General features: G+C 60.6%; 57 protein-coding genes, 2 tRNA genes and 1 pseudogene (2 of these 60 only partly in view). 18 read left to right on the forward strand and 42 right to left on the reverse strand.

Going from position 1 to position 55561, the window contains the following annotated elements; genetic code table 11:
- The 7 genes from C7I85_RS14530 to C7I85_RS14560 all read right to left on the reverse strand — a co-directional run.
- Window positions 1-1372: the 5' portion of an FGGY-family carbohydrate kinase gene (locus tag C7I85_RS14530; protein WP_106724697.1), read on the reverse strand. Its footprint begins 8 nt before the window's first position; only the first 1372 of its 1380 coding nucleotides appear in the window; its start codon is at window positions 1370-1372; the stop codon falls past the left edge of the window.
- Between the two features lie 3 nt (window positions 1373-1375).
- Window positions 1376-1693 (reverse strand): L-rhamnose mutarotase, encoded by a 318-nt coding sequence (rhaM, locus tag C7I85_RS14535; protein ID WP_106724698.1) that lies wholly within the window; start codon window positions 1691-1693, stop codon window positions 1376-1378.
- Window positions 1693-2697, reverse strand: a complete 1005-nt coding sequence (locus C7I85_RS14540) for an ABC transporter permease (RefSeq protein ID WP_106724699.1) — start codon at window positions 2695-2697, stop codon at window positions 1693-1695. Before C7I85_RS14540 ends, rhaM begins: the two co-directional genes overlap by 1 nt.
- The gene (locus C7I85_RS14545; protein ID WP_106724700.1) at window positions 2694-3671 is read right to left on the reverse strand and encodes an ABC transporter permease; all 978 of its coding nucleotides are present in this window, start codon (window positions 3669-3671) and stop codon (window positions 2694-2696) included. The genes C7I85_RS14540 and C7I85_RS14545 overlap by 4 nt, the downstream gene beginning before the upstream one ends.
- Window positions 3668-5209 carry a sugar ABC transporter ATP-binding protein gene (locus C7I85_RS14550; protein WP_106724701.1) on the reverse strand — a complete coding sequence of 514 codons (1542 nt, stop codon included), beginning with the start codon at window positions 5207-5209 and terminating at the stop codon, window positions 3668-3670. The genes C7I85_RS14545 and C7I85_RS14550 overlap by 4 nt, the downstream gene beginning before the upstream one ends.
- A 79-nt stretch (window positions 5210-5288) precedes the next feature.
- Window positions 5289-6293, reverse strand: coding sequence for a rhamnose ABC transporter substrate-binding protein (gene rhaS / locus C7I85_RS14555; protein ID WP_106724702.1), 1005 nt, complete (start codon window positions 6291-6293; stop codon window positions 5289-5291).
- A gap of 48 nt (window positions 6294-6341) precedes the next feature.
- Window positions 6342-7151, reverse strand: a complete 810-nt coding sequence (locus tag C7I85_RS14560; protein ID WP_106724784.1) for a DeoR/GlpR family DNA-binding transcription regulator — start codon at window positions 7149-7151, stop codon at window positions 6342-6344.
- Window positions 7152-7335: 184 nt separating this feature from the next.
- On the opposite strand from C7I85_RS14560, the gene C7I85_RS14565 reads away from it, so the two are divergent.
- Both C7I85_RS14565 and rhaI read left to right on the forward strand, forming a co-directional pair.
- On the forward strand, window positions 7336-9438 hold the full coding sequence (locus tag C7I85_RS14565; RefSeq protein ID WP_106724703.1) for a bifunctional rhamnulose-1-phosphate aldolase/short-chain dehydrogenase: 2103 nt from the start codon (window positions 7336-7338) through the stop codon (window positions 9436-9438).
- Between the two features lie 8 nt (window positions 9439-9446).
- Window positions 9447-10757 carry an L-rhamnose catabolism isomerase gene (rhaI, locus tag C7I85_RS14570; protein WP_106724704.1) on the forward strand — a complete coding sequence of 437 codons (1311 nt, stop codon included), beginning with the start codon at window positions 9447-9449 and terminating at the stop codon, window positions 10755-10757.
- Window positions 10758-10787: 30 nt separating this feature from the next.
- Here rhaI and C7I85_RS14575 read toward each other — a convergent pair whose 3' ends face one another.
- Entirely contained in the window at window positions 10788-12116 is a 1329-nt protein-coding gene (locus tag C7I85_RS14575; RefSeq protein ID WP_106724785.1) for a glucoamylase family protein, read from the reverse strand.
- 264 nt (window positions 12117-12380) lie between these two features.
- On the opposite strand from C7I85_RS14575, the gene tkt reads away from it, so the two are divergent.
- Both tkt and gnd read left to right on the forward strand, forming a co-directional pair.
- On the forward strand, window positions 12381-14561 hold the full coding sequence (gene tkt / locus C7I85_RS14580) for a transketolase (protein WP_106724705.1): 2181 nt from the start codon (window positions 12381-12383) through the stop codon (window positions 14559-14561).
- A gap of 42 nt (window positions 14562-14603) precedes the next feature.
- The gene (gene gnd / locus C7I85_RS14585; protein WP_106724706.1) at window positions 14604-15614 is read left to right on the forward strand and encodes a phosphogluconate dehydrogenase (NAD(+)-dependent, decarboxylating); all 1011 of its coding nucleotides are present in this window, start codon (window positions 14604-14606) and stop codon (window positions 15612-15614) included.
- Between the two features lie 37 nt (window positions 15615-15651).
- Here the strand turns inward: gnd and C7I85_RS14590 are convergent, their stop codons facing one another.
- From C7I85_RS14590 to C7I85_RS14615, 6 genes are all read right to left on the reverse strand, one after another.
- Complete coding sequence (locus C7I85_RS14590; protein WP_106724707.1) at window positions 15652-16341, reverse strand: HAD family hydrolase; 690 nt, start codon at window positions 16339-16341, stop codon at window positions 15652-15654.
- Window positions 16342-16430: 89 nt separating this feature from the next.
- On the reverse strand, window positions 16431-17348 hold the full coding sequence (locus tag C7I85_RS14595) for an energy transducer TonB family protein (protein WP_106724708.1): 918 nt from the start codon (window positions 17346-17348) through the stop codon (window positions 16431-16433).
- Entirely contained in the window at window positions 17345-17788 is a 444-nt protein-coding gene (locus tag C7I85_RS14600; RefSeq protein ID WP_342587306.1) for an ExbD/TolR family protein, read from the reverse strand. The genes C7I85_RS14595 and C7I85_RS14600 overlap by 4 nt, the downstream gene beginning before the upstream one ends.
- Window positions 17789-17793: 5 nt before the next feature.
- Window positions 17794-18456, reverse strand: a complete 663-nt coding sequence (locus tag C7I85_RS14605) for a MotA/TolQ/ExbB proton channel family protein (RefSeq protein WP_106724710.1) — start codon at window positions 18454-18456, stop codon at window positions 17794-17796.
- Window positions 18457-18515: 59 nt separating this feature from the next.
- Window positions 18516-18974 (reverse strand): hypothetical protein, encoded by a 459-nt coding sequence (locus tag C7I85_RS14610; RefSeq protein WP_106724711.1) that lies wholly within the window; start codon window positions 18972-18974, stop codon window positions 18516-18518.
- Window positions 18975-19071: 97 nt separating this feature from the next.
- Complete coding sequence (locus C7I85_RS14615; protein ID WP_106724712.1) at window positions 19072-21282, reverse strand: TonB-dependent receptor; 2211 nt, start codon at window positions 21280-21282, stop codon at window positions 19072-19074.
- 612 nt (window positions 21283-21894) lie between these two features.
- Here C7I85_RS14615 and C7I85_RS14620 point away from each other — a divergent pair.
- The 3 genes from C7I85_RS14620 (at window position 21895) to C7I85_RS14630 (ending at window position 24352) form a co-directional block, all read left to right on the forward strand.
- Window positions 21895-22140, forward strand: coding sequence for a hypothetical protein (locus tag C7I85_RS14620; RefSeq protein ID WP_106724713.1), 246 nt, complete (start codon window positions 21895-21897; stop codon window positions 22138-22140).
- A 254-nt stretch (window positions 22141-22394) separates the two neighbouring features.
- A complete protein-coding gene (locus tag C7I85_RS14625) occupies window positions 22395-23810 on the forward strand; it encodes a DUF1254 domain-containing protein (protein WP_245444948.1) in 1416 nt (471 codons plus the stop codon).
- 128 nt (window positions 23811-23938) lie between these two features.
- Entirely contained in the window at window positions 23939-24352 is a 414-nt protein-coding gene (locus C7I85_RS14630) for a hypothetical protein (RefSeq protein WP_106724714.1), read from the forward strand.
- A 22-nt stretch (window positions 24353-24374) separates the two neighbouring features.
- On the opposite strand, the gene C7I85_RS14635 is transcribed toward C7I85_RS14630, so the two are convergent.
- Both C7I85_RS14635 and C7I85_RS14640 read right to left on the reverse strand, forming a co-directional pair.
- Window positions 24375-26117 (reverse strand): metallophosphoesterase family protein, encoded by a 1743-nt coding sequence (locus C7I85_RS14635; RefSeq protein WP_106724715.1) that lies wholly within the window; start codon window positions 26115-26117, stop codon window positions 24375-24377.
- A gap of 54 nt (window positions 26118-26171) precedes the next feature.
- Window positions 26172-26723 carry an HdeD family acid-resistance protein gene (locus C7I85_RS14640; RefSeq protein ID WP_245444949.1) on the reverse strand — a complete coding sequence of 184 codons (552 nt, stop codon included), beginning with the start codon at window positions 26721-26723 and terminating at the stop codon, window positions 26172-26174.
- A gap of 117 nt (window positions 26724-26840) precedes the next feature.
- Between C7I85_RS14640 and C7I85_RS30575 the strand changes: the two genes are divergently transcribed.
- Window positions 26841-27044: a hypothetical protein gene (locus tag C7I85_RS30575; protein ID WP_146148881.1), complete on the forward strand. Its 204-nt coding sequence runs from the start codon at window positions 26841-26843 to the stop codon at window positions 27042-27044.
- Window positions 27045-27153: 109 nt separating this feature from the next.
- Here the strand turns inward: C7I85_RS30575 and C7I85_RS14645 are convergent, their stop codons facing one another.
- The 5 genes from C7I85_RS14645 to C7I85_RS14665 all read right to left on the reverse strand — a co-directional run bounded on the left by C7I85_RS14645 (window position 27154) and on the right by C7I85_RS14665 (window position 30488).
- Window positions 27154-27954 carry an anti-sigma factor family protein gene (locus C7I85_RS14645; RefSeq protein WP_106724716.1) on the reverse strand — a complete coding sequence of 267 codons (801 nt, stop codon included), beginning with the start codon at window positions 27952-27954 and terminating at the stop codon, window positions 27154-27156.
- The gene (locus C7I85_RS14650) at window positions 27951-28448 is read right to left on the reverse strand and encodes a sigma-70 family RNA polymerase sigma factor (RefSeq protein WP_106724788.1); all 498 of its coding nucleotides are present in this window, start codon (window positions 28446-28448) and stop codon (window positions 27951-27953) included. Before C7I85_RS14650 ends, C7I85_RS14645 begins: the two co-directional genes overlap by 4 nt.
- Before the next feature lie 85 nt (window positions 28449-28533).
- Window positions 28534-28878, reverse strand: coding sequence for a cupredoxin domain-containing protein (locus C7I85_RS14655; RefSeq protein ID WP_106724717.1), 345 nt, complete (start codon window positions 28876-28878; stop codon window positions 28534-28536).
- A 39-nt stretch (window positions 28879-28917) separates the two neighbouring features.
- Complete coding sequence (locus C7I85_RS14660) at window positions 28918-29871, reverse strand: metallophosphoesterase family protein (RefSeq protein WP_106724718.1); 954 nt, start codon at window positions 29869-29871, stop codon at window positions 28918-28920.
- 356 nt (window positions 29872-30227) lie between these two features.
- Window positions 30228-30488 carry a DUF982 domain-containing protein gene (locus tag C7I85_RS14665; RefSeq protein WP_106724719.1) on the reverse strand — a complete coding sequence of 87 codons (261 nt, stop codon included), beginning with the start codon at window positions 30486-30488 and terminating at the stop codon, window positions 30228-30230.
- On the opposite strand from C7I85_RS14665, the gene C7I85_RS30970 reads away from it, so the two are divergent.
- A complete protein-coding gene (locus C7I85_RS30970) occupies window positions 30384-30608 on the forward strand; it encodes a hypothetical protein (protein ID WP_181257188.1) in 225 nt (74 codons plus the stop codon). The two genes, C7I85_RS14665 and C7I85_RS30970, sit on opposite strands and share 105 nt — an antisense overlap.
- Window positions 30609-30981: 373 nt before the next feature.
- On the opposite strand, the gene C7I85_RS14675 is transcribed toward C7I85_RS30970, so the two are convergent.
- The 10 genes from C7I85_RS14675 to C7I85_RS31660 form a co-directional block, all read right to left on the reverse strand.
- Window positions 30982-31057, reverse strand: a tRNA-Phe gene (locus C7I85_RS14675).
- A gap of 447 nt (window positions 31058-31504) precedes the next feature.
- Window positions 31505-31711, reverse strand: coding sequence for a DNA gyrase inhibitor YacG (gene yacG, locus C7I85_RS14680; RefSeq protein ID WP_106724721.1), 207 nt, complete (start codon window positions 31709-31711; stop codon window positions 31505-31507).
- On the reverse strand, window positions 31708-32337 hold the full coding sequence (locus tag C7I85_RS14685) for a Maf-like protein (RefSeq protein ID WP_106724722.1): 630 nt from the start codon (window positions 32335-32337) through the stop codon (window positions 31708-31710). The genes yacG and C7I85_RS14685 overlap by 4 nt, the downstream gene beginning before the upstream one ends.
- Before the next feature lie 34 nt (window positions 32338-32371).
- Window positions 32372-32590: a translation initiation factor IF-1 gene (gene infA, locus C7I85_RS14690; RefSeq protein ID WP_019172992.1), complete on the reverse strand. Its 219-nt coding sequence runs from the start codon at window positions 32588-32590 to the stop codon at window positions 32372-32374.
- 111 nt (window positions 32591-32701) lie between these two features.
- Complete coding sequence (locus C7I85_RS14695; RefSeq protein ID WP_106724723.1) at window positions 32702-33145, reverse strand: low molecular weight phosphatase family protein; 444 nt, start codon at window positions 33143-33145, stop codon at window positions 32702-32704.
- A complete protein-coding gene (locus C7I85_RS14700; RefSeq protein WP_106724724.1) occupies window positions 33133-33618 on the reverse strand; it encodes a UPF0262 family protein in 486 nt (161 codons plus the stop codon). The genes C7I85_RS14695 and C7I85_RS14700 overlap by 13 nt, the downstream gene beginning before the upstream one ends.
- Before the next feature lie 8 nt (window positions 33619-33626).
- A complete protein-coding gene (gene hisD / locus C7I85_RS14705) occupies window positions 33627-34919 on the reverse strand; it encodes a histidinol dehydrogenase (protein ID WP_106724725.1) in 1293 nt (430 codons plus the stop codon).
- A gap of 17 nt (window positions 34920-34936) precedes the next feature.
- Complete coding sequence (locus tag C7I85_RS14710; RefSeq protein WP_106724726.1) at window positions 34937-35371, reverse strand: DUF2948 family protein; 435 nt, start codon at window positions 35369-35371, stop codon at window positions 34937-34939.
- A 98-nt stretch (window positions 35372-35469) separates the two neighbouring features.
- On the reverse strand, window positions 35470-36759 hold the full coding sequence (murA, locus tag C7I85_RS14715; protein ID WP_106724727.1) for a UDP-N-acetylglucosamine 1-carboxyvinyltransferase: 1290 nt from the start codon (window positions 36757-36759) through the stop codon (window positions 35470-35472).
- Window positions 36760-36891: 132 nt separating this feature from the next.
- Window positions 36892-37071 carry a hypothetical protein gene (locus C7I85_RS31660; protein ID WP_106724728.1) on the reverse strand — a complete coding sequence of 60 codons (180 nt, stop codon included), beginning with the start codon at window positions 37069-37071 and terminating at the stop codon, window positions 36892-36894.
- A 160-nt stretch (window positions 37072-37231) separates the two neighbouring features.
- On the opposite strand from C7I85_RS31660, the gene C7I85_RS14725 reads away from it, so the two are divergent.
- Window positions 37232-37306 (forward strand) — tRNA-Thr (locus C7I85_RS14725).
- Window positions 37307-38038: 732 nt separating this feature from the next.
- Window positions 38039-38653 carry a hypothetical protein gene (locus tag C7I85_RS14730; RefSeq protein WP_106724729.1) on the forward strand — a complete coding sequence of 205 codons (615 nt, stop codon included), beginning with the start codon at window positions 38039-38041 and terminating at the stop codon, window positions 38651-38653.
- A gap of 129 nt (window positions 38654-38782) precedes the next feature.
- Here the strand turns inward: C7I85_RS14730 and C7I85_RS14735 are convergent, their stop codons facing one another.
- The 4 genes from C7I85_RS14735 to C7I85_RS14750 form a co-directional block, all read right to left on the reverse strand.
- The gene (locus C7I85_RS14735; protein WP_106724730.1) at window positions 38783-40747 is read right to left on the reverse strand and encodes an AAA family ATPase; all 1965 of its coding nucleotides are present in this window, start codon (window positions 40745-40747) and stop codon (window positions 38783-38785) included.
- A 39-nt stretch (window positions 40748-40786) separates the two neighbouring features.
- Window positions 40787-41398, reverse strand: a complete 612-nt coding sequence (locus C7I85_RS14740) for a hypothetical protein (RefSeq protein WP_106724731.1) — start codon at window positions 41396-41398, stop codon at window positions 40787-40789.
- Between the two features lie 191 nt (window positions 41399-41589).
- Window positions 41590-42855, reverse strand: a complete 1266-nt coding sequence (locus tag C7I85_RS31665) for a hypothetical protein (protein ID WP_245444950.1) — start codon at window positions 42853-42855, stop codon at window positions 41590-41592.
- Window positions 42856-42984: 129 nt separating this feature from the next.
- On the reverse strand, window positions 42985-43803 hold the full coding sequence (locus C7I85_RS14750; RefSeq protein WP_106724732.1) for an alpha/beta fold hydrolase: 819 nt from the start codon (window positions 43801-43803) through the stop codon (window positions 42985-42987).
- Window positions 43804-43852: 49 nt separating this feature from the next.
- On the opposite strand from C7I85_RS14750, the gene C7I85_RS14755 reads away from it, so the two are divergent.
- The 3 genes from C7I85_RS14755 (at window position 43853) to C7I85_RS14765 (ending at window position 46347) form a co-directional block, all read left to right on the forward strand.
- On the forward strand, window positions 43853-44167 hold the full coding sequence (locus tag C7I85_RS14755; RefSeq protein WP_210203046.1) for an ArsR/SmtB family transcription factor: 315 nt from the start codon (window positions 43853-43855) through the stop codon (window positions 44165-44167).
- 153 nt (window positions 44168-44320) lie between these two features.
- The gene (locus tag C7I85_RS14760) at window positions 44321-44794 is read left to right on the forward strand and encodes an NUDIX domain-containing protein (RefSeq protein WP_106724734.1); all 474 of its coding nucleotides are present in this window, start codon (window positions 44321-44323) and stop codon (window positions 44792-44794) included.
- An 821-nt stretch (window positions 44795-45615) separates the two neighbouring features.
- Entirely contained in the window at window positions 45616-46347 is a 732-nt protein-coding gene (locus tag C7I85_RS14765) for a metallophosphoesterase (RefSeq protein ID WP_106724735.1), read from the forward strand.
- Between the two features lie 63 nt (window positions 46348-46410).
- Here C7I85_RS14765 and C7I85_RS14770 read toward each other — a convergent pair whose 3' ends face one another.
- From C7I85_RS14770 to C7I85_RS14780, 3 genes are all read right to left on the reverse strand, one after another.
- Window positions 46411-47133: a phosphotransferase gene (locus tag C7I85_RS14770; RefSeq protein WP_106724736.1), complete on the reverse strand. Its 723-nt coding sequence runs from the start codon at window positions 47131-47133 to the stop codon at window positions 46411-46413.
- A 254-nt stretch (window positions 47134-47387) separates the two neighbouring features.
- Window positions 47388-47804: a hypothetical protein gene (locus C7I85_RS14775; protein WP_106724737.1), complete on the reverse strand. Its 417-nt coding sequence runs from the start codon at window positions 47802-47804 to the stop codon at window positions 47388-47390.
- Window positions 47797-48459 carry a helix-turn-helix domain-containing protein gene (locus C7I85_RS14780; RefSeq protein ID WP_181257182.1) on the reverse strand — a complete coding sequence of 221 codons (663 nt, stop codon included), beginning with the start codon at window positions 48457-48459 and terminating at the stop codon, window positions 47797-47799. The genes C7I85_RS14775 and C7I85_RS14780 overlap by 8 nt, the downstream gene beginning before the upstream one ends.
- A gap of 360 nt (window positions 48460-48819) precedes the next feature.
- On the opposite strand from C7I85_RS14780, the gene C7I85_RS14785 reads away from it, so the two are divergent.
- A complete protein-coding gene (locus C7I85_RS14785; RefSeq protein ID WP_210203047.1) occupies window positions 48820-49272 on the forward strand; it encodes a MucR family transcriptional regulator in 453 nt (150 codons plus the stop codon).
- A gap of 568 nt (window positions 49273-49840) precedes the next feature.
- On the opposite strand, the gene C7I85_RS14790 is transcribed toward C7I85_RS14785, so the two are convergent.
- Complete coding sequence (locus C7I85_RS14790; protein ID WP_106724739.1) at window positions 49841-50914, reverse strand: alpha/beta hydrolase family protein; 1074 nt, start codon at window positions 50912-50914, stop codon at window positions 49841-49843.
- A 142-nt stretch (window positions 50915-51056) separates the two neighbouring features.
- Here C7I85_RS14790 and C7I85_RS14795 point away from each other — a divergent pair, with 142 nt between their 5' ends.
- A complete protein-coding gene (locus C7I85_RS14795; protein WP_106724740.1) occupies window positions 51057-52085 on the forward strand; it encodes a helix-turn-helix domain-containing protein in 1029 nt (342 codons plus the stop codon).
- 42 nt (window positions 52086-52127) lie between these two features.
- Here the strand turns inward: C7I85_RS14795 and C7I85_RS14800 are convergent, their stop codons facing one another.
- Together C7I85_RS14800 and C7I85_RS14805 are read right to left on the reverse strand one after the other, a co-directional pair.
- Entirely contained in the window at window positions 52128-52487 is a 360-nt protein-coding gene (locus C7I85_RS14800) for a hypothetical protein (RefSeq protein WP_146148882.1), read from the reverse strand.
- A gap of 195 nt (window positions 52488-52682) precedes the next feature.
- Window positions 52683-53057, reverse strand: a pseudogene (locus C7I85_RS14805) (IS110 family transposase); the annotation flags it as partial.
- Window positions 53058-53344: 287 nt separating this feature from the next.
- Between C7I85_RS14805 and C7I85_RS14810 the strand changes: the two are divergent.
- Entirely contained in the window at window positions 53345-54955 is a 1611-nt protein-coding gene (locus tag C7I85_RS14810; RefSeq protein ID WP_106724742.1) for a DUF1254 domain-containing protein, read from the forward strand.
- Between the two features lie 213 nt (window positions 54956-55168).
- On the opposite strand, the gene C7I85_RS30975 is transcribed toward C7I85_RS14810, so the two are convergent.
- Window positions 55169-55345 (reverse strand): hypothetical protein, encoded by a 177-nt coding sequence (locus tag C7I85_RS30975; protein ID WP_181257183.1) that lies wholly within the window; start codon window positions 55343-55345, stop codon window positions 55169-55171.
- Window positions 55346-55539: 194 nt separating this feature from the next.
- On the opposite strand from C7I85_RS30975, the gene C7I85_RS14815 reads away from it, so the two are divergent.
- Window positions 55540-55561, forward strand: the 5' portion of a protein-coding gene (locus C7I85_RS14815) for an AI-2E family transporter (RefSeq protein WP_106724743.1). The gene runs 1058 nt beyond the window's last position; only the first 22 of its 1080 coding nucleotides appear in the window; the start codon lies at window positions 55540-55542; its stop codon lies off the right edge, out of view.

The following is a 55561-nucleotide window of genomic DNA, read 5'->3' on the forward strand; positions in this document are numbered from 1 at the left end:
AAACTTCGGCCACGGCCTCGCGCCAGGCGTTCGCATACTCCGCGAAGGATTGATTGACGGGCCTGGCTTCAGCTGTCTCCAGCGGCATCTGGTTGCCTTGATGTGCCGCCGCCAGCAGCGCGGCTCCGGTCGTGGTGCCGGTTTCCCGACCGTCTTGCGGCAGCACAGGGCGCCCGGTCGCGGCGCCAAGCATTTCCGCAAAGAGCACATTCTTCCCAAAGGGACCTTCCACGATGATGTCGCCATCCGCGCCGATGAGGTCGAGACAGGTCGCCGTCATCAGCGCGAGATAGAAGGAGGCCGCGACAAGCCGCTCGCCCAGCGACGGTTGTCCCGTCCAGCGCGACTGAGCGCGGGGAAATGGCCCAGACCCCTGCTGCACCGATGGCAAAAGAAGGATCTGTTCGGTCAGCACGCGCTCGACGTCCCGCTGCGTCCAACCGGCATCGAGCTCGGCAGTGAGCATGTCATACTCCCGCCCGCCCATGAACCGGGCAGAGGGTACCGGCGTGCCGAGCGCGCTGACATTCACCAATGTGTCGCGCGCTTCGTGGAGCAGCTTTTGGCCTCCACCCACGGCCATGCTCACCACCCAGGTTCCGGTCGAGACGACCGAAAAGGGATGCTGGCGCGCGACGAGATGCGGCAAGAGCGAGGCGTTGGAGTCGTGCAGGCCGCACAGTACCGGCGTTTCCGGATCGAGCCCGGTGCGCCGCGCGATTTGGGACAGGATCGGCCCCAGCCGGTCGCCCGCCGCGCGCAGGGGAGGCATCAGGCCTCGCAAGCCCATGGCATCGACGAGCACGGAGAAGTCGCGGCGTGCGGGGCTCCACAGGTCGGTGTGGCAACCGAGCGACGTGACCTCCGTCGCCCGCACCCCGCTCAGGCGGTAGGCCCAGTATTGCGGGTAGGGAAGGATGGAGCGCACGGCCGCGAAGCGGTCGGGAAATGCCTTTGCCTGCCAGTGGATCTGCGCGCCGAGATTGAGGCCGAGCGGCAGGCGCGGCGTGCCCGTCTCCGAGAAAGGCGGGCGCAGAGCGTCATATTCACCGGCGAGGGTATTCGGGCCGTCGTGCTCATAGTCGAGGACGGGCAACGCAAGTTCGCCATCCGCTTCGAGCAGCGCGGCGGTAGCGCCGTGCGTGGTGATGGAGATGGCGTCAATCGCGTGCTTGCCCGCAAACTCGCCAAGCCCGTCGAGTATAAAAGCCCAAAGCCGCTCCACGTCATGGTGGGGGTAGGGTGCGCCGTTCACCACCCTGTTGGGCGTCTTCAGCACGGCGATTTCGCGCAAGGTTTCGGCATCTACCAGCGCTAGCTTGGCGTTGGTCTTGCCGATGTCGATGACGGCGACGTGGCGCGGCGCTGCCATCGCTCATTCCGTGTGGAAGACGGTTTCGAGCGGCACGGCGACAGGCTCGTTGTCGGGCTTGGTTTCCATGATATCGGCCATGTGGGCCCACCAGCGCTGCATCACCGGATGCGCGGGCAATTCGTCCATGCGGTGGTCGTCTCGGCGCCACAGAACGCCGAAAAGCGTGTTTGTCTCCTCATCGAGATGGATCGAATAGTCCGAAACGCCCGCCTCCTTCAGCAGCGCCCCCAGTTCCGGCCATATCTCGTCATGCCGCCGCTTGTACTCGGCCTTCATGCCGGGGTTGAGCTTCATGCGGAACGCATATTTCTCGGCCATCAGGCAGCCTTTCTCATGAAGCGGCGCCACACCAACGGCAGCGCGATGACGAGGATGAGGAGCAGGCCGACGAAGATCGACATGACGATGCCCGGCACGTTGAGCAGGCCGAGGCCGAAGGTGACCAGCCCCATGATGAGCGCTGCCAGCACCACACCCGCTATGCTGCCCGAGCCGCCAAGGATGGAAACCCCGCCTAGCACCACCATGGTGATGACTTCGAGCTCGTAGCCCTGCGCGATGGAGGGTCGTGTCGAACCAAGCCGCGAAGTGATGAGCACGGCGGCGATGCCGGACATCAGCCCGGTGAGGCAGAAAAGGACGAGCTTGATGCGATCTACCCGGACGCCTGAGAACTGGGCGGCTACGGGATTGTTGCCGATGGCAAAGACGTAGCGGCCGAAATTCGTCCGGTGGAGGAGGACATAGTAGACGACCGCCGCCGCCAGGAACAGCGCGAGTTCGAACGACACCACCCACCAGACATAGCCCTGGCCGAAGAAGGCGAAGCTGGCCGGATAGCCCTTGTAGGCCTGGTCGCCGAGGATGATGAAGGCGATGCCGCGAAACAGGCTCATCGTGCTGATGGTGACCACGATCGAGGGCAGGCCAAGGCGCGTCACCAACAATCCGTTGAAGACGCCGCAGGCCAGCCCCACGCAAATGCCGATGCCGACCAGCGCCGGCGTGCTGAAGCCGAATTGCACTGCCATGCCCATCAGCGTCGATGCCAAGGCGATGATCGCAGCCACCGACAGGTCGATCTCGCCGGCGATGATCAGCAGCGCCATGGCCAGCGCGATCAGCGCCTTTTCGGTGAAGTTGAACGTCAGATCGGAAAGCGACCAGACGTCGAGGAAATAGGGCGAAGCAAAGCTGTTGATGATAAAGATCGCGACCGCCACGGCGACCAGCAGCGCCTCCCAACCCAGCAAAGCGGAGCGCAGCGGTCGGTCGAGGCGGTCGGGTATATGGCGCGCTTGCGTGGGCTGGATGGTGCTCATGCCGCTTCCGCCTTCTTCAGGATGATGCGGCCCTGCCGGCGTTCGCCGCGCGCATTGAGCACGACCGCGAGGATGATTGCGCTGCCGGAGATCGCCATTTGCCAGAAGGGCGAGACGTTGATGACGGGCAGCGCCGTGCTGATGATGCCGAGGAACAGCGCGCCCAGCACTGTGCCCCCTACCGAGCCTATGCCGCCGGCAATCGAGATGCCGCCGATCACGCAGGCGGCGATGATGTTGAGCTCATAGCCGTTGGCGATCTCGACCGAGGCGATGACGTAGCGCGACACCCAAAGATAGCCGCAGATGCCGGCGACTAGCCCGGAGATGCAGAAGGCAAGAAACTTGGTGCGCCCGACATTTATGCCGGCATAGACGGCGGCCGTGGGGTTCACGCCAATGGCGTAGAAGGAGCGGCCGAGCGCGGTGCGCGTCAGCATCAGGAAGAACAGCGCGATACCCACGATGGCAAACCATGACAGCAGCGGAACGCCGATGAACTGCATGCGCTGCAGGCCTATGAAGGTCGGACTCATCCGGTCGGCGTTCACCCACGCGCCGCCGGAAATCACGAAAGTCGCGCCGCGATAGATGGTGAGCGTGCCGAGCGTGACGACGATGGACGGAATATCCAGCTTCCACACCAGCAGGCCGTTGACGGCACCGAGCAGCAGCCCCACGCCCGCCGCGACCAACATGAGGACGGGCACGGGAATAGCCGGAAACGCAGCGTTCAACATCGCTACAACCATGCCGGTGAAGGCGAGGTTGGAGGCCATGGACAGGTCGATGGAGCGGGTGAGGATGACCACCATCTGCCCGAGTGCCAGGATCATCAGGATCGAGGTGTCATTGAAGATGGTCGCGAGATTGCCTGGGCTTGCGAAGGCGCCGAAGCGGGTCGAGATCAGGCCGATCAACAGGGCGATCGCCCCCGCGAGCCAGATTTCGCGATTTCTGATCAGCCGGTTCATTCAGCGATCCCCGCCGCTGCGCGCACCAGCGTTTCGGCGTTCAGCCCGTTGTTGTCGTAGACGGCTGCGATCCTGCCCTCGCGCATGACCACCACCCGGTCCGACATGCCGAGGATTTCCGGCAGCTCGGACGATACCATGATGACCGACAGCCCCTCGGCCACCAGTTCGGCCATGAAGCCGTGGACTGCGGCCTTGGAGCCGATGTCGATGCCCTTGGTCGGCTCATCGAGAATGATCACGCGTGGCGCGGTCGCGAGCCATTTGGCGATCACCACCTTCTGCTGGTTACCGCCTGACAGCGTGCCGACGTCCTGGCTGAGCGAGGAGGCGCGCAGGTCGAGGCGCTCGGTGTATTCGCGCGCCAGCGCAAATTCGTTGGCCAGCCGCAGGAAGCCCGACCCGGAGGTGCGCTTCAGCGAAGGCAGCGACACGTTCTGGAAGATCGGCAGGCCGATCACCACGCCCTGCTTGCCGCGCTCCTCTGGCACATAGACGATGCCGCGTTCGACCGCGTCGGCCGTAGAGCGCACCGAGATAACATTGCCGTCGAGGGCGATGGTTCCGCGACTCGTGCGCGTGATGCCGGCAACCGCCTGCATGACCTCGCTGCGGCCTGCGCCGACCAGGCCGTAGAAACCCAAGATTTCGCCGCGGCGCAGCTCGAAGCCGATGCCGTCGAATTCTGTTGGATGCGAGAGGTCGGAGACCTCGAGCACCGTCGGCCCGATCTCGGCTTTGTGCTTGGGAAAAATCTGGTCGACCGAGCGGCCGACCATCAGTTTTACGAGATCGCCCTGGCTGGTTCCTGGGATCAGCCCTTCACCCACCATCTCGCCGTCGCGGAACACGGTGTAGCGGTCAGCGATGCGGTAGATCTCGTCGAACTTGTGGCTGATGAAGAGGACGGCCTTGCCCTCGTTCTTCAGGAATTCGATGAGCAGGAAAAGCTCCTCGATCTCCTTGGCCGACAGTGCCGCGGTCGGCTCGTCCATGATGACGATCTGCGCGTCGATCGACATCGCCCGCCCCACCGCCACCAGATGCTTGTTGGCGATGCCGAGATCCTTCAGCCGCGCGTCGGCGTCGATATGACCGGCGCCGAGCGTTTCGAGAACCTCGCGCGCCTGGGCGCGCATGGTCTTCCAGTCGATGGTGCCGAAGCGCGTTCGCGGCGCGTGCCCGAGGAAGATGTTCTCGGCCACCGAAAGCTCGTCGAACAGCACCGTCTCCTGATGGATCGCGGTGATGCCGTGCTCGAAAGCGGCGTGTGCCGAGGGCAGGCTGACCGAGGTGCCCGCGACGCTTATGTCGCCGGCGTCAGGCTGGTAGATGCCGGTCAGGATTTTGACCAGGGTGGACTTGCCCGCGCCGTTTTCGCCGATCAGCGCCGTCACCTGGCCCGGATAGAGCGACAGGCTTACATCGCGCAGCGCCCGCACGCCGGGGAAACTCTTGGCTATGCCCGAAAGCGTAAGCAGCGGCTGGGAAACAGCCGCGCCTTCATCTGTTCGGATCGATTTGGCCTTGGCATCCATGGCAGCAGCGTTTTCGTGCGGGAGAACAACCGCGCTCAGGGAATGAACGCAGTTGTTTCCTCGCGAGGGTTTCTCGTGATCAGTAGATCTTCGAGAATTCTTCGATGTTCGACTTGTCGAAGGTGAAGGGCGCAGCCATAGCGGCCGAGTTGTTGTCGTCGAGCGTGACTTCACCGACGCGGCCGATGGACAGCTTCGCGCCCGGCTTCACCTCGTCCTTCTTGGCCGCGATGTCGTGGACCAGATAGACCGCCGAATAGCCGAGATCGATCGGGTTCCACAGCGCAACGCTCTGCGAGGCGCCGTTGTCGATGAACTTCTTGAACTCGGACGGCAGCGCGAGGCCCGTGACATTGACCTTGCCGATCAGGTTCTCGTCGGTCACCACCTGCGCGGCAGCAACGACGCCGACGGTGGTCGGGGCAATGATTGCCTTGAGGTTCGGATTGGACTTCAGAAGGCCCTTGGCCTCGTCCGTGCTCTTGGCCGAGTCGTCATCGCCATAGACGACCGAGACGAGATTGATCTTGGGGAATTTCTCCGGCAGTGCCTTCTTGGCGGCGTCGATCCAGGCGTTCTGGTTGGTCGCGGTCGAGGCGGCGGACAGGATGGCGACATCGCCGCCCTCCGGCAGGTGATCGGCGGCCAGCTTGATGATGGTTTCGCCGATCAGGTTGGTGTCCGAGGGGTTGAGGTGCATCTGGCGGCCTTCCGGCGCCACGCCCGAATCCCACGAGATGACGGTGATGCCGCGATCCATTGCCTTCTTCAGAGCCGGAACGAGCGCGTCGGCGTCGTTGGCCGAAATGGCGATGGCGTCGACCTTCTGCGCGATCAGCGAATTGATGACCTCGATCTGGGCTTCAGCCGTGGCCTTGGTTGGGCCGGTATAGATGACCTCAATGCCGCCGATTTCCTTGGCAGCCTCCTCCGCGCCCTTGTGCGCGGCGTCGAAGAAGCCGTTGCCGAGCGATTTGACGACCAGCGCCACCTTCATGTCTGCCAGCGCCGAACCTGTGAAAGCAGTCGTGGCCATGGCAACCGATAGGGCTGCCGCGACCGTCAGTCTCTTCAGAATGCTCATCGTTTCCTCCCTAGAGCGTTTCATTCCATCAGCGCCGCGGCGAACCTCCTAGGCCGGCAGCGAAGATGCCCCCGTTGTCGCCGCCGTTCCCTTGGCGACGATCAGATTTACCCCCGCCTCTTCCAGCATCTTGGCCTCCCGGTCCTCGATGCCTTCGTCGGTGATGACAGTTGTGATGCGCGACAGCGGGCACAGGATCAGGCTCGAACGCTGCCGGAATTTCGACGAGTCGGCCAGAACCACCAGCTCGTCGGCCTGGTCGATAAGCTTCTGCTCTGCCTGGATGAGCAGCGGATCGCCCTCCATCAGGCCCAGCGGTCCCAGCCCCTGCGCGCCCATGAACATGCGCCGCGCATAGAAGTTGCGCGTCACGTCATTGTCGAATGGCGAGAGGATGATGTTCTGCTCGCGGTAGATCGTGCCGCCCGAAACCATCACCGTGTTCTTCGAATGCTTGAGCAGATGCTCGGCAATCGGGAACGAGTTGGTGAAGATGGGCATGCGCCGGTTGGTCAGGAAATGCACCATCTGGAAGGTGGTGGTGCCGCCATTGATGATGATCGGCTCGCCGTCCTGGCAGAGTTCAACCGCCTCACGGGCGATGGCGCGCTTCTGCGTCGCATTCAGTGTTTCGTTCACCGAGAAGGGCCGGCCGGCAAGGCCGATGAATTGCGGCGGGTTGATCGCCTCGGCGCCGCCGCGCACCCGGCGCAGCCTTTTCTGCACATGCAGCGCGGCGATGTCGCGCCGGATGGTCGCCTCGGAGGAGTCAGTCAGCTCCACCATTTCCTGCACCGTCACCACAGGCTTTTCCTGGATGGCCGACAGGATGATCCGATGGCGTTCCTTCTCGTGCATGATGCCCCCCGTTTCGATCATTAGTTCATTCATGCTTCTCACTGTCAATCAGCTTCGATCATATAATTTCATTGTGCGATGCAATATGAGCGAATTTGATCGTTTTTGATTGACAGCCTCAAGCCTGACGTGGGAGCTTTCGGGAAAATGCCGCATCCGGTCGCGGCTTATGGGAGGTTGCAGAATGCTTGAAACGCGCACGGCCGCGCGGCTCGCCAATCTTTGGGACGAGGCCAGGGCGGCGCCCATGTCAGAAGCGCAGCTGCTGCTTTATCGCTCGAACCTGCTCGGCTCCGACAAGCGCATCACCAATTACGGTGGCGGCAACACCTCGGCAAAGGTGACCGAAAAGGATCCGCTGACCGGCGCCGAGGTCGAGGTGCTGTGGGTCAAGGGATCGGGCGGCGACGTCGGCACCATCAAGCTCGACGGTTTCTCCACGCTCTACATGGACAAGCTCGAAGCGCTGAAGGGGCTCTATCGCGGCGTCGAATTCGAAGACGAGATGGTCGGCTACCTGCCGCACTGCACCTTCAACCTCAACCCGCGAGCGGCTTCCATCGACACGCCGTTGCATGCCTATGTGCCGAAAAAGCATGTCGACCACATGCACCCGGACGCGGTGATCGCGATTGCTGCTTCCAAGAACAGCAAGGAACTGACGCAGAAGATCTTTGGCGGTGAGATCGGCTGGCTGCCCTGGAAGCGGCCGGGCTTCGAGCTCGGCCTGTGGCTGGAAAAATTCTGTCATGAGAACCCGGATGCTTCCGGCGTGGTGCTCGAAAGCCATGGGCTCTTCACCTGGGGCGACACTGCGCGCGAGTGCTACGAGACGACCATCCGGATCATCAATCGCGCCATCGACTGGTTCGAGGAGGAGAGCAGGGGCAAGGCCGCCTTTGGCGGGGAGGTGCGCCCGACGCTGCCGACGGCGGAACGCCGGACCATCGCATCAAAGCTCATGCCGGCTATTCGCGGCATGATCTCTGCCGCCGAGCGCAAGGCCGGCCATTTCGACGATTCGGAGGCCGTACTGGGATTCGTCGCCTCGCGCGACCTGGCATCGCTTGCCGCACTCGGCACCAGCTGCCCGGACCATTTTCTGCGCACGAAAATCCGCCCGCTGGTGATCGATTTCGATCCGGCAAATCCGGAGATCGAAAAGACGCTGGCCGGGCTGCCGGCCGCCGTCGAGGAATATCGGCGGGACTACGCGGCCTATTACGAGCGCTGCAAACATCCGGATACGCCCGCCATGCGCGACCCCAACGCGGTCGTCTATTTGGTGCCCGGCGTAGGCATGATCACCTTCGCCAAGGACAAGGCTACGGCGCGCATCTCGGGCGAGTTCTATGTCAACGCCATCAATGTCATGCGCGGCGCGTCGAGCGTTTCGACCTATATGGGCCTGCCCGAGCAGGAAGCCTTCGACATCGAATACTGGGCGCTCGAAGAGGCCAAGCTCCAGCGTATGCCAAAGCCCCGGCCGCTTGCCGGGAAGGTGGCTCTGGTGACCGGCGGCGCCGGCGGCATCGGCAAGGCGACGGCCGAGCGGCTGCTGCGCGACGGCGCTTGCGTGGTGCTGGCCGACATTGACGACAGCGCGCTCGCTTCTGCACATAAGGACCTGGCCGGTCGTCACAGCGAGGACGTCGTACGCAGCCTGCGCCTCGATGTGACGCGTGAGCAGGACGTGATCGATGCCTTCGCGACCGCTGCGGTCGAATTCGGCGGCATCGACATCCTGGTTTCAAATGCGGGGATTTCCTCGTCCGCGCCCGTAGATGAGACGGACCTTGCCATGTGGAACCGCAACATGGACATCCTGTCGACCGGCTATTTCCTCGTCGCGCGCGAAGCCTTCCGTCTGATGAAGAAGCAGAAGACCGGCGGCTCGATCGTCTTCATCGCTTCCAAGAACGGGCTTGCAGCCTCGCCCAACGCCTCGGCCTATTGCACGGCCAAGGCAGCCGAGATCCATCTGGCGCGTTGCCTGGCGCTCGAAGGTGCGGAATTCGGCATCCGGGTCAACACGGTCAATCCCGACGCGGTGCTGCGCGGCTCCAAGATCTGGACCGGGGAGTGGCGCGAGCAGCGCGCCGCCGCCTATAACATGAAGCCGGAGGAACTGGAGGAGCACTACCGCAAGCGCTCGATGCTGAAGCTCAGCGTCTATCCCGAGGACATTGCCGAGGCCGTGTTCTTCTTCGTCTCCGACATGTCGGCGAAATCGACCGGCAACATCGTTAATGTCGACGCGGGCAACGCCCAGTCGTTCACGCGGTAGTTCGGCAGATGATCGGGGAGGGGGAGACGGTGGAACATCTGATCGATCTCGACATCGTCGAGCGTGAGAATGGAAAGCGCATCGGCGCACTGCCGCGCGATTATGAAGCGCTCGGTGAACAGCTCGACCGCCGCGGCATCGCCATCGATGCCATCCGCGACAAGGTGGCGGCCTTCAAGGTCGCCGTCCCGTCATGGGGCGTTGGTACGGGCGGCACGCGCTTTGCCCGCTTTCCCGGGCCCGGCGAGCCGCGCGACATCTTCGACAAGATCGAGGATTGCTCCGTCATCCAGCAACTCACGCGCGCCACGCCGAATGTCTCGCTGCACATTCCGTGGGACAAGGCCGATGCCAATCGCCTGAAACAATCGGCAAGCCGCTTCGGGCTCGGCTTCGACGCGATGAACTCCAATACCTTTTCCGACGCGGCGGGCCAGAAGCAGAGCTACAAATTCGGCTCGCTGTCCCATGCCGATGCGGCCACACGCCAGCAGGCGGTCGAGCACAATCTTGAATGCATCGAGATTGGCAAGACCATCGGCTCCAAGGCGCTGACGATCTGGATCGGCGACGGCTCCAATTTCCCGGGGCAGGTGAATTTCACGCGGCAGTTCGAACGCTATCTCGACGCGGTGAAACAGGTTTATGCAGCGCTGCCGGATGACTGGCGCCTGTTCACCGAGCACAAAATGTACGAGCCGGCTTTCTATTCCACGGTCGTGCAGGATTGGGGCACCAACTATCTGATCGCGCAGGAGACGGGGCCGAAGGCCTATTGCCTGGTCGATCTTGGCCACCATGCGCCGAATGTGAATATCGAAATGATCGTGGCGCGGCTGATCCAGTTCGGAAAGCTCGGCGGCTTCCACTTCAACGATTCGAAATATGGCGACGACGACCTCGACGCTGGTTCCATCGACCCGTACCGCCTGTTCCTGATCTTCAACGAATTGGTGGATGCGGAACTGAATGGCGCCAAGGGCTTCGATCCGGCCCATATGCTCGACCAGAGCCACAACGTCACCGACCCGATCGAAAGCCTGATGCTGTCGGCCACAGAGGTCCAGCGCGCCTATGCGTCGGCCCTTCTGGTCAATCGCAAGGCATTGGAGGGCTATCAGGATACCAACGATGCGCTGATGGCCACACAGACCCTGAAAACGGCCTTCCGCACCGACGTCGAGCCGATTCTCGCCATGGTCCGGTATCAGAGTGGCGGGGCGATCGATCCGGTGGCGGCCTACAGGGCGGCAGGCTACCGGGCGAAGGTCGCCGAGGAGCGGCCGGCAGTGGCGTCGGGCGGTGGCGGAATCGTGTGACCTGAATGGCCGTCGTTACAGGAACCAGGCCTATGCGACGGCTTCGTCCTGCTCATCCAGCCAGCCACCGGTGAAGCCGGCCCGCCGCAGGCCTGCCACCAGATAGGGGCATTGACGCATCCATTCCCACAGAAGGCCGGTGCGATAGTTCTCGATCATCAATGTGATCGGGCCCTGATTGAGCCCCCAATGCCAGGCCGAGACCCAGCCAAATGGGTTGTGCGACTTGTCGGGGAAGGTTGGGTTGTAGCTCGTCTTGAAGCCATAGGGGCTCTTGGCCTTCAACTGCACCTCATGGATGAAGTGGTCGATTGCCTCCAGGACGATCTCTGGTGCGAAGGGCAGGGAAGCCACCACGGCCCACGGGGCAATCGTGCCGTCGTCAGGGCCGTAGGGCACGCCGCGCCCGATATAGTCATAAAACTGGCGGCTGATGCCATCGACCTTCAGCGTAGCCGGTCCCGGCCCGTCACTGGCCGTTATGCCCCAGCAGCAATGGGCGTAGCCGGCAAACCCAAGCGGATTGTGGATCGCATATTGCTGCTGGACGAATGTGGCGCGTCGGCTGTTTTCGAAATAGTCGATGCCCTTGTCGCGCATATAGGCGTCCTGAATGCCGCGGAAATCGACCCAGATATGCGAGAGCTGATGGGTGAAAAGCGGCCCCGCATAGAGGTAGTCGAAGCCGTGGCAGTTCTTCCATTCATAGGTGGAACACCAGGCAGCATAGCTGCTCTTGGGCAGCGGGAATGTCGGCGAGCCGAGCCCCAGCAAATACAGCAGCAGCGCCTCGTCGTAGCCTTCCCAGCGATACTTGATGAAGCCGTTTTCCGGCGTCCAGCCATGCGTGACCGTATCGCCGCCATTCTGCATCCAGCGCCAGTCGGCGCGCTTATAGAGCTCTTCGGCCAGTGTCCGGATCTCTTTTTCCTCAGCGGTATCGCGATCGAAATAGACCCTGGCGGTCAATGCTCCGGCCAAGAGGAATGTGGTGTCCACGGTGGACAGTTCGCAGTTCCATGCACGCCTGCCCGTCTTCATGTCGAGGAAATGGTAGAAGAAGCCTCGATAACCGGTGGCATCCGGCTCGGGCCCCTGCGGGCTGTTCCAGAAGAACCGTAGCGTCTTGAGCGTTCGCTCCAGGGCTCGCTCGCGGGTCATGAAACCTCGCTTCACGCCTATGGGATACGCCGCCAGCGCCAGCCCGGTGGCGGCGATGCTGGCCGGCCAGCCCTTCTCGGTCTTGTCGAGGATAAGCCCGTTTTCGAGGCTGGCTTCGTGGATGAAGTAGCTGAACGACTCGCGCTGGAGTTCCTGCAGCTCGTCTTCGACTGATACGTCAATGCGGTTGAGATTCATGCCATCCGCCTGCATTTTTCGCGGCGTGCTTGCGACGGTGCCCGGCGCACTGTCATTTGCGTCCGCTGATGAAAATTATGTATTGCGTATGTTGTCGCAAACAAGTTTTCGGCGCGATGGCCTGGCATCTGGCACTTCGGGCTCTCACACACCTTTCCGCCGCCACCGCCTCCCCTAGTTTACCTCGTCGTAACGGCGACCCCGCTGGTCGCTCTAAAACCTCCATCCATTTTCATGACTTGAAGAAGCGGAAGAGGAAGCACGATGAGTCCAGTTCACACTCATCCCGTTATAGGACAGGCTCCCAAGGCAAGAGCGCGCAGCCGTCGTGGCACTGCCGCCAGCCTGGCCCCTGAGCCGAAAGCCGAGGAGCGGGTCGGCGCTGGCTTAATCGAGGAGCTGTCCATCAACACCATCCGCACGCTGTCGATCGATGCCGTGCAGCAGGCCGATTCAGGCCATCCCGGCACTCCGATGGCGCTGGCGCCGCTCGTCTATACGCTGTGGCAGGATTTCCTCCGTTTCGACCCCGAAGACGCGATCTGGCCGAACCGGGACCGCTTCGTGCTGTCCATCGGCCACGCCTCGATGCTGCTCTATTCGATGCTCTATCTCACCGGCGTGAAGGCGGTGAACGCGGAATATGAGCGACCCGGTGAGCCGGCCGTAACATTGGAGGACATAAAGCGCTTCCGCGAAATCGGCAGCAAATGCCCCGGGCATCCGGAGTATCGCCTCACCACCGGCGTCGAAACGACGACCGGCCCGCTGGGCCAGGGCTGCGCGACGAGCGTCGGCATGGCGATCGCCGGAGACTGGCTGGCGAAACGCTTCAATCGCCCAAGGTTCACCATGTTCAACTATTCCGTCTACACGCTGTGCGGCGACGGCGACATGATGGAAGGCGTGGCGAGCGAGGCGGCCTCGCTCGCGGGCCATCTGATGCTCGGAAACCTGTGCTGGATCTACGACAGCAACCGCGTCACCATCGAGGGCCATACGGACATCACCTTCAGCGAAGACGTCGCGACGCGCTTTCTGGCCTATGGCTGGAACGTTTTGCGCGTAGGCGACGCCAACGACACCGAACGGATCGCGCAGGCGATCGAGAGGTTCCGGCGGACCAACGACGTTCCAACTCTCATCATCGTCGAGAGCCACATCGGCTACGGCTCCCCGCACAAGCACGACACAAGTGCCGCGCACGGAGAGCCACTCGGCGAGGAGGAGGTGCGTCTTGCCAAGCGCTCCTACGGTTGGCCCGAGGATGCCAAGTTTCTCGTCCCTGACGGCGTCCGCGAACACTTCCACGCCGGCATCGGCCGACGGGGCGCAAAGCTGCGCAAGGCATGGGCATCGATGCTCGAGTCTTACCGCGCGAAATACCCGGAGCTTGCCAAGGAGCTTGAGCAGATGCAAAGGCGCGAGCTGCCTGACGGCTGGGACGCCGATTTGCCGAGCTTCCCTGCCGATGCGAAGGGCCTGGCCACCCGCGACTCTTCCGCCAAGGTGCTGAATGCCATAGCGCCCCGCTATCCCTGGCTTGTCGGCGGTTCGGCCGACCTTGCGCCTTCGACAAAAACCCGCCTTACTTTCGAGCAGGCCGGCGACTTCGAGGCCGACACCTACGGCGGCCGCAACTTTCACTTTGGCATTCGCGAGCATGCCATGGGCGCCATCCTCAACGGGCTCGCCCTCTGCAAGCTGCGTCCCTACGGCTCGACCTTCCTGACGTTCTCAGACTACATGAAGCCGCCGATGCGCCTCAGCGCGCTCATGCAACTGCCCGTTACATTCATCTTCTCGCACGACTCCATCGGCCTCGGTCAGGATGGCCCCACGCATCAGCCGGTCGAACAGCTCATCGCTTTGCGCAGCATTCCCGGCCTCGTCACGCTAAGGCCGGCCGACGCGAATGAGGTGGTGGAAGCCTGGCGCGTCATCATCGGGCACGCGCGTCAGCCGGCGTGTTTGGTGCTCAGCCGCCAGGCACTGCCAACCTTGGATCGCAAGCACTACGCCTCGGCGAAAGGCGTCGCCCGCGGCGCCTATGTGATGGCCGACGCTGAGCACGGGAAACCCGAGGTGATCCTCATCGGCACGGGCAGCGAGGTTGCCATCTGCGCGGAGGCTTATGAAGTCCTCTTGCGGGATGGCGTCGCCGCGCGTCTGGTCAGCATGCCGTCATGGGAATTGTTCGAACAGCAGAGCGAGGCCTATCGCGACAGCGTTCTGCCGCCCGAGGTTACCGCACGCGTTTCGGTCGAGGCCGGCTCCGTGATCGGCTGGGATCGCTATGTGGGTGACGGCGGCGCCAAGATCGGCATGCACACTTTCGGCTCATCGGCACCGCTCAAGGACCTTCTCCACAAATACGGCTTTACGTTGCAGGATGTAGTCGACGCCGCCATGAAGCAGATCGAGAGGGCCCGCCAGAAGGCCTGAGTTCGGCGGACGGCGTGTCGGCATTCAGCAAGGAGGAAGTTGATGCAGCTTGGCATTGTTGGACTGGGCCGCATGGGCGGCAATATCTGCCGGCGTCTGTTGAAGGCGGGGCATGACACCGTGGTGTACGACACCAGTGTCGAGACCCGGGAAGCGCTGGCGAAAGAAGGGGCCACGGCGACCGGGTCCCTTGCCATGCTGGTGAAAGTGCTCGACGAAAAACCGCGCGCGGTCTGGCTCATGCTTCCAGCCGGGAAAATCACCGAGGACTGTGTCGCGCAGCTTGGCGATCTTCTCGAGCCGGATGACATCATCATCGATGGCGGCAACACCTTCTACAAGGACGATATCCGGCGCGCGAAGCAATTGGCCGGCAAGCGCATCCGCTATGTCGATTGCGGCACGTCCGGCGGCGTTTGGGGTCTTGAGCGCGGCTACTGCATGATGATCGGCGGGCCAAAGGAAGCGGTGGACCACCTCGACCCGATCTTTTCCGCGTTGGCGCCCGGGCTGGGTGACATTTCGCGCACGCCGCGACGGGAGAAATACGATCCGCGCGCCGAGCGCGGCTATATCCACGCCGGTCCAAGCGGCGCCGGTCACTTCGTGAAGATGGTGCACAACGGCATCGAATACGGGTTGATGCAGGCCTATGCCGAAGGATTTGACATCCTCCGCAGCAAGGACTCGGATGATTTGCCGGCCGACGAGCGATTTTCCCTCAACCTGCCGGACATTGCCGAGGTCTGGCGGCGCGGCAGCGTCATTTCTTCCTGGCTGCTCGACATCGGCGCCGCAGCACTGGCCGAGGATCCGCAACTGGCCGGTTTCTCCGGTTTCGTTCAGGATTCCGGCGAGGGCCGCTGGACCGTCGAGGCCGCTATCGAGGAAGCGGTTCCTGCCGACGTTCTGACGGCTTCACTGTTTGCGCGCTTCCGCTCGCGGCAGGAACACACGTTTGGAGAAAAGCTTCTTTCGGCCTTGCGTCTCGGCTTTGGCGGGCATGTCGAGGCACCCGAGCCCAACGACCCCGGACCCAAGGCAAAAAAGTAGTTCGGACACCTGTTGCCGCGGCTAGGTGGAAGGCTGCCTATTCGGAACGGCCGATATCGGCCGTTCCGAAATCCGGCGGTCCGAAGTCAATTAGGTCGGCGATCTGCCTCACGCTGGCATCGGGTGCCGGGCTAATCTGGGCACCTTCCGATTGAGCGGCGTAGTGGCCTTGGCGGACGAAGACGGTGGTCAACTGGTCCCCAAGCTGCCGCTTTGCTGAAGCCAGCAGCTGGGGCTTGTCGTCCAGCATGGCATAGTGCCGGGCAGGAAAGCGCCGTTCCACCTCGGCGAGCATGCGGTCCTTGTGCAGATAGATCAGGACGCGGCCGCCTACCGCATCCCACAGACCCGCGCGCCTTATCTTGCGCGGCTGGAAAACGATGTCGCCGTCCGAGAGAACGACCGTTGTTCCCATCTTGTTGAGATGTTCGAGTGTAGCAAGAGCGCCGGGATAGACTAGCTGGTCAAACGGGTATTCGAGCAGGAAGCCCGACATCTGCAGAAGCTCGGTCTCGTTGGTGTTGCCCAGCCGGAATTCCTGCAGGGTGCCGAGGTAATCGGCATAGCCGAGCTTTGCGCGCAACCGCTCGTAGATCTCCCAATAGCGCATGCGCTCCACCTCGCCGAAGGCCTGATCGAGCCGTGAGGTGAGATCGGCAACGAAACGGTCATTGTCGAGCAGGGTGTCGTCGACATCGATCAGAAACACGAGTTCGGCTGTGGGCACGAAATTCCTCCAGGTTTCTCGAATTGCCTATGCGCGCCGTCGAACGCGCGGGCGCTGGGATCGTTCCAGAAGACGTGACTCCCGCGTCATTACCGGCTGAAGCTCATCGGCACGTTGAAATTCAGATGCGGCGCAGTCACGCCCTTGGGGAATGGCGGGAAGGGCGCGGCCTTTTCCACTATGTTCAAGGCCGCCCGATCGAGAACTGACGACCCGGAACTTCGGAGCACCCTTTTGCTCATCAGCTTGCCGGACGAAGATACGCTGAAATTGACCACCACCGATCCCGACGGCGCGCCGGCGGGAAAGTACCTTCGTGACAAGAGACGGGACGCGACACCGGACATATAGCTGGCCTGCGCGCGCGGATCGGACTTGGCGGGGGGCAGAGAGGCTTCGCGGCTTTCTTCCTGTTGCCTTGCGCTGCCCTCGCGGCCAGCATTTTCCTTGGTGCGGCTCCGCGTCTCTTCAGGTGGGAGGGTGGCCGTCTTGCGTTGAGTTTCCCGGTGGCGGGGTTCGGGCTTGGGCGGGGCGGCTGGTTTGGGTTGCTCTAGAGGCTTTGCCTGCTCCAGGACCGACGGTGCTTCGGGAGAGATCGTGGGGGCCGGTGCCTCCTCGGCCGGTTCTTCGGTCGGGGGCGGGGCGGCCAGCACCGTTTCAGTCGGCCCAGTGTCGGATGTCGCCGCCGGCGGCGTGCTCTCAGTCACCTCGGCGGGCCGGTTGGACGTTGCCTCCGACGCCTGTCCCGGGTCGGCGGCCTGAATCTCCGGTTCCTGCTCGGTCGACTGGATTTCGGGAAGCGTGGGTTGTTGAGCATTCAGCGATTCAATGACGAGCGGAACAGTGGTCACCTCGATCGGAATCTCGCTTTGGTGCTCCCCCGGTCGATCCGGCGAGCTGAATATCCATGCAGCCACGGCGCCATGCGCGAGCAAGGAGAGAGTGACGGCGACCAGGCGTGCCGCCTGCCACGGCCCATAGCCTGCACGCCAGCCGGAGAGGGTCACGGGGAGGCCGTATCTTTCGTCGGCGCCTGCGCAAGCAGGGAAAATCGCCTGTAGCCAGCTTCGTTCACACGGCCCAGCATGTCCATCACGGCGCCGTAGTCGGTGCCCTTGTCGGCGCGGATGTAGACGACTGCGTCGCCTTCTGCGGCGCGCAACGCATCGAGACGAGCGGCGAGATCGGCCAGCGCGACCTTCTCGCTGCGAAGATAGACGCTGCCGTCCGGCGCCACGGTGACGATGACGGGCTTCTTGATCTGGCCGATCTTCTGCGCGCTGGTGTGCGGAAGATCGACGCGCACGCCCGTCATCATCAAAGGCGCTGCGACCATGAAGATGATGAGCAGGACCAGCGTCACGTCGACGAGCGGGGTGACGTTGATCTCGGCCGAAGGGCGATAGACCAGGCCATCGCGGTTACCGAGCGTTTGTCGAGGCGACATGCCCATCAGTCGACCCTCGGGGAAGTCTTGGCATTTTCATACGCAAGGGCCCTCGCGATAGGCGGGATCGCCGCTCCGCCGTTCTGCGCGGCGCGGCCCAGCACCGCCGATATCTGATTGTAGGCGATGACGGCGGGTATCGCCACGGCGAGGCCGGCGGCCGTGGCAAACAGCGCTTCCGCAATTCCGGGCGCGACGACTTCGAGGCTGGTGTCCTGCGATTGGGCGATGGAGGCAAAGCTCGTCATGATGCCCCACACGGTGCCGAAAAGGCCGATGAAGGGGGCCGCCGAACTGAGTGTCGCCAGAAACGGGAGCCCACCCTCGAGGCGCCGCAATTCACCGAGCATCGTCACGCGCATGGTTTCCTCGATCCGCGAACGTGCCTCGTAGGCTGGGGCTTGCCCTGCCGCCAGGTCCGCCTGTTCGCTCCGGGCCGCGGTCATCACGGCGCCTGCCATGCCGGTAAGCTGGCGCGCGCCGCGGCCGCCTTCCACTGCCAGCCGATGCAAGGCGTCGATCTGGCGCCTGAGGCTCGCCAGGCGAATGAGCTTCTCGATGATGATCGCCCAGCAGGCGATCGAGCAGATCACTAGAAAGAGAACGATGGCCTGAACCACCGGGTCTGCATGCCGGACGAGGTCGATGACCGAAAGGCTGGATTCCATGCCAATCAACTCCACAACCCGATGAAAGTTTCCACCCTCCCCGTGGCTACTTGGCGTTCCTATTTGGACAGTGTGGCAGGCCCGCGCGACGACACCGCGAACCTGTCCAGACAGTCAGACACATCCTGCTCGCCGGATTTGCACTCCAGCACATCGTTGACGAACATGCTTCCGATCTGGCTGCACGGCGTAGCCTCAAGATCGAAGGTCTTGACGTCCTTCTTGTTCGCTGGAAGAGGCCCAAGATCGATGGCGATGCGCCGGTCGATCACGCCGTCCGGCCGAAACAGTACGATGTCGAGCTTGAGCACCGAATAGGCAGCATCGGTTGCGTTGTCGACCACGACATAGGCGCGGCAGCCTTTGCCGAGGGGCTCGAGCTTGTTCAGTTCCACCGAGATATCATGGGCCGATTGAGCCTGCGTCTGCGCGGCCAGTGCGGTCGCGGGCGAAAACGAGGTCAGAGCCAGGAGCGCTGCGGTCGAGGCAGGGTAAAGGCGGCGAAGACTTCCAACCATGCGTTCCCCCGAATGACTATTGGAAAAACATCTCTTTGAACGCACCGATGAGTGCTGCAGTGAGATATCTGTTCGCGCGGCCTGTTTCGGCAAGGGGTCAGAAAGTGACCTTCAACCCCGCATAGATGGAAAATGGCTTGCCCGGCGTCACCGTGTCGGTGTTGGTGCCGCCGATCAGACTCCCCACTGAGCTCGTATTGTCGAAATAGGTGCCGTTCAAATAGTACTTGTTGTTGAACAGGTTTTCGATCTCCGCATGGAACTGCATGTTCTTGCTGATCTGGTATGTCGTGTGCAGGTTGACCGTCGCATAGCCGGGCAGCTTCGGGTTCTCGTTTGACTCGTCGCCGCCGAAATACTGGTCGCCGACGGCAAGCACATTGCCGCCGACCGACCACTTGTCGTTGACCTGGTAGTCGACGCCAAACTTGAAGTGATGTGCCGGTATGCGGGAGATGTGATCGCCCGGTACCACATGGATGGGCTCGTCGCCGGCTGGATCGCCGGAAGGCGGGTTGAGCGTGACGTAGGACTGATAGGTCGCGTCCACATAGGCGTAGCTGGCAAAGAGTGACCAGTCGCCCTTGTTGTAGTTGACGGCAGCCTCAATGCCCTCGCGGCGCGTTTTGCCGACATTGGCGAAATAGCCGAAGGTCATGCCGATGGGTGCCACCACGTTGAGGATGTCGTCCGAATTCTCCGTCCGGTAGAGCCCGAGTTTCCAGCCGAGCGTCTGGTCGCCGGAGAGGTTGGTCTTGCCGCGCAGTCCCAACTCGACCGTGCGGGAAACGACCTGGTCAAGGTTAGGGTCCGATACGAGGAATGTATCGATCACGCATGGGAGGTTCGGATCCGAGCAGCCCAATTCGAGCGGCGTCGGAGCGCGGTTCGATTCCGAATAGCTGGCATAGCCGAGAATGTCGGGCGTGATCTTGTAGGTCCCGCCGATGACTGGGTTGAAGCGCGCATATTGGTGATTGCCGGTGAGCGAACCGGAACCGGATTGCAGCAGGTCCGTGAGATCGATGTTGGCGAAATTGAACCGGCCGCCGAGGGTCAGTGTGAATCTCTTCGTGACATCCAGTGTGTCGAGCGCGTAGACGCCGACATAGGTATTGGTGGTGTGCAGCTTGACTGGGCCGATCGATCCTTCGTCGCTGGTCGTATAGCCGAGATACTGGCCATTGCCCGTGACCACGAAGGTGTTGGGATCGACGGTGCCCAGTTCGGTGTTGGCATTGAAATTCGAGGCGGCCATGTCGAGCGACGCGCCGAGCACGAAGGTGTTGTCCATACCGTTCAGCTTGGCGGTATCTGCTATCTGAAGGCTGCCGCCCCAGCCATTGGTTTGCGTGTTGTTGCGGTCGATCTCGCCGATCACGGCACCTGCGGGAAAGAGGTTCGGCAGTTGCTGGCCGTTGCTGCCAATCGCGGGCGTGGTGCCGTCGGTGAAGCAAAGCAGAGTTGGATCGTCGCAGACCTGCACGTCCGTATCGTTGCCGTCCACGTGGTGGTCGGAAAGGTAACGATAGTAGAGCGTACCTGCGAGGGTCAGCGTGTCCGTGAGCTTGGTGTTTCCCTGCAGGCTGATCATCCCCATCTTGAGGGCGTCGCTCTGCGGAGTGGTGTAGACGGCGCTGTAGTTCTCGTTGAGCAGTTCGACGGGCGTCGTGGCCGGAGCATTGAAGAAGTTGTCCGCCGCCGTGACGTTCAGGTGGATTTCGCTCTGCTCGTCCTTGTAGCCGACATCGCCGTAGAGGCGGCGGATCGTCGAGGATGAACGCTCGCGGAAGCCGTCCTCATGGGCGCCGTCGATGGCGAAATAGGCGGCATAGTTGCCGTCCTGCTTGCCCCATTGGAAGGAATCCTGAACCCGCCCGTACGACCCGGCGACAAAATCGTTTTCGGCACCCTGATAGTTGAATCCGTTCTTCATCTGCACGACCACCGCGCCGCCGAGCGCGTTAAGGCCGAAGATCGGGTTGGCGGTGACGATGTCCATCGTATGGATGGCGTCGGGCGGAATGAAGTCCCAGTGGACGTTGTCGCCAAATGCCTCGTTGATGCGCACGCCGTTCTGATAGACGGCAAGACCTATCGGCGTGCCGGTGATCGGTGTGGCGATAAAGCCGCGAAACTGGAGATCCGGCTCGAAGGAATTACCGCTTTCGTTGGTGGTCGAAACGCTGGGCACATTGACCAGCATGGTGCTGACCACGCTGGGCGAGCTTTGCTTCTCAAACTTTTGGGCGTCGATCTTGTTGATCGCTGCCGGAACGTCGGCGGACCGAACCTCGGTACCCGTCACCGGTGTCGTCGGAACGGTTTCGTCCGGTTGTGCCGGTTGTGCCGGCTGTTCTGGTTGTGTTGGCGGCGCAAACTGTGCTGGCTGTAGTGGCTGAGATGCTGGTGCTGGCTGTGCTGGCGCTGGTGGCCGTGCAGGTTGTTCTGGGAGGGCAGGCTGTGGATGTGCTGGCGGACGTCTCTGGGCGGCCGGCTTGTGGGCCGCGGCCTTGACCGGCTTTTTGGGGCTGATCTTGATCGTCGGCAGTGTCAGCGTCTGGTCGGCTTGTTGGGCAAAGGCGGGCTGGCAGGCAGCGAGTATCACACCCACCGCAAGGAGAGACAGTTGCCGCGGTGGAATTCCCATACTCCGGCCCCCGAAATACTGACCGGCCGACTCTACTTAGCCGATGGTCGACGAATTTCTATTACGTCGCAAAGAAGCTAGCTAGATGCAATTTGATGGATGCTTCGAGCGGACAACAACACCTGTCGGTGGAGTTGCACGACTGCCACTCCAGATCCCTGGAGCCTGGGATGGGATCCGAAAGGGAATGCCCCGCCCTTTTCCGGCCCACTTTGTTCATGTATCAGCCGATTTGGGGGCTGAAACGCGAACGGAGAGGGAATCTACCCAATGCGTAAGATGATTATCGCGGTGGCTGCCGTCGTTGCCTTGACAGGCTGCACCACCACGGAGAGGGACGTTAGCGTCGGCACGGCGGCCGGTGCCATCATCGGCGGCATCGCCGGCGGTGGAAAGGGTGCGCTGATCGGTGCGGGCGCAGGCGCGCTTGGCGGCCTTCTGGTTCGCAATCTGCGCAACGGCTATTGCCAGTATCGCGACCGTCACGGGCGCCTCTACACCGCTCGTTGCAGATAATGGCGCAAGCCTGAGCCGGCCGGAAACCGGGTTGCCGGTTTCCGGTCCATCGTAGGGGAATAGGCCGTTCAGGCCTTGCTGAGCCCGCCAAGTTCCGAAAATTCCTCAGAACCAAAGCATCTGCCAAACGAACGGCGCCGATTTGTCCGCGCTGTCGAATGACCACTGGTTCGCTGCAGCCGTAGCTCTATTTGCACGCCCATATTTGTCCCGCGGCGTCGGACTTTGCGGGCTTTGTGCGGGAGGTGGCTGGGATGCTTGTTCTTCGACAGATGGTCCTGGGATTGTTGGCTCTCGGCGTTGCCGGCACAGCGGTCGCCGCACAGGACTTTTCAGCCGACGAACTGAACAGGCGGGCCATCGAACGGCGCGCGGTCGAAGCCGTCATCTGGGGCATGCCGGCCGTCAATTACGACCTGATGCTCGAGGCGATGATCCACGAAGCCAAAGGCGCTCCCAATCAGATCCTCTACTGGTCACGCTTGCCAGACTGGAAGAACCAGACGCTTACCCCAAACCCGGATACGATCTATTTCATGCCGTTCATCGACACGAGGGATGCCGGTCCCATAGTGATCGAAATACCCCCCGCAGATGGCGGCTCGATCACCGGGTCAATCATGGATGGATGGCAAACGGCCCTTGAAGATGTCGGTCCGGCAGGCGTGGACAAGGGCAAGGGCGACAAATATCTCGTTCTCCCGCCCGCCTATGGGGGCGATGTTCCGGCCGGTTACATATTGCTACCGTCGAGCACTTATCAGAGCTATGCCTTGCTGCGGTCGATCCTGCCGGGCGGAAGCGAAGCCGATGTCGCCAAGGCAGTCGACTATGGCAAACGCATCAAGGTGTACCCGCTGTCGAAGGCGGACAACCCGCCGGAAACGAAGTTCGTCGATGCCGCCGACATCGTGTTCGACTCCACGATCCCCTACGACATCCGCTTCTACCAGGCGCTGGGTCGCTTCGTGGAGGCCAATCCCTGGCTGCCGCGCGACAAGGCGATGATCGACCAGCTCAAGACCATCGGCATCGAGAAGGGTAAGCCCTTCAACCCGGACGGCTCGACGCAAGACATACTGAACAAGGCAGCCGGAGAGGCTCACGCCTGGCTCGACGAGAAATATGAAGATCTCTTCCAGCCGTTCTTCAAAGGCAGCCGCTGGGCCCTCCCGGCTTCTCCCGAGGTTGTCGAAGGGATGCAGACCAATTTCTCCAAGGAAGACAGCTATCCCGTCGATGGTCGCGGCGCTACCTATTCGATGGCCTTCTTCAGCGCCAAGCATCTTGGCGCCGGCCAGTACTACCTGATGACGATCAAGGACAAGGATGGCAACGCGTTCGATGGAGACGCCACATACCGGCTGACGGTGCCGCCGAAGGCACCCGTAAAGCAATACTGGTCGGTGACCGTGTACGATCGGGCAAACCACGCCCTTATCCGCGACATGCCGCGTCCCAGCCGCTCGTCACAGAGCACGGACCTAGTCAAGAATGCCGACGGATCGGTGGATATCTGGTTCGGTCCGAAGGCTCCGGAGGGCAAGGAGAACAATTGGATTCCGACCAAGCCGGGCGGCAAGTTCGAGGTGCTGTTCCGTCTCTATGGTCCGGAAAAATCCTTCTTCGACAAGAAATGGGTGCTTCCGGACATCGAGAAAGTCGGCTGAGCCGAACGCAATTATACGGCGACATCACGAAATTTCGCGATCATCGCACGTCATATTTACTGTAAAGTAGCCGTTGTCGGGCAGACTTTGCTCTCTAGCTTTCATGCTGAATGAAGAAGGGGTGTGCAATGGCCGGCCGGAAGACTGTCGTGATCTTGGCGATTGGTACGACGCTCGCCGTATCGACCCAGGCTTTTGCCGTCACCATGAAGGAACTTCAGGGCGCGTGGGCGATCGAAGGATCGGATTGCGCCAACACTTTCAAGAAGTCGGGGGGGAAGGTCACCTTCAAGAACCCAGGCTCCGAGGTCACAAGCGGGGTGATCGTGACCGGCAACAAGATCGTTTCGCCGGATCTGAGCTGCACCGCCGTAAGCATCAAGCCGGAGAAGGACCGCCTGTCCGCAAAGCTTTCTTGCGCCGATACAATTCTGATCCAGAGCATGTCGATGTCGTTCAAGATAACTGGCAACGACACCTTCGAGAGATTTGATCCCAGCTATCCGACAATGGCGTTCTCATATCGACGCTGCAAGATGTGAGCCTTCTTCGAAAAGGGCATTCTCATTTGTGGGGCTCTCCAGGCAGCTCGATGTGCTCCGGGGATAGCAGCTTCAGTTCGCCGCCGTTGGTGACCGCGACGGTGTGGATGTAGAAGCCGGTCGTCATATCGTCGGTCGCTTCCATCACCGGCGATGGCGCCGAGACGATAAGCAGCCCGCCGCATTGCCCGATCCAGTCGACATGCCGATGCCCGTGCATGAGCACCGCACGCCCGGCGAACGGTTTTAGGCGGCGCAGGAACCAGTTGCCATTGATGAGCGCCGTTCCGATCCGCACCGACAGCTTTTTCACCGCACGCGGATATTCGATGGCATGGTGATGCAAAAGCACCAGCCAGCCGGCACGTGGGTGCTCTTTTGCGACCTGCTCGAAGGCCTGCACCTGCTCGGCCGAGACAAGACCAAGCGCGTTTGTGAAGGAAAAGTGTGTGGCGGCGTTCGAGTTGAAGAGAACGATGCCGAGTCCGTTTTCGCCTTCTGGCGGTACGATCATGGGAAAGGCGCCGTTCCACGCTTCGGTCAGCCTACGCGACAGCAACGGGCGGGCCGCGTCGGCAAAGCGCTCGATGTCGGGGCGGTATGGCTCGGTCGCAGCGGCGAGGGTGGTCGCGATTGCGCCGCTGTCGCGCTCCACGACGCTCACCCTGTCGCCCTGGACGAATTCCATGCCCGAAAGCATGCGCAGTTGGCGCAGCCGCGGATTGGGGCTGGTCGGCAAATCCATGCGGGCAGGGTTGGCGCGATCGACGATGTTGAGGTCGTGGTTGCCGGGAATGATCAGAACCCTGTTCGCGAGGTTGGGATGAGCCTCGATTACGGAGAAGAAAACCGCCCATTCCGACAATCTTCCGGCATCGGTAATGTCGCCGGTGATCAGTATGTGGTCGAGCGGATTGGCCTGATCGATTTCTTCCAGCCGCTTGAAGAGGCGGCGTAGCCGTTCGTTGCCGCGCGCGCCGGCCCGCCCGCTCTCGACGCGGAAACCATAGTGTTCGCCGACGATGTGGATGTCCGAGAGGTGGACGACGCGCCAGCGGCGTGCGTCTTCCGGCGCGGTGTCGAAATGCTCGAGGTCGCGCGGCTGCGGCATCGTACTGTCGGCAAGCCCCCAGATGAGCGAGCCGGCCGCAAGATAAGCGCTGACGACGGCCAGGCTGTTTGCCAGCGCGACGCTCACCAACCGGCTGGCGGAACTGATCTCGTTGAGCCCGCCGAAGATGTGGGTGGCCGGCCAGACGAGGAAGAAGATGATGAGCGCGAAGGCCGAGACGAGTACGCCGGCGACGGCGGCCGCGCCGGCGCGCAATGCTGCACGGGTTGTCTGGCTGGCATTGGCGGGAAGTAACCGCTCCGCAAGCTGCCGCAGCGCCTCCCTGCTGGCGCCGTAGCCCGGCTGGACAACAAGCGAGGTGAGCGACCAGAAGCTGTATTCGGCAAGCCTCAGGAAGGCCCGGCCGCCATACCAGCCGACGGCCAGCACCAGCAGAAGGATCGTGAGCGGTACAACGCCGTCGAGGGGCGAGAGAACGCGATCAGTCAGCGTCTGCAACCACATACCTGCCGCGATCGGCAGAAGGCCGAGCACAAGGCCCGGAACGAGGAGCAGCAGTATCCACGCGAATGCCAGCTTGAACAGGCTGATTTCAATCAGCATGCTGCCGGCGATCGCAACGAGCGAACGCTTCTTGGTGCTCGAAGCGTCGTCTTCGATGTCGCCAAGGCGCGGATCAATTATGGGCTTCATCCGCTCGCCCGATCTATGCGCCGGCCCGCGCAGCATCTGACGGCCACTCCCGACTTACCCGACAGTCCGGATCCGCCAGGCACGATAGAGCAGGCTGAGCGCGTAGACGATGATAAGGATCGTCACGACGCGGATCAATGTGGCCGCGCTCGACAGCGGCATGAACAGAAGCGCAAGACCGAACACCACATAGAGGCCGCCGCTCACCATCGCCGGTGTGGCGCTGGAATAGCGCTCGCGATCCATCAGGCCCGACACGATCTCCACAAGTCCTGCGATGATCGCGAGCAGGCCGACGAGGCCGGCGAGGAAGCCGAGCGTGAAAACATTGGTGAGTATGCCGTTGCCCAGAACGATCAGCCCGGCGACGATGCAGACCACGTTTCGCACCAGCGCCAGCCAGAACGTCGCGTCGCGGCGGCTCGAAAAGTCGCTCGAAGCGAGGCCCAGCACCCCGTCCACCAGAAGCAGGACGCCGCCTGCCAGCAGCACGAATTTGACCGCCTGTTCGGGAAAAAGAAATGCCAGTACGCCTGCCGCAATCATGACAATGCCGCGCAACGCGGTCAGCGTGGCCTCAAAACGTTTTGTTTCATTCGTTGCCATGTGACGGTGCTCCCTATCTCGCTCGCTATATTAACCCCCGCCAACCGAACGATATACTATGCCGAAATCGTCTCGATTGCTTCGACGTTTCTTGCAGTTGGCGGCGCAGCCGTCACGATGAACCTGAAAAAGCCGAAGAAGGTCCCTGCCAGCTCCTCGGATGGACGCCGCCAACTCCAATCTACCGATGCGGGAGTGCTTCGAAGAAATTGGCAGGCGTTAGCTGCCGATCAATATAGCGCCGGGGCTGAAACTCTTATCAAGTTGACGCTGTCTTCCGCCGAAGCAATCGTTCCGCATCTTCAGAAAAACGATAGGTGAGATGGACAAATGCCTCAACCTCTCTGGACGGTTGAAGCATTAGCCAATTGGTCGAAGGTGCTGAAGCAAGTGAACCAGCCTTGCGACCGGGCACTCGATCTCGCCAGGTTCAGGCCGCAGCCGCCGCGGCACGAAACCGAGTCACGAAATCTTGGAGTTCGGACGAACTGATGTCGGATATCGCCCAATAGGAAAAGGCGCCTTCCGTCCAATGGATCAGCGAGAAGCCGCCCATCGAAAGGTCCTTGGCAACCGGGACCGGTTCGCTTCCGGTTTCGCGCGGCTCCGCGATCAGCGTGATGAGATGCTTGCGAAGCTGATAAACCAGGGCCGGCACTGGTCTGTTCCCAATGACCTCCACCCTGCCGCCGAGGAGGACATATCCGTCCTTCGAAAGGTCCATCGTCGGCGGCGACATGCCGATCCTCGCGTCGAGCCAGGGTTTCACCGTGTGACGGTCGGAGGAAGCAACATCCACCGGGCTTGCGGCGAGCAGGCTGCGCTGCTGGGCGCTGGCCATTTCGCCAACGAAGCTGTTCTGCGCGCCGCGCGATGTCGCCCAATAGGTCCCTCCGCTGGCGACGACTGCCGTGACGAGGATCGAGGCTGCCATGGCACGCCAGTCGAAAGAGCCGAACCGTTGCTCCGTAGGCCGCTCCGCTGCCTTCGCGCCATCAGTTAGCACTGCAATGCGCGCCTTGAATGCATCGCTTACTTCGGGTCGTGGCAAGCTGCTTATCGCCGTTCGCAGTGCGAGGATGCGCGCATATTCGGCGACCAGCGCCGGATCGCCCTCCATGCGCCGCTCGATCGCCAGGCCGGTCGCGGCGTCGAGTTCGCCGTCTGCGAGCGCATGAAGCAGTAATTGCAAGTCTGTCTGGCTCGTCGGCAGGCCGTTTTGCTCGCTCATCGTTCGCTCCCCAATTCCGACATCAAAAGCCCGCGCGCCCTCGACAGACGGGACATCACGGTGCCGAGCGGCACGCCAAGCATGGCCGCGATCTCGCGATAGGCGAGGCCGTTGATGTCGCGCAGCACAACAACCTCGCGAAACGGATGCGGCAGGTTCGATATCGCCGCTTCAAGCGCCACCGCGTCGGCTTTCGCGATCAAAGCGGCTTCGGGGGTTTCGGGATCGTCAGTCCCGGTCTCCTTGCCAGCCGTCAGTTCATCGAGATCGGCGAGATCGCCGGCGACGACGAGCGCGCGCGGCCTGTTCTTGGCCAGCCAAGTATATGAGACGTTGCGCACAATGGTCAGCAGCCAGGCCCGGGGATTGCCTCCGGCATAGGTCTCGATCCCGGCATAGGCCTTGAGGCAGGCTTCCTGGACGACGTCCTCCGCGTCGACGCGGCTGCCGGTCAACCAGCGCGCAAACGCCAGTGCATCGGCGAGATGAGGCATCACCACCTCGCCGAAGCGTTCAGCAGAGGAATTGCCGCTCAGTGCCACGTCGTGCAGCGCTCCGGAAGAGGTTTGCCGACTGCCTTCACTGGGTAACGGTGACTTTGCCCTGCATGTGGGGATGAAGCCCACAAAAGTAGGGAAATTCACCGGGTTTCGTGAAAGTGAAAGCATATGTGTCGCCGGTGTCAAGCGCCTTGGAGCGAAACGAGTTGTCCGTTGCCACGACCAGATGGGGGATGTCGTCATCATTCTCGAAGGTGACGGTGGTGCCAACTTTGACGGTCAGGTCTTGCGGTGTGAAGGCGAAGTTATCGATCTTCACGCGGGCCGCATCTTCGGCGCGAAGCGGCCCCGGCAAAGCCAGGGCCAGGCCGAGCGCGGCACAGAAGGCGGCAAGCTGCCGCCTGGTGACTTGCTTTCGGAGCATGTCGGTCTCCTTTCATTGAAACGACGCAAGTGCGCGCCGCTATTTCTCGGCAAGCGTGCTGTCGATGATCGCAAGGTTAGCCTTGCCTCGCTTGACCGCGACATCGGTGATGCCGAGCAGGCTGCGCAGTTGTCCGGGCGGCACTGTCATAGGCCCTGGCGATGGGGCTGTGCCGGGCGCCGGTTGCGGAAAGGCGGTGGAGCGGGCCGTGTGGAAGGTGATGTTGCCTTCCACCTTCTGCATGATCTGGTGGATGTGCCCGTTGAGCACCGTGACCGACCCAAAGCGCTTGAGCATGGCAAGCGCCTGTGCGGCATCGTCGGTGCCCCAACCCCATTCGGGATAGATCGCCCAGAGCGGGATGTGGGCGAAGACCACGACCGGCGTCGAATTCCTTACCGCCTTCAGGTCGTCGGCCAGCCAGGCGAGTTGCTCCGCCCCAAGATTGCCGAGCCCGCCGGCCTTCAGGTTCACCACATTGACCAGGCCGACAAAATGCACGCCCTCCTGGTCGAACGAGAACCATCCTTCCCCCTTGGTGTTCTTGCCGTAGCGGTCGAGATAGGCGCGGCCGTTGCCTTCGTCGATGACGTCGTGTTCGCCCGGCACATAGTGCACGTCGAAGCCTGCCCTGCCGATGAGTTGATCGGCGGCGTCGAACTGGTCGGCCCTCGAAAGATGGGTGATGTCGCCCGTGTGGATCATGAAGGACGGCTTCACCGGCAGCGCGTGGATCTTGGCCATGGCTTCTTTAAGCGTATCGATCGCATGTGGATTCGCGGCCTTGTCGAAGCCGATGTGACTGTCGGAAATCTGCAGGAAGGTGAAGCCCTTCGAGGGCACCTGCGCAGCCCGTGCCTCGCCGAGCATGTTGAGCGAGACCGGAACACCGGCAGAAATGGTCCAGAGAACGCCTGTGCCAGCCCAGATCATGCATTCCAGCGCATGCCGCCGGGTGATGCCGTTGTCGTCTGAATCGTCATGAGAGGTCATGTTGGTCTCCTGTCGCGCCTCGCGTGGCGCATGCCTAGGAGACCGGCGAATGGCGGGGTTTATTCCCGGATTGTTTCGCGCGGCTGTTCACGGTGGTGTGAACGTTTGCGCCGGGGCTGGATAGGCAACGGATCTAGCCTGCCAGTTAGCCGTGATGCCACCTCGGCATCACTATTCAGCGCTTTGATGCTGAAAGAATTGAAGGAATTGCCTTCCTCGAGATACTGGCTGACAGGCTGATACAGGCATGGGTCCGCAGAATGGCATCGTGGGGATAGGACAGGCGAAGGCTATCCTACTCGGCCCGGCGAAGTGCCCGTTCTCGACTGGCCGGATTACGCCCCCATCGAGGCCGATCAGACGCGGGTGTCCTTGTCGAGAAGAACGCGCGCCTCCTGCGCGGCCGCTATGAATGCCTTTCGGGCGACACTGGGAGGTTTCTTGCCCTTGATGACCTCAAGGCAGGCTCTCAGGGCCGCCTGTCGTCTCTTGCCGCAGTTGGGCGGCCAGGCGTGCAGAAGAAGCTCTGCGGCATCTCGGGTGTCAAAGACAATGCGGTCGCGGTCAATTCGACCGACCTGGATACGCACTGGTTTATGGAAACGCTTTATCCCCATTGGGCGCACTCCGTGCCTAACCATGCCTGCGGTCAGGGTGTGGCAACCAAGAGTTGTGGGCAAGTCTTCTCCGAGCACAAATCCACAGGAATTGCCTCTCATCGGGAGGCCAATCGATGACCGTACGTGTGTTGGCGTTAGAGCAATGCAGGGGTAGGAACAGCGCGCAGTTTGCGCTTATTGCGGGCGGGCTTGCCCCGGTTTCCGGCGCCACGCAGACGGAGTCGCTCAACGTGATGGTGACACGCGTGCGCTGCCGGCTGTTCGCCTCCGCCAAGAGGGTGCCGCGTTCCGGGGCACGAGGCACAGGTCGCGATGCTGCTATCAAGGGCGATCAGGCAGCGTGCCGCTTCACGAATGCTTCGCCTAGCGACTCCGTCGGGTCCGAGCACCCGTGAAACCGGGGGACCGGTCGCAACACGCTGCGACATGAAATGCCACGAAACGGCGTCGCGCGTCTTAACTAAATGGCTGATTTTGCTTTGGAAAGTGATGGTGCCCAGAGGCGGATTCGAACCACCGACACGCGGATTTTCAATCCGCTGCTCTACCAACTGAGCTATCTGGGCATCACAGGGAAATCCGGAAAGTCCGTGTCCCCAACTTGCAGGAGTGTTGGCAACCCCTGGAAACGGGGTGGGTTATAGCATGAGATTTTCGCCTGTCCAGCGCCTGAATGTCGATTGTGAAAAGAAATCGGAAAACGCCACGGCGGCTAACAATGGTGCCGGGGACAAAGCGGGGGCTCTCAGCCAAAAACGATGCGAAAACAGGCAATTGCAAAGCCGAGGCGTCACCGGAGGGGCTTTTTGAGCCATGGCACATCGGCACGCCGCAGCGCTCGGAGAGCGGCGAGCCTCACCGCACAAGGTGCGGGAACGGCAGTCCTATCTTTGGGCGTCGCGCTGTCTATTTCAGAAACAGCATCAACCTACGGCTGGAAACGGCGATCTTTGCCTGAAAGACGGATAAGCCGAAAAGACCGAAGCGGGGGAAGGGGGCAGCTACGCGTTGCGCTATTCGGGCTTTTCGTCCGAATCTTCTTCTTCGCCGGGGCGGCCGGGAATCACGTAGGTGCCGGAGAGCCAGCGGTTGAGATCGATCTGCTTGCAGCGCACCGAGCAGAACGGGTAGGTCTCGCGTGTGGAGGGCTTGCCGCATTCGGGGCAAGCGCGCTTGGGCCGTAGCGGCGTAACCTTGTTGTCGATGTCGTTTCCGCTCATACGCGCGGTCCAGAGAGCCAGCCGAAATGCACAGGGAAGCCTTCCGCAGTCAAAAGGCCCACAGTCTCATATAGTGGCAGTCCGACGACATTGCTGTAGGAGCCGACCATCTTGACGACGAAGGTGCCCGCAAGCCCCTGCACGGCATAGCCGCCGGCCTTGCCGCGCCATTCGCCGGAGGCGAGATAGCTTTCCAGCTCCTCTCGCCCCAGCCGCTTGAAGCGCACGCGGGTTTCGACCAGCCGCTGGCGCAGCTTGCCGTCGGGCGTGATCAGGCAGATGCCGGAAAAGACCCGGTGCGAGCGGCCGGAAAGCAGCTTCAGGCAGTTCGAGGCTTCGTCGACCAGCTCGGCCTTGGGCAAAATACGCCGGCCGACCGCCACCACCGTATCGGCCGCGAGCACGAAGCTACCGGAATAGTCAGGCTCCGTCTTGAGCGAGGCGTAGGCCTTTTCGGCCTTGGCCTTGGACAATCTCTTGGCAAGCGACCGCGGGTGTTCGGCGCGCAGCGGCGTCTCGTCGACATCCGCCGGCAGGAGGCGGTCAGGTTCGACGCCGGCCTGCTGGAGAAGCTCGATCCGACGCGGTGAGGCCGAGGCAAGCACAAGCTTCTTGAAAGCGCTCATCGTAATCCTGTCGGCCGGCGGGGGGCGCCGTGGCTTATTTGAAGCGGTAGGTGATGCGACCCTTGGTCAGGTCGTAAGGCGTCATTTCGACGAGGACCTTGTCCCCCGTCAGCACGCGGATGCGGTTCTTGCGCATGCGGCCCGCGGTGTGAGCGATGATCTCGTGTTCGTTTTCAAGCTTCACGCGAAACATCGCGTTCGGAAGCAATTCCGTCACGGTGCCCGGGAACTCGAGGACTTCTTCCTTCGGCATTCTCTACCTTTGGTTTGGATTGGCGTTCGGCATCCAGGCCGAATTTCGGCGGAACCTATATGATTATGTGAACTTTGTGAACACGCTTAATCATACGCCTTTTCGGCATAATCAAGCGGTGAAACGCGTGCCTATGCGCGCTTTCAGCCTTTCGCGGACGTCGCGATAGGCGGCGAGTATCTGTTCGCGCGTTCCAGCGACGGTTGTGGGGTCGGCAGTCGGCCAGTATTCGACCTCCACTGCCATGGAGCGCGTGAGCTCCAGCGCGGCGTGATGCGCTTCCGGCGCGAGCGTCACGATCAGATCGAAATAGTCGTCTTCCATCTCTTCCAGCGTTCTGGGCTGGCGGTCGTTCAGCGACAGGCCTTCCTCGGCGAGAACCGCGTCCACGAACGGGTCGCGTTCGCCCACGCGCACGCCGGCGGAGGCGACAAAGGTCGTTTTCGGCAGGACCTGTCGGGCAAGCAGTTCGGCCATGGGCGACCGCACCGCGTTCATACCGCAGACGAAAAGGATGGAGCGGGGAAGGCGGGCGGTCAGGGTCAGCCCCGCCAATGCAGCACGCAGACCAGCGTGAAGACGCGGCGCGCGGTGTCGAAGTCGATGTCGATCTTGCCTGCCAGACGCTCCTTCAGCGTCTGCGAGCCCTCGTTGTGCAGTCCTCGCCGGCCCATGTCGATGGCCTCGATCTGGCTCGGCGTGGCGCTGCGGATGGCCGCATAGTAGCTTTCGCAGATCAAGAAGTAGTCTTTCACGATCCGCCGGAAGGGGGTGAGCGACAGGATGTGCGTCACCACCGGCGTCCCGTCTTCGCGCGAAACCGCGAAGACCAGCTTCGAATCGATCAACGACAGTTTCAGGCGATAAGGGCCGTTGCCCTCGTCGCTTGTCGGCTGAAAACTGTTTTCCTCGATCAGGTCGAAGATCGCCACCGCGCGTTCATGCTCGATATCGGGCGTCGAACGCCCGATCGATTCGTCGAGTTCGACGTCGATAAGCCTCGAGCAATTGCGGGTGAGATCGTGCATCCCTCACTCTACAGGTTCAAGCGGATGGCAACCGAACGGCCGTGCGCTTCCAGTCCCTCGGCCTTGGCGAGCGTGATTGCTGCGGGCGCAAGCGCGCGCAGCTGCTCCGGCCCAAGCTTCAGTATGGAGCTGCGCTTCATGAAATCGAGCACATTGAGGCCGGACGAGAAGCGGGCCGAGCGCGCGGTCGGCAGAACGTGGTTCGGGCCGCCGACATAGTCGCCGATCACCTCGGGTGTATGGCGGCCAAGGAAAACCGAGCCGGCATTGCGAATCTGCGGCAGCATGGCCTCCGGATCGGCAATCGCGAGCTCCAAATGCTCGGCCGCGATGCGGTTGGCGAGCGGGATTGCCTCGTCGAGCGTTTCGACGAGGATCACGGCGCCGAAGTCGCGCCAGCTTGCAGCGGCGGTTTCGCCGCGGGGCAGGGTTTCGAGCTGGCGCACCACCGCCTTTTCGACTGCCGAAGCGAAGGCGGCATCGTCGGTGATCAGGATCGACTGGGCCGAGGTGTCGTGCTCGGCCTGCGCCAGCAGATCGGCGGCGATCCAGTCGGGGTCGTTGTCGCCATCGGCGATGACGAGAACTTCCGACGGGCCGGCGATCATGTCGATGCCGACAATGCCGAACACCTGCCTTTTGGCCGCCGCGACATAGGCATTGCCAGGGCCGACGATCTTGGCCACCGGGCGGATCGTCTCGGTGCCGTAGGCGAGGGCGGCCACCGCCTGTGCGCCGCCGACCCGATAGATTTCGGTGATGCCGGCAAGGTCTGCCGCCACCAGAACCAGTGGATTGATGGTGCCCCCCGATGCCGGCACGACCATGACGATGCGCTCGACGCCGGCAACGCGAGCCGGCATGGCATTCATCAGAACCGAGCTCGGATAGCTGGCCGTGCCGCCCGGCACATAGAGGCCAACGGCTTCCACAGCCGTCCAGCGCGCGCCCAACTCCACGCCGATCGCATCGACATAGTGATCGTCGCTGGGACGCTGGCGCTGATGATAGTCGCGAATGCGGTCGCGGGCGAAGGTCAGTGCTTCGACGGTCGACGGATCGGCGTCACGATATGCCTGCTCGATGTCAGCGCGCGAAACTGCGATGCCCAGCGCATCGAGGTCGGCACGGTCGAACTTGCGCGTGTAGTCCACCAGCGCCCTGTCGCCCTGTTCGCGGACGGTCGCGATGATGTCGCGCACCACGGCCTCCACATCCGGGGAGGTTTCGCGCTTGGTGGTCAGAAACGCCGCGAAACGCTTCTCGAAGTCGGTGTCGGTTGTGCGGAGGGTAATGGCCATGGAAATCAGAATACTCGTCAGGCTTTGTGAACAGGGCGGGAGCTAGCTTCCCAGGCGCCGGCAAGATCGGCCAGCCGCGCCTCGATGCACTCGACCTCAAGCGCAATCGTGCCGCCGCCGGCGAAGTCCAACTCGATGGTGCCGGCCGGGGTCTCCTTCTCGCGGAAGCGTATCGCCAGCAGCGACAGCACTTCCTCAGGCTTATCACGCCGAATTCCGGCGGATTTAACGGCGAGCACGCGGTTGAAGTCGAGCACGCTCTTGCGGCGCTGGTAGCGCGGGCGGAAGAAGCCTGCCTTGGTCTCCCAGGCGAAGCGGTTCATGGTCAGCACGAAACGCTTGGTGGCGGCCACATATTCGAGGCCGCTCACCTTCATCACGGCGTCCTGAACATGCGCCGAAACAATCTCTAGATCCCGGTCGTCCAGGGCGACGAGTTTTAGCTGGTCCATATCCGCATCAGCGTCCGCGCTAAGGGCTTAGCCGTTGTGTTATGCGGTCTTGATCGCACACGCAACCGAAACGCTTTTCTGCGGATGTGGATGCACCTTTATGACGAGATGCGCTCTATGACCGCACCGCAGCCAGACAGCTTTTCCTCGAGACGCTCGAAACCGCGGTCGAGGTGATAGACGCGGTTGACCGTCGTCTCGCCTTCCGCGGCCAGGCCGGCAATGACCAGCGACACCGAAGCGCGCAGGTCGGTCGCCATCACAGGCGCACCCTTGAGCTTGGTAACGCCGTCGACGATCGCCGTCTGGCCGGCGAGCGTGATGTGCGCGCCGAGGCGGGCCAGCTCCTGCACATGCATGAAGCGATTCTCGAAGATCGTCTCGGTGATCTTCGATTTGCCGCGCGCCATGGTCATCAGGCCCATGAACTGCGCCTGAAGGTCGGTCGGGAAGCCGGGGAAGGGCTCCGTCACCACATCGACCGGGTCGATGCCGGTGCCATTGCGGCGCACGCGGATGCCGTCTTCGACGGAAGTGATCTCGGTGCCGGTCTGGGCAAGCACGTCGAGCGCGTTCTGCAGCAGGTCGATTCGGCCACCCTCCAACACCACGTCGCCGCCGGCCATGGCCACGGCCATGGCGTAGGTGCCGGTCTCGATGCGGTCGGGAATGACCTGGTGGCGCGCGCCCGAAAGGGCATCCACGCCCTGAATGGTGATGGTCGAGGTGCCGGCCCCATAGATCTTGGCGCCCATCGCGATCAGGCATTCGGCCAGATTGACGACTTCCGGCTCGCGCGCGGCGTTTTCCAGCACCGTCTCGCCACGGGCGAGCGTTGCGGCCATCATCAGCACGTGTGTGGCGCCGACCGACACCTTCGGGAACACGATTCGGTTGCCGCGGAGGCGATTCTTCGCCTTGGCGATGACATAGCCGTTCTCGACGTCCAATTCGGCGCCGAGCTGTTGCAGGCCGTCGATGAAGAGGTCGACCGGGCGCGTACCGATTGCGCAGCCGCCGGGCAGCGAGACCTTGGCTTCGCCCATGCGCGCCAGAAGCGGCCCGATCACCCAGAAGCTCGCCCGCATCTTGGAGACGAGTTCGTAGGGTGCGGTGGTATCGACGATCTGGCGGGCCGAAAAATTGATGGTACGCGAATAGCCTTCATGCTGGCGCTCGCGCCGGCCGTTGACCGTGTAGTCGACGCCGTGATTGCCGAGGATGCGGATGAGCTGCTCCACGTCTGCCAGATGCGGCACGTTCTCGAGCGTAAGCGAGTCGTCCGTCAGCAGGGACGCGATCATGAGGGGGAGGGCTGCGTTCTTGGCGCCCGAAATGGGGATGCGGCCCTCGAGATGGTTGCCGCCGACGATTCTGATGCGATCCATTCGAATCATTTCTCCGGGCGAATGCCCAGCCTGGTCTGATTTATCGTTGCGGTCCGTCTAGACCATGCTCAAAAGCCGTTCAAGAACGGCCAGTTCGACCGAAAGTTGCGCTGCCCGGCTAACAATGACTTGTCATTTTCGCTCGTCCTTCCCCGCGGCCGAGATGCCTTCCGGCCTGTCGTCGGCGTCGCCGGTGCGGCGCGAGCGCGCCTGCGCCTTTCGTTTCAGGAGATTCGCTCGCAATTCCTCCGCCAAACGCGCCTTCCGCTGATTCTGTGCTGTGGAAGGCGTCTTGCTATCTTTCGCAGTCATGGCGGCCGGTCCGAACGTGTCCCCTTGTTCGATCGTGAAGAGCGAAGGACATACATATCATTGTGGCTGCGACGTGTCCGGCAAAAAAGATCGCAAAGAACCGTCAGACATAACTTGCACTATCGGAATTCCTGTGGCAGAAGTCCGCCGCACTCGGGGCGCTGCCGTAGCTCAGTGGTAGAGCACTCCCTTGGTAAGGGAGAGGTCGAGAGTTCAATCCTCTCTGGCAGCACCATTCCACCCCGTTGATTTCCCGACAATCTGGATCCTTCGCCGCTGTCAGCGACTCGAAGGTTTGTCTCTGCAGGCCCTTGGTGTGTCTCTGTGAGCCTGACAGGTTTGTCTCTAAGGGCCCGAATCAAGGAATCTGACGCCAAAATCGCTGAATCCTGAGAGAGTGGCTTGCGCGGCCCGATGGCACCATTGGCTTTGCCATGGTGTCCGATATGTCATCCACGTCCCGTTCTGATCGTTTCAAAACAATATCCGACGCCTCGCATACGCGACGGAAGTCCATCAATCGCCTACCGCAGGCAAGCAGGACGAACCGTTCGCAAGAAAACGAGCGATTCTAGACAATGACCGGCCGGGCTGGTTCAGCGAGAATCACTCTGTGCGGCGGTTCAAGACACCCACAGGGCATGAAGGCGGCCCCCGCAATCGAGGTTCCTTCCTTTCCCTTCGCGTTATCAGGATGCGACAGGGATCAGCGCTGACGGACTGCCGGAGGTGCGCTTCCTGGATTTCGGAAGCGATCTCGTCCTAGAGGTCAATGGCGACCGTCACACGTTCGTGGAAGGCGTTTATTTTGTGAAATGCATCATCGGCAGGAAGAATGGCTGCCGTTAAGTGGTCGATCGGCACAGGCACAAATAATTCCGATCAGAATAGCTGTGCGAGGTGGCGTTTAACCGCCGGTCACTTTCTGCACCGTTGACGTTCTTTACGGCGCGGATCACGTTACGCCATGTTCGAATGTGATCACGTAGCCAAAGCCGATATGAAAGCTGGAACCCTCTACGCAATAGCTGGCGAGGGGGGATGGATTTATTATGGGCAGGTTACTCCCGACAAAGCGATTGCGTTCTTCCGTCGTCGAGATCGAGCAATTGCAACGGCGGATGATGTCACGAGTTCGCCAACTATGGCGGTGGTTGACGTGGCATACCCGTCAATTGGGCGTGCACTTCGTGCCGGCATTTGGAAAAAGCAGGGACGCTACCCCCTGTCCGAGCGGATTGCGTCGAGGATGGTTGTGCAATGGCCGGTCGGTACGTTGAAGGTCACGGTTTGGCAGGGCGGTGCACCGAGCCATCAAACTTCTGTAGATGACCCAGCAATTCAAATGATGGAAATCATGGCTGTCTGGGATGCGGAGTTTCACATCCCGCAGCGATTGGCGGCCGACTTTTGCACAGAGGAAGCCCCATGGCACGTCGGCGGACCCGTTTGGCGAGAGCGGAGAGTCCAGGAAGAGAGGGCACGACGCTTCCCCGACGAACCTGCGCACAAATTGCCAAGCGACTGGGTGCCTACAAGCGGTCCGAAGAACCCGGGGTTCGACCTGGCCGACGACCGATGACTATGCGCCTTCCCAGAGGCTGAAATCCTTCCTCGTCGAGAGCTTTGCCCAACGGCCTATCACCTTCGAATCTGCGACGCCATTTGGCCGCAAGCCAGGATCGAACCGTGCCGAACCAATTCCAGACGCTCACGACGCAGCACCCATCAAGCAAACCGGGTTTTCTGAGCTTCGCCCAGCGCACATGATTCGCAAAACGTCATCCCCTGACAGCGATCGCTCGGAAACCAATTCCTCGGCAATCAGGTCTAGTTGTTCGCGATGAAGTTCGAGCAGGCAAATGGCTCGCTGAAGTTCGGTCTTGAGATGCTGATCGACGAGTTCGCGCAGTTCTGGATCGCGTTCGCGCATTTCCTCGAGCGGACGACGTCCTCGCCCGAACTGGAACCCAAGGCTTGAACCAAACCCCATGCGTCGTTCGAGGATCGTTGCGACGTCACTAGCCACGGCAAGATCGGAACCGAAATCGCCGGCGGCGACCGAAGAGTGGTTGCCGAAGACAATGGTCTCCGCTGCCATGCCGCCCATGGTCATGGCGATCTGGTCCCTGAGGTAAGCGGCCGTGCGCGCAATACGCCTTTGCTCTTTGAACCTCGTTTTTCCGAGGACGGCAACCGTGGTGTGTTCCGCGACATGGTCGTCGATGAACACCTCCATGAGTTCCTCGTAGTTCAACAGAACCCCGACTAGCGCGTGACCGGCTTCATGAACGGCGACGCGGCGCATTTCCTCGTCTGTAAGCCTCCGCCTTGCGGGGAGAACTGCGCAGATATCATCTGCAATCACTTGCCCGCCGCGACGACGAGCGTGCCGGCGAGCGTCCCGGGCCAATTTTTCAAGCCCCGCACCACTCCATCCACGTGTCGATGCGATTAGAAAGGAGAGATCGCCAGCTACCTGATCGGTTTTAAGGTGCTGGCACAAGATCGCGATCCGCGCTTCGTCATCCGGGAGGGGAATTTCAATTGTGACTTCAAGCCGGCCCGGTCGCAGCAGGGCGGGATCGATGGCATCCGGATGGTTGGTTGCTCCGATAACGACGACACCTTCTCTGCCCTCGGCAGGGTCGAGCGCCTCCAGAAGCCCATTAATGACTTGCCTTTGATAGTCCCGGTTTTCGTGATTGCCGCCCGCGTCACGGTCACCGAAGGAGTCGAACTCGTCCAAAAAGAGAATGGCGGGTGCCTTCTTCTTCGCCTCATCAAAGCTGGCCCGCATGGCTTTGAGGAAATCCCCGAGATGACCGCGGGCTTGCCAGCGCGCTGCGGATGCCACCACCAGGTCCATCCCACAACTCGCAGCGAGCGCCCTCGCGAACGTTGTTTTCCCACAGCCTGGAGGCCCAAACAGCAGCGCGCCGCGATCAACGTCCTCCCAAGCAACTACGCCGGCTTTCCAGGCGCGGATGTCTTCAGCAAGCTGAAGCCCCCAACTCTTCGCCTGGCCGTAGCCGTGCGTGTCTTCCAGCCTGAGGGACGACTGTTTAGTTGCAGATGGCTCTTTGACTGCATCGGCTGCAAGATGGGGCGCAGCAATCTGCTTTCGCAATCGTCGCACAGCGTTCATCAAAGGTCGCTGTGGCCGGATGGCGGTTTTGAGATCGTCCAAACTGTGTGTTGCCAGGAATTCGGCAATCGCCCGGGTCATGCCCTGCAATTCGATCTCTCTGGCCGCGACTAGATAGTGCTCTGGCCTGATCGCAGGAACCGTGGCGATGTGGTCGGCAGCGAGGAGCAGGCTCTGCGAGACACACTCCAATGACGGCACGAATACCACGGCGCGTCGGGCGTACCGCACCTTGGTTAGCGCATGCCGATTGTTCACATGGTTTTCGTTCTCCGTGACCGTTGTCACGATGACCATGTCGTTTCCCTGGTCGTCGAAGGGATGGTCACTTGCGAGCAGCTCAGTGGCTGCGCGATCGTAATAGGTAACATCCTCGCTTCTCTCGAGGACGAGAATGGCAACGAAGCACACATCTGCACGTCTGAGGAAGGGTCGCAGCGCGTTTCTGATTCCGCATTTCGCGACGGCGACGGGCAGATCGAAAGAGGATTTGCGCTCATTGCGCAGCTTACTGGAATCGCGGGTCATGGCTTTACTCTCGGTGATGACTGGAGGCGGAGCGTCAGTTCACCGGGGTATTCGCCGCACCAATGTCTCGGGGCCGATCGGTGCCTCGTCGAGGTCCACCTCGATAAAGCCGTGCAGGATCAGTGACGCCATGCCGGCAACGGCACGTGTCTCTTGAAACGCCGCCAAGCATTCGGAGAACGGAAGCGATCCGTGCTCATCGAGACCGGCCAGTAGCCGAAGCCGATCCCCGAGAGGGGTGATGTGGTCCCCGTATCGGAGGAGGTCCTTGGCGTTGCGAAGTCGATAGCCGCTATAAACCTCCTCGTTCGCCAAGGGGTGATAGCGACCGTTGTTAGCTTTTACCGCCGCTTCAACCGTCGGTGCATACGAGGCACCCCTCCGATCCGGGGCATCGACGAAAGTGCTGCCACCTTCGACGTTGAAGATTTCGAAATCGGGCACGTGCGGTTGCCCCGCGCAGTCAAACGCGGTCGGCATGCATTTCCAGGCGGTGATCGAAGGGTTCACGTCGAGCAGACAGGCCACGTCGCGCGCCGATTGAGAACGGTACCGACGGAGCCCGATACACTTGATGGCGGCTGAAGGATAAAAGGTCGACGCCAATTTTCTGCTGGCGCGAAGCGTCATCGCGCGCTGTGCGATACCCATAACTTCCTCACATACAAACATGTTGTCCGGTGCCGCGCGACGGCGGCGTTACCGATCAACGTATTCGTATGGAGTGCGTATGGTTCGTGCTCATGAGGCGAACAAAAACAGAACGTATAAATAGAGTCAAGGGGCGAATTTTGTCAGAAGGGGGCTTCCGGAAAACTCCTGCCAGAGGCCAACTAGCCGCCTCATCGTCCGCAGATGTGCCAATCCATCTGGTAGCCGTTTTCTCCTTCGCGGCCATAACACCAGCCCACCGCCTCAAGCTTGGCTCCGATTGCTTCGCGACGGTCACAGGCTTTCAAGGTTTCGTCAGAATCGCCTGGCCCACCCCGACAATCGCCATTCTGGTCCTGCCACTGTGAGACTATCCGAATTGGATCATGGGCCTTTCGGTCCGTAGCCACGACATTTCCGGTTTCGGAGATGATCTTGCTTGTTGCCGGGTCCCAGACCAAGGTGAAGGTGGCCGCTCCAGAAGACGACTTCGCGCGCTTGGGGCTATCTGCGAACCATTCCACGAGCCCGCTGACGGTACACGTCGGGTCGCAGATTACCTGTTCAGAACCGTGCTTCACGCTGTAAGCACGCCTCGGCCACCGTTCAGCGAATGTCGCCTTTTCCTTGAGGACATCGTCTCGCGACACCTCCTTCCCGTAGAAATTCACTCTTTCGGCGTATGCCGAGTTCATGAAAGCCAGCGCCTGGGAATTCGGGCGCGACCACGCGTCGTGATAGGCGGCGACGAACCGCAAGGCCCGAATAATGCTCGAGGTGTCAACTTTAACTGTTGGCACCTGCCTGATCGGTGCAGCGACATTAGGCGCGGTGGAGACGCTCTGGTTGCTCGCTGGTGCGGAAGTTGTCACACCAAACTGCGCCATTTCGCCGGCCGTCAGGTACCGTATGTCCGAACTGGGGGTCGAAAGGCTCAACTGTAGCAGCTTCGGATCAACCCCCATCTCGATGAGGTAGGTCATGATATCCGCTGTTAGCGCTTGTACGGCAGCCACAGCCTCGTGGCCCGTAACCGGAGCGTCATCAGAGAACGAGGATTGGTGGACGCCGATCGAACCAGGTTCCGCTGTCCGGCGGACACCGCCGACGAAAACGAGCGCGCAAGCCGAGGCGCATTCCGCCGCACGCAACTGGATCGTCTCAAGTCCCAGCCTCCGGATCGCACGGCCAAAGGCCATGGCCGCGTGAACGTTGCCACCGTTGCTGTCGAAAGTAACAACATGCGCGCCCGATGCCACGACTTCTGCTGCCAGCGCTTCCGGCTTGTCCGTGAACTCAAACTGACCCCGAATTACAAGGATGGTTTGCGATCCGGCCTCTGATAGCCTGTCAATGGTGACCGCGGCCTGGGCGGCAGAAATCGACGCCCAAAGACCCAGAAATATACTCGACCATGCCGAACAGAAGCGCACCACATGTCCCCAATTGAGGTCCACCTTGGTGAAGCATATCCAACCTCAGGACAACCGCAATCATTCACCGCCAACAGTGATGGGAATAACCGAAATGTGGAATCCAAGCAGATATCGATGTCGAAATCGGTCGGCTTTGTGGATGGTGCGCCGTTAGCTCTGGCTGAACTGCTTGAGGACGGCCGCCACTATCGCTTCGGGCCGATCTTCCTGAACCAGATGCCCTGAATCAGATATTGGGATGCAAGCACCATCAGAGATCGATGCGGCCAGGGCCACTCCTTTCTCATATGGTATCCATTCGTCGTTCTGTCCCCAAAGGACGGTTACGGGGCATTCCATCCGTTCGTATCGCCCCTCGACCTCATCGGTATATTTCTGATCCATCTGCCCGATCTGACGGTAGAATGCAGGCTGGCCGACCGGGCCGAGCCACGGCGCGCAGTAAATGTCCATGGCCTGCTCGGGCAAGGGATTGTGTGCCGCCGTTTGCAAGTAGGCCCGCAACAGCGCCCGGTGCATGTAATCCGGCATCCCAGAAAAGGCCGGTTCATACTTGCGCACATGCTGGACCAAAGGGGACCCCCAAGGGGCGAGGGCAACAGCGTCGAAGATTGTCAGGGAACCATAGCGCAGGCCGTTCAGGTAATAGGCACGTAGCGCTGTGGCCCCACCGAAGTCGTGCGCCAGCACGTCCGGGCGTTCGAGGCCCCATTCCGCGAACAGGGCAGCCAGAACCTTGTTCTGCACGGCCAGAGACACGTCCTGACCGTCACGCATCTCGGACAGCCCGTAGCCGACCAGATCGAAGTAGTAGATGGTCCTGCGGTCCTCGAGTTGTGGCACGATCCTGCGCCAGACCTGCGACGAAAAAGGCGTTCCATGAATTGCGACCAGTGGCGGCCCGCCCCCGGCCTTGCCCCAACGGACAGCATTGCCTTCAATGATCGTGGTATTTGGCAGGTCCAACATAGCGAGGGCTCATATTGCAACTTAGCTAAATGACAATATGATGAGGGCCATGGACAGATCAACACAAATCAAGGCCATGGCGAGCGAGCAGCGTCTGACGATCCTTCGGCTGCTGGCGGAACCGCAAAGGCACTTCGGCCACCAGTGGTCAGCCGATCCGGTCGAGTTCGGTGTTTGCATGACATTGATTGCCGAGGCTTTGGCCGTCGCACAACCTACGGCCAGCAGGCATCTGGAAATTCTCAAACAAACAGGCTTCATCACAGTGCGGAAGCACCTGAAATGGTCGTATTGCAAACGGGATGAAGCTGCGATCAGGGATTACCTAAACTGGCTGGGCACGGAGCTTTCCTCAAGGGCATAGGTCGCTTTGAGCTTCTTTGCGACTGTCGCGGAAAGCCTAAAACCTGCTACGCAGCGGGTTTCTGGACTTTTGCATTGGGTGCCGTGCAATAGCCTGCGATTCAATTGATGAAGAACTCTGGAATTTCGCAGCGAACCGAACGGGAGGTAGATTATGGCCCTTACCCAAGAACAATTTTTCCAGGCGGTAGCCTCCCGCCAAATACCCCGAGTGAGAGTTGCAGGCATCGTTGTGAACGACGAAAAAGTGCTCGTTCAGAAGCCTACTGACGATCCGTCTTCATGTTACGCCTTTATCGGTGGGGAATATGAAGTGGGCGATACCTTTGAGACCCGGCTTCGGAAAGAGTTTGAGGAAGAGACCAATGCCCGCATTGTGGCCGCTCAATATCTTTTCTGCGTCGAGAACTATTTCCGCTATCAAGCCCAAGTCGTTCAGCAGGCGGAGCACTTTTTCTTGGTGTCGCTGGATCGGCATGACGTAGTTAGTAATGAAGCCCATCTGACACAGCATTGGTTGCCGCTAGTTGATTTACGAAATGTTGATCTCCGTCCCTTCGTCGTGCGGGACGCCGTGGCTTCGGGCAGTTATCTGACCGACAGGCATCTGATCCAACTGCCGGACTAGTTTTCGCAGATATACTAACATCTGCGACAAACAGGCTGCCCCGAAAGCCAAATGAATTTATGTTGCAAAGGTTAGATGCAAAAGGTCTATTTTGCGACGGATATTTGCGACAGATGCGGTGTTACTATCGACCAACTTTGATAAGCGTCCTATAGGAAGCCGCTGATAACGCTAATTGGCGTGGCAAGTCGACGGCTGTACTCTCGACGAGGTGCCACAAAACCGACAAACCCAAAAATTATTGTTTAGTCGTAAGCATTCTTCAGGTGAAGAACATCCCCGAGCGGACGAACATTTTGATTTGATTCCGAAAATTTATACGGGAGGGCAGTTGAGAAGATGGCCGGCCTGATGCGCAATATGCTGGGTGGCGCTTGCTTGTTGTCGTTTGTGTTTCCTGCTTACGCGCAGCATTTCGCGTGTTCAGCCGAAAATGTCACGGACTCTCGATTGGTCAACAGCGAATGGAAACTGGTGGGTTCCAATGCCGCGGACGGCAAATACACCATCGTTCGGTCTCCTGAAGACAGCGGGCATTCTAACTATCCGTACGTGGTGAGGAAGGCGGGAACAACGTCGGCATTCCTAGATTGCCGACCAATAACCGTCCAACGAAGCCGCTGGAAATCGTATGTGGGGGGCTTGGAAGCGCCTTCACGTTCAGGGAGTCGTCCATGCAGTTTCAGGAATATCGTGGAATTGGCTATGTTGATGGCGACGAAAAATCCGACAACACTCTCAGCGTTATCACAGGCAAATGCGTAGAGGTTAACTGACCCGCTCATGGCTATTTCGACGAGTCGAATTACCAAGGAGGCTCAATGCTAGTTGCCCAGCTAAGCGATGTTCACGCGCGGACCGACAACAATAATGTCGACGATCTTGGACGAGCCATCGATTGGCTGCGACAGATCGGGCCTGACATTGCTGTGGTCTCGGGCGATCTGGTCGAGGATGGCTGGGAGGATGGCTACCGCGAGATCGACCGCATCACACGCCGCCTCGCTTGCCCGTGTTTTTTACTCCCTGGCAATTCCGATCAGCGCGCACTGATGCGGGCAGCTTTCAATCATGTGAACTACTGGACAGGTCCTGATGCTATGCATTTCGCCGTTCCTGCAGGCGATTTTCTGATCGTGGGCCTCGATGTTACGATCGATGGTGACCATCACGGTGACGCTCGACCGCATTTGTCTTGGCTGGAGAAGACGCTTCTGGAGGCGGCGCATCGACGCGCGCTGCTGTTCACGCATCAGCACGTATTCCCCAGCGGGATTGAGCCTCTAGACGAATCCGCGTGTCGTGGTACGCATGACCTCGCTTCCATGCTTGACCGATCACCGGTCAAGCCATTGGCGATCTCCAGCGGTTATGTCCACCGCCCGATGGCGAGCATGCTTGGCACCACGCCGGCTTACATCTGCGGATCAATCTGTCATCAAAATCCATTATTGCTTGCGACTGATCGCGAGCCCATGACGACAGATGCAAAATCGATACTTGTCTTTGATGTCGGTATCGCCGGCGTTGTCGCCCACTATGTGGCGCTATAGTCCGGTTGTTGGTCAGCGGTATTGCAGCTGCTTTCGGGCAAGCGACCGGTTTAAAAAGGCGACCTACACGGTAAAACGCAAATCGTAGCCGGTCGGGCTTATGCGCTCGGTCACGTTGAGGACGGTCCATGACGCGGCGGATGCGGCCCAATCGACCATCTCCTTCTTGCCCTGCACACGCCCCGACACAGCAAGGGCCGTCTGTCGTGCGACTGCGTAACCGGCGATCTGCGCTGCAGAGCAGTTTGCCAACCCATATCCGTCAGCAAGCACAGATAGGCGTCTCACCTGCTCGTCACCGGTATAGTCGGGATTGCCAAGGTCGAGCCAGGTGAAGGCTGAATAACCCAAATCCCATAGGCGGAGACCGGGAGCGATCGTGTCGAAGTCGACCATCCCATAGGGCACACCATCACAAAATACAGCGTTTGTCGGTGCCCAGTCGTTGTGGCACATCACTTCGGCATTGCGCTCGCGGACCTCGGTAAAGTTCGCCGTTGCATCATGGAACCGCCTTAGCAGTGCCCCAGCGGCAGCAAGCTGAAAATCGGCAAAATGACCCAGATCGCTTGGAACGTCGCCGGGCAGGTAGGTCATAATCTCACGGTTCTGCTCATCGATACCAAGGAGCCGTGGCGAGCCGTCAAAGCCCTGTTCTTCCAGGTGTGTCAGCAAGCCGTGAGCGCAGGTAGGGTCGCCTCGGATTGGACGGCGGACCGTGTCGCCTAAACGAACAACGCCAGACGTGATACGACCGCCCGCCAACGAAATTTCCTCTTCGCTCATAAGGGGAGGCTATCTCGTTTCTACACTATGGGGAACGACCGCGAGGGGTGGAAATGAGAGGTTTGGAACTCCCGTCGCGTTTCACAGCGGCAGCAAGGCCCGCAGCGGTGCCCACAAGATCGAGGCGGACAGACGGTGCGCCAACACATTGGCAAAAGCAACCTGTCTCAACCTTCACTCCCGCATTACGTAGCAAAGTCCACCAAAGCGGCGGGAAGTCATCTCGGCAGTCCCAAACGAACCGCAATCCTCTGCTACCGGGCGTACATTTCCTCTGCCCACTTGGCGAACTCTTCCAATCTCTCGAGAGCCCTCTGGGCATCGGCGTGAGTCTTCACCCTCGAACCGTATTGAACTTCGTCCTTCTGTTCCAGAAGAGCCTTAAGATTCGATTCCTGCTTCGACGGCAGGTCCTTTCCCAGCGCGGCGCGAAGCAGCTTCACCACAGCTTGGTGGTCTTCTTGGTTAATCGCGCCCTTGTATTTGGCGGTGAGCACGTCCGCATAAGCTATGACGCAGTTGATAACCGTCGACATCGTGGGGTTTCCGATGTCTCCCAGATCGGCCACGGTAATGCTATTGCGTGCGTTCTTGAGGAAGCCTCGAGCGAGCACAAGCCGCGCGGAGGCATAGGCGGCGTCCTTCTTCTTCGTCGAACCCGTTCTAACCATGTACGTTGCTCCCTCCATGGTTGGGCACGTTTTCGGGCCTATCACCTACAAGGACTACGGCATCCTGTATAGTGGTCGACCACCAAGGATCGGCCTGCTGGGCGAGCTGCGCCACATCCTCCAAGTCAAGCCCGACGACGTTCGGAAGAAAGCCGAGTCTTGTGGCCGGTTCCCGCAGGTTTTCCCTGACCGTCTCCACTACGCCCAACAGATTTTCCTTGTCCGCAATTAGGCCGATGTCGAGATCGCTTTCTAGCCCATCTTCCTTCCTGGCAACGCTTCCATAAATCCAAAGGCTTTTGAGCAGCGAACGCCGATCTCCAGCGCTGTTTCGAACTGTGTCGATGATCTCGGTAAATCTGTTCTTCTCGGCATCGTAGAGGGCCGCAATCTGCGGAGCCAGAAAGTGCGTTTCATTGAAGCGGTGGAGTTTCGTTGCCCGGGAGCCCTCGCTCACTACGATACCCGATTGTTCCAGTGAGATAATTCCCAGTCTGACACTGCTTTTGGATAGTCCAGACCTGTTCTGGATGTCGGAGTTAGACAGAGCCGCACCATGCCGGACGAGTTCGCGCAGGACGGCGACGTTGGAATCCACGCCAAAGATATCCGTCAGCGGATTGCGGATCGCGCTTTGCCGCCTTGATCTTGCCATGAGGCCTCCTTGCTGATCCGATATCAAGTCAAGTGGTTCGATATTAACTCATTCGATCCGATATTAAACCCTACCGTGGGTATTTAGAAGGGTTCATACGTAGACGTTGCAGTCGATGAGAGCGGTCGGATCGGGCATCGGTAATTTCGCCCTGGCATCGACGGGGTGTCGGCGGACGATGCCAGCAACGACACCCCGAATTCAGTGCTCTCCGTCACCAAGATTGGCGTTTTTCTTCTGAGCGTGTCGTTCTCTCTGGCTGCCTCTTTAGTTCCAGTTGGAACCAACGGCTACGAAGCTTGTTGCATTGCTGGATGAGTTCGTTAAACCCGGATCGGGGGTGAAGTAACGGAGAAAACAGTGCCTATTGCAGACGATGATGCGCTTGTCCGGCTGACTTCTGATGTCGTGTCAGCTTACATTTCCAACAATGCCGTTCCGGCGGCTTCGCTGCCTGGTTTGATCGCTGAAATTCATGCGTCGCTCAGCAAACTCGGCAAAGAGTCTGCTGTTCCTGCTGCCGTGGAGGCCCCGAAGCCCGCTATTTCGGTCAAAAAGTCAGTGACGGATGACTATTTGATCTGCCTCGAAGATGGAAAGATGTTCAAATCGCTGAAGCGACATCTTGGAACGCATTACAATCTGACCCCCGACGAATATCGGGCAAAATGGGGACTTCCGGCCGACTATCCGATGGTCGCGCCTGCTTATGCCGCGGCTCGGTCGACACTCGCCAAGAAAATGGGGCTGGGCAAGAAACGCGCTGAGAACGCTAAAGCATCAAAACGCGGCCAGAAGGCTACTGCCAACTAGAACGCCTATCCAGGCTTTGGCGAGAGCTTTTGCTATATCTCTCGCCAGAGGTAAGGTCATGGTTCGCTGCATCGAGCGGTTCGAGAAGCTCGAGATTAGTTTCTTGTCTGATATGCACCTAAGTCGGGTCAGAGTCGTATCGACCGGCGGTCGCAAATTCTAGAATATCCGTCGATTGAGCCGGCACGACCGCTTTGAATTCTGGTCTGCCAGGGTCCAATTAAGCTTCCAAATGGGAGCGCCTTGCTCGACATCGGACTAGGTTCGCCACGATGGCAGTTCGGGAACTCCCACCAATAAGAACTTCGGGCTGGCCTCGCTGGCAGCGCCCCCAGGCGGCATCGTCCTGCATATCGAGAGACTCTTTGACGGTGCGGCGGGCGGCTTCATGATCATCTCAAACCTGCAGCCAACCGAGAATAACGTGCCGGATCGAATCCAGGTCGGTGACCGTGAAAGCGGTGGCGCAAAGTGTTGCGATGCAGTGTTTTGAGCACGTCATCAGAACGAGGATAGATTTCCTGACGCAGTTGAACCGACATTGGTTCTAGAAGCCAGCAACGGGCGGTTAGCGGACGCCAGAATGCGAGTGATTTTGGCCCAGGGCTGTGATCACGAGGTGGGCCAGCTCGGAATGGATGTCTGCGCGCGGTCGGTTGCCGCCATCCTCACAGATCGGATCAGTTTCTCCCGACGACTTCAGCAGCTCGGCCCCACCTTCCTTGCACTCCGGCAGGAAGCTGAAGTGAACGGCCCCGGCAACGGACGCGTACGTGCCCTTCGGCGTCAGCGTCGCCAAGCGGTCTGCAATCACCGCCTCGGGAATGGTCCCAGCATCGCCAAGATTGATGAAGCTCATGGGTATCGTGATTTTCCTGAGGCTTGGCTCGTCATAGGCCTGAGCAAGGCCCGGGTCGATCAGCACGGCCGATTTGATTCGGCGATCAAGGTTTGACTGTTCGAAGCGCGTCCTGTCGATCTTGCGCAAATCGACCTTGTCGACTTTCACGGCCTCGTCATTGACATACGCTTGGCCGCCCGCATACCAGGCACAATCCCTTTCCTCATACGTGTCGCAATAGCGGGCGTAGGCCTCGAGGTTTGCCCGAGCGCCAGCGATTTCCATCGCGGCAGCGCCGCCGAGTGAGAAACCGACGACGCCGATCCTGTCGGCGTCAATGGCGTCGCTCCAGGAGGGATCGGCTGTCATCATGTCGATCACCGCCGACAGGTCCGACGTGCGTTCCCAGAGCTTTGGCGTATCGGCCGGCGTCGAGTCGCCGCTGGTGGTTCCGGGGTGATTGGGGCCTGCCACGATAAAACCTGCCTTGGTCAATTCGGTGGCGAACCAGCTCATGCCTTGAATGCGGCCGCCGGAGCCGTGCGACATCACGATCAACGGAAAGCGGCCTTTGGCGACCGGCGCGTTCATCAATGCCGACGAACCTTTGAACGCCTTGTTGTCGCCGACGAGAACCGGCTGGCCGCCTGCCTCGGCGGGATACCACACGGTAACCGCGAGACTCCGTCCGCGTTCGGGTGCTGGCACGCCTATCTCGCGCATGCCGACTTCGGCGGCCAGGCAGGGTGAGGTGAGGGTGATGGTAAGTGCGATGGCAGAAAGGGCGCGGAAGGGGTCCATGGCATCTCGCTCGGTTGCAAAAGAAGACCGGCGATGGATTGCAGATGCCGTGTTCTGGCGCTTCCTCGATCGCGATTGAGGTCGTCCTCGATCATGATTTGGGCCATTGTCGCTGCATTCATTGTCTTGGGTGGGACAGGTCTTGATCTTCATTCCGCTGCCGTTCGTTGTCGCATTTCTGCTTCTGCTGCTCCTTGGTGCGGTGCTGCGCAGCAAGGAAAACTCAACGGGGAATTGGGCGTTTCTGACTTTGATCGGCGTCTGCGCCTTGCAGTCGGTCGTGGTCGGTTTGCGTTGGGGGTACCACGTCGAGGAACTACGCTATTTGCTGCCGGTGGTGGCAAGCTGCCTTCCGCCCCTGGTGCTGGCGAGCTTTCGCAGCTTGATTCACAGCGATGATGCGGTGGTAAGCCGTACCCGCTGGCTTCACGCCCTCCCGCCGTTCGGCATCGTTGTGCTGGTGCTGCTGGCACCGGTCCTGATCGATGCGGCCCTGATCGCGATGTTCGTCGGCTACGCGCTGGCGGTTCTGGACCTCGGTCGCTCCGGTCCCGACGCATTGGACGAGGCCCGTTTCGACAGCGCCGTTGCAGCGCATCGTGCGCTGGTGATCGCCGCCGCAGCGCTTTGTCTGTCGGCGCTCTTTGATCTGGCGGTTCTTCTCGACTTCGAGTGGTCCAAGGGGGCAAACGTTGCCCTCATGGTAAGCAATGCAAATCTGCTGGGGCTGTTCTTCATAGGTCTTATGGCAATCGTCGCGTCGCGCGCACGCGCGCGTCCCGTCGCGGTTCAGGGCGCGCCTTCCAACCCATTCGAGACGCCGCAGGACCGCGAAGTTTTTGATCACATAAACCGTCTTCTGGCCGATCAGAAACTGTCTCGTGACGAAAACCTGACATTGTCGCGACTGGCGCGGCGGGCGGGCGTGCCTGCTCGGCAGATATCCGGCGCGGTCAACCGGCTGGCAGGCAAGAATGTCTCCCAATACATCAACGACTTTCGCATTGCCGAAGCCTGCCGCTTGCTGCGCGAGACGGACATGTCGGTGACAGCAGCGATGTTCGAATCCGGCTTTCAGACGAAGTCGAACTTCAATCGCGAGTTCCGACGGGTCACCTCGCTGAGTCCGGCTTCCTGGCGCGAAAGAAACCGGCCTTTGCGATTTACCTGACGTTTGAGTATCCGTACGTCCGCAAAGAGTGCTAATCGGACGCTATGTTGGTGCCGAGAGGCGGCCCCGCAAGGCTTCAGCTTCTTGGCGTGAGAACGGTACGCTCTCGTCTGAAAGATAAGAGAGTGCCTCCGAGACTCTCTCGTCACCAAAATCGAAGCAGTCACTCATGATCATCGCATCGGCGATATAGCAGGCGGCATCTAGCGGCAGGCTGCCCTCCGCCAGCGCTCTGAGGAGGACATCCGCGTGCTGACCAGTGACGAGCGCTTTTGGACCGTCGGTGATGATTACGTGACCCACGCCTGCGTCGGCAAATGTGGCGGCGAGGCAGCCCATCACCTCAGCCTCAATCTCATGCCAAAGCGCTCCTGCCGATATTTCACCGTTAAGGAAGGACATGAGAGACGAGTGAAGCATGCCGAGAGCTTAGACTTCCCGCTCCGATGTCTGCAACGGGGCCGCGAGCCGCCGGTCCGCTTTCGAAACACATTTGGCTGAAGCGGACATTCGGCAAAGGCCGATGGTGTTCTCTAATGGGTCAAAGGCGAGGAAGCGGTCGATTACCGTTCGCGTGGATGGGAAGAACCGGATTCGAATCCTGGCCACGCGCTGCGACAGCTCGTTGGAGCGATGCCAGACCACAAGCTCCTTCTCCAGACCAGTGAGTTGGAGTTGAATCGTGCCGATCTGATCCGCCGCCAATCCCTTCACCACCAGCCGAGCCAGCGAGGGCACCGCGGAGGCCTTGCCTTTGGAGAGCTGGCTCGCCAGTCGTAGGGCATGGTGTAGACCGCGCGCCATCTCGATCCCGAACTCGGCAAGCAGACCGCGCGTCCGATGCAGCGCCAGCGCCGCCTGCTGTTCGGCCGACTTCACCGGAACAAAGCGCATGGCTGGCCGCGTCACCGCCTCACAGATCGCCTTGGCATCGCCCGCCTCTGTCTTGCCCCGCTTCACAAGGGCACGGACTCATTAGCGCGTAAAGGCTCCGATTTCGGAGCTGGAATCACGTCTCGGGCATTGCAATCAACCCGCAATGGCCCGTCGCTTGTCACTAATGCTCTGAATGTACTTCCGCTTTCAGCGGAATAGCGGACAGGGCCGGACTTGCTACTGGCTCTACCCGGTCGCGAATGCCCCGGATCGGACATTGCATCCTACAATGAGGTCGCGTCGTCGTCGCTGCCCCATTGCATAGTCGAGACAGAGCTTTTTTGGTAAATTGGGGATTGGAGAGGCAGGAACGGGAGGTTGGGATGAAGCAAATCTATCTCCTCGCAGCAGTCTGCGCCGCATCGACACTGCCCCGTTTGGCCGCCGCTCAGACGGTGCCTGCAATCCCTCCGTCGATCGCCACGCCGGACAAAGTCGAGTCGCGACTCGGTACGCTCGATTTCAAGGACGGCGCGCCGGGAAAGGCTACATTGGAAAAGGCTTATGACTACATCGACTTCGCGCACGCCTACGACGCGTTCGCAAACACGATGCAGGGTGTCAGTTTGGTCGCCGCACACAGGGGCTTTCTGGACGCCGGAGTCAAGGACAACGAAATCCTCATCTTCTCCGAGTTGATGGATGCGAGATCGTTGTTCCTGACTGCCAACGCAGACACCGTTTACTTCCTCGGCTTCATCGACGTATCCAAGGGGCCAATGGTGCTTGAGGTGCCACCCAAGGTGCTGGGAGCTTTGGACGACATGTGGTTCCGCTGGGTCACTGATTTTGGGCTGCCGGGCCCTGATCGTGGCCTTGGCGGCAAGTATCTCATCCTGCCGCCGGGCTACGACGGTCCGGAGCCTGAGAGCGGCTACTCCGTCGCCCGATCCCGGACCAACCGGTTGCTAATCATGGGCCGCGCGTTTCTCGAGAACAAAAACGATCCGAAGCCTGCGGCAGAGTCGATCAAGAAGCTGACCAAGATTTACCCGTACGAGGCTGGCGGTGTCGGCACACCCATCGCGGAGTTCCTTTCCGGCAAAGCCAAGCTTGGCAAAATCATTGACCCGCCGGCCACTGTATTCCACGAAGGCAGCGGAAAAGTTATGAACACTGTTCCGCCAAACGACTTCAGTTTCTACGAGATGCTGAATGAGATCGTGCAGCAGGAGCCAGCAACGTCGCTTGATCCGGAACAAATGGGATCGGTTGCTGCCATCGGCATCATCAAGGGCAAACCATTTGCGCCCGACGCGCGAATGAAGAAAATTCTCACGGAAGCCGTTGTAGCCGCCAATGCTACCTCGCGCAGCTTATTTATGAATCCCCGCGATCCGAGTTGGTTCTATTACCCGGGCTCGGCTTGGATGAACTTCCTGTTTGTCTCGGGATACGAGTTCGAGACCCCGATCCCGGAAGTCACTCGTGAGGGCGTCAGGCCGTTCCCAGCCACAGGGTACCGCCAGTTGGATGCACGCACAGCGTTCTTTTACTACGTCACCGGTATCACGCCGGCCATGGCCATGCGCGTGCCCGGCATCGGCTCCCAATATCTGCTCAACATGCTAGATGCCGACAAGAATTACTACGACGGCTCCAAGACCTACAAGGTGACGCTGCCCAAGGGGATTCCGGAAGCGAACTTCTGGTCGTTCACGCTCTACGACAATCAGACGCGCTCGATGCTCGACACGCCGCAGCGCTACCCCCGCGCTGGTAGCCAGAGCTACCCGTCGCCCGCCGCCGAACCGGATGCCGACGGCACTACGACGGTCTATTTCAGCCCGACGCAGCCTGCGGGGGTCAAGCGGGGCAACTGGATTCAGACCACGCCCGGCAAGGGTTGGTTCACTATCCTCCGTCTTTACAGCCCGCTTGAACCGTTCTTCACAAAGGAATGGCGGCCGAGCGAGATTGCGATGGTGAGGTAGCCGCACTGCTACCACCGCGGGCGTGAGCGGCGCTACCGTTGCAAACTTCGTGGAGCCGCGGCGCGCGGGTTCTGAGCTGGCGGTGGATCAGGAGCGGTTGTCCGGTGTTGGCACATAGCGTCGTTTCGCTGCGCTGCGGAGTTTGGTCGCTATCGGCGCATGGCGGACTCTGGCAAGCCGTCCGCCCGGCAGGTTTATGGATTCACAGCCTAGCTAGATCGCGAGCTCGTTCTGATTCTCCGGCTTGCCATCCAGTACCAGGCCCAGGGGCACCGAGACGCACTTGCTGCCGCTGCCGTTGAAGCGTACGGCCTGGTCCGAGAATTTCGTGGCACCAGGCAGGCGCAGGAGCTGGCCGCGAACGTCCGACGAATAGGCGCTGTGCGCCATGCTTTCAGGCAGTGGTAAGGGTGATCTGTACGGCCGACATTTGTTATCGGTGCGTTTGCTACCTAATGCGGGAGATTTGCAACAGAACCGCTCGCACAGTACCTTTATCTTGGTACCGTCGGCAGTCGTTACTCGGGTTCGTGGGGCTGCAAATCTGGCAGTAGAGTTCGAAACTGAACGTGCGGAGAAACTCGATGAGATTTGCGCAACCAGCAA

Source organism: Pseudaminobacter soli (ex Li et al. 2025) (assembly GCF_003012705.1).
Taxonomy (GTDB): Bacteria; Pseudomonadota; Alphaproteobacteria; order Rhizobiales; family Rhizobiaceae; genus Pseudaminobacter; species Pseudaminobacter soli.

Bases quoted from the DNA above. Each gene is read 5' to 3' on its own strand.
- C7I85_RS14750 (WP_106724732.1), bottom strand. From the start codon at position 43,803: ATGTTGGACCTGCCAAATACCACGATCATTGAAGGCAATGCTGTCCGT.
- C7I85_RS14800 (WP_146148882.1), bottom strand. From the start codon at position 52,487: ATGTCCTTCCTTAACGGTGAAATATCGGCAGGAGCGCTTTGGCATGAG.
- C7I85_RS14710 (WP_106724726.1), bottom strand. From the start codon at position 35,371: ATGGACCAGCTAAAACTCGTCGCCCTGGACGACCGGGATCTAGAGATT.
- C7I85_RS14700 (WP_106724724.1), bottom strand. From the start codon at position 33,618: ATGCACGATCTCACCCGCAATTGCTCGAGGCTTATCGACGTCGAACTC.
- gnd (WP_106724706.1), top strand. From the start codon at position 14,604: ATGCAGCTTGGCATTGTTGGACTGGGCCGCATGGGCGGCAATATCTGC.
- C7I85_RS14630 (WP_106724714.1), top strand. From the start codon at position 23,939: ATGGCCGGCCGGAAGACTGTCGTGATCTTGGCGATTGGTACGACGCTC.
- C7I85_RS14545 (WP_106724700.1), bottom strand. From the start codon at position 3,671: ATGAACCGGCTGATCAGAAATCGCGAAATCTGGCTCGCGGGGGCGATC.
- C7I85_RS14730 (WP_106724729.1), top strand. From the start codon at position 38,039: ATGTTCGAATGTGATCACGTAGCCAAAGCCGATATGAAAGCTGGAACC.
- C7I85_RS14790 (WP_106724739.1), bottom strand. From the start codon at position 50,914: ATGGACCCCTTCCGCGCCCTTTCTGCCATCGCACTTACCATCACCCTC.
- C7I85_RS14625 (WP_245444948.1), top strand. From the start codon at position 22,395: ATGCTTGTTCTTCGACAGATGGTCCTGGGATTGTTGGCTCTCGGCGTT.
- C7I85_RS31660 (WP_106724728.1), bottom strand. From the start codon at position 37,071: ATGACTGCGAAAGATAGCAAGACGCCTTCCACAGCACAGAATCAGCGG.
- C7I85_RS14560 (WP_106724784.1), bottom strand. From the start codon at position 7,151: ATGCACGAGAAGGAACGCCATCGGATCATCCTGTCGGCCATCCAGGAA.
- C7I85_RS14740 (WP_106724731.1), bottom strand. From the start codon at position 41,398: ATGGGTATCGCACAGCGCGCGATGACGCTTCGCGCCAGCAGAAAATTG.
- C7I85_RS14755 (WP_210203046.1), top strand. From the start codon at position 43,853: ATGGACAGATCAACACAAATCAAGGCCATGGCGAGCGAGCAGCGTCTG.
- C7I85_RS14610 (WP_106724711.1), bottom strand. From the start codon at position 18,974: ATGGTTGGAAGTCTTCGCCGCCTTTACCCTGCCTCGACCGCAGCGCTC.
- C7I85_RS14660 (WP_106724718.1), bottom strand. From the start codon at position 29,871: ATGACCTCTCATGACGATTCAGACGACAACGGCATCACCCGGCGGCAT.
- C7I85_RS14540 (WP_106724699.1), bottom strand. From the start codon at position 2,697: ATGAGCACCATCCAGCCCACGCAAGCGCGCCATATACCCGACCGCCTC.
- rhaS (WP_106724702.1), bottom strand. From the start codon at position 6,293: ATGAGCATTCTGAAGAGACTGACGGTCGCGGCAGCCCTATCGGTTGCC.
- C7I85_RS14810 (WP_106724742.1), top strand. From the start codon at position 53,345: ATGAAGCAAATCTATCTCCTCGCAGCAGTCTGCGCCGCATCGACACTG.
- C7I85_RS14635 (WP_106724715.1), bottom strand. From the start codon at position 26,117: ATGAAGCCCATAATTGATCCGCGCCTTGGCGACATCGAAGACGACGCT.
- C7I85_RS30975 (WP_181257183.1), bottom strand. From the start codon at position 55,345: ATGGCGCACAGCGCCTATTCGTCGGACGTTCGCGGCCAGCTCCTGCGC.
- rhaM (WP_106724698.1), bottom strand. From the start codon at position 1,693: ATGGCCGAGAAATATGCGTTCCGCATGAAGCTCAACCCCGGCATGAAG.
- C7I85_RS14620 (WP_106724713.1), top strand. From the start codon at position 21,895: ATGCGTAAGATGATTATCGCGGTGGCTGCCGTCGTTGCCTTGACAGGC.
- C7I85_RS14655 (WP_106724717.1), bottom strand. From the start codon at position 28,878: ATGCTCCGAAAGCAAGTCACCAGGCGGCAGCTTGCCGCCTTCTGTGCC.
- C7I85_RS14765 (WP_106724735.1), top strand. From the start codon at position 45,616: ATGCTAGTTGCCCAGCTAAGCGATGTTCACGCGCGGACCGACAACAAT.
- C7I85_RS14735 (WP_106724730.1), bottom strand. From the start codon at position 40,747: ATGACCCGCGATTCCAGTAAGCTGCGCAATGAGCGCAAATCCTCTTTC.
- C7I85_RS14770 (WP_106724736.1), bottom strand. From the start codon at position 47,133: ATGAGCGAAGAGGAAATTTCGTTGGCGGGCGGTCGTATCACGTCTGGC.
- C7I85_RS14650 (WP_106724788.1), bottom strand. From the start codon at position 28,448: ATGCCTCATCTCGCCGATGCACTGGCGTTTGCGCGCTGGTTGACCGGC.
- C7I85_RS14645 (WP_106724716.1), bottom strand. From the start codon at position 27,954: ATGAGCGAGCAAAACGGCCTGCCGACGAGCCAGACAGACTTGCAATTA.
- C7I85_RS14665 (WP_106724719.1), bottom strand. From the start codon at position 30,488: ATGGGGATAAAGCGTTTCCATAAACCAGTGCGTATCCAGGTCGGTCGA.
- yacG (WP_106724721.1), bottom strand. From the start codon at position 31,711: ATGAGCGGAAACGACATCGACAACAAGGTTACGCCGCTACGGCCCAAG.
- C7I85_RS30575 (WP_146148881.1), top strand. From the start codon at position 26,841: ATGAACCTGAAAAAGCCGAAGAAGGTCCCTGCCAGCTCCTCGGATGGA.
- infA (WP_019172992.1), bottom strand. From the start codon at position 32,590: ATGCCGAAGGAAGAAGTCCTCGAGTTCCCGGGCACCGTGACGGAATTG.
- murA (WP_106724727.1), bottom strand. From the start codon at position 36,759: ATGGATCGCATCAGAATCGTCGGCGGCAACCATCTCGAGGGCCGCATC.
- C7I85_RS14550 (WP_106724701.1), bottom strand. From the start codon at position 5,209: ATGGATGCCAAGGCCAAATCGATCCGAACAGATGAAGGCGCGGCTGTT.
- C7I85_RS14600 (WP_342587306.1), bottom strand. From the start codon at position 17,788: ATGTCGCCTCGACAAACGCTCGGTAACCGCGATGGCCTGGTCTATCGC.
- tkt (WP_106724705.1), top strand. From the start codon at position 12,381: ATGAGTCCAGTTCACACTCATCCCGTTATAGGACAGGCTCCCAAGGCA.
- C7I85_RS14685 (WP_106724722.1), bottom strand. From the start codon at position 32,337: ATGAGCGCTTTCAAGAAGCTTGTGCTTGCCTCGGCCTCACCGCGTCGG.
- C7I85_RS14640 (WP_245444949.1), bottom strand. From the start codon at position 26,723: ATGGCAACGAATGAAACAAAACGTTTTGAGGCCACGCTGACCGCGTTG.
- C7I85_RS14775 (WP_106724737.1), bottom strand. From the start codon at position 47,804: ATGGTTAGAACGGGTTCGACGAAGAAGAAGGACGCCGCCTATGCCTCC.
- C7I85_RS14575 (WP_106724785.1), bottom strand. From the start codon at position 12,116: ATGAATCTCAACCGCATTGACGTATCAGTCGAAGACGAGCTGCAGGAA.
- C7I85_RS14780 (WP_181257182.1), bottom strand. From the start codon at position 48,459: ATGGCAAGATCAAGGCGGCAAAGCGCGATCCGCAATCCGCTGACGGAT.
- C7I85_RS14605 (WP_106724710.1), bottom strand. From the start codon at position 18,456: ATGGAATCCAGCCTTTCGGTCATCGACCTCGTCCGGCATGCAGACCCG.
- rhaI (WP_106724704.1), top strand. From the start codon at position 9,447: ATGATCGGGGAGGGGGAGACGGTGGAACATCTGATCGATCTCGACATC.
- C7I85_RS14565 (WP_106724703.1), top strand. From the start codon at position 7,336: ATGCTTGAAACGCGCACGGCCGCGCGGCTCGCCAATCTTTGGGACGAG.
- C7I85_RS14760 (WP_106724734.1), top strand. From the start codon at position 44,321: ATGGCCCTTACCCAAGAACAATTTTTCCAGGCGGTAGCCTCCCGCCAA.
- hisD (WP_106724725.1), bottom strand. From the start codon at position 34,919: ATGGCCATTACCCTCCGCACAACCGACACCGACTTCGAGAAGCGTTTC.